Origin of the sequence: Eilatimonas milleporae (genome assembly GCF_003688555.1) — a bacterium.
Classification (GTDB): Bacteria; Pseudomonadota; Alphaproteobacteria; order Sphingomonadales; family Kordiimonadaceae; genus Eilatimonas; species Eilatimonas milleporae.
Genome location: NZ_REFR01000012.1, coordinates 1 through 57671 on the forward strand (window position 1 = coordinate 1; position 57671 = coordinate 57671).

Here is a 57671-nt window from a genome sequence, read left to right on the forward strand (position 1 = left end):
GCAGCCCGGTAGCTCGTCAGGCTCATAACCTGAAGGCCGCAGGTTCAAATCCTGCCCCCGCAACCATTCAAAACCCCCGCCAAAACAGCGGGGGTTTTTTAGTTTGACGGACAGAGCATCCAACATCATACGGACAGACAAAATAAACTGACCAGTCAGTCAACGCACCCCCTATAGACCCCATACACCAAACCATACCAATCATCATGGTGCCATGACAGCCAGCTTCGGCTGCATGATCAACGCTATATCCTAGGCTAAGGACCCATTGATTTGCGATAAGAGTCGAACGGTGGCTCAAGATGGCGAAGGAGATTACCATGTCGGACCTGTTTTTGCTTTCGCCAGCTCAGATGTCCAAGATTGAGCCGTTTTTTCCCCGCTCGCACGGCGCGCCGTGTGTTGATGACCGGCGCGTGAGCGTGATTTCGGGCATCGTGTACGTGCTCAAACACGGCCTTCAGTGGAAGGGCGCCCCGCGCGGATACGGGCCGCACGTGCCCTCGCAGCCACTTTTACAGAACCAAGAGAATCAATGGCTTGGCCGCCCGCTGCATCCGCAGCGGGCTTCTCTGTCGTGGCCAGGGCCAAGATGCTTGCCGGATTGCCGGTGATGTCCATGGCCAGACCGTCGCCCATCGATGTCAGGTGAATGGCGCTGATAAGGTTGCGTAGCACCTCCACCGCTTCGGCCCGCACATCATTCGCGTCCAAAGCCGCATAAAGCTAGTGCAGGTCAATTTAAGCACGCAAAGGGCTATCATACTGTTAGAAGACAATGAACCTTCGGCGGCAATTACGTTTGGCTATAACGAACAGGGCAAGATACATGATTTTTTACAACCAAAATCCAGACAAATTAACGCGTCTGAATGTTCAGTTTTCAAAGGATTAATACACAATGCTGCCTATCAAACTGAGTATAGCCTTAATGCTCCTTAGTTCGGCTCTTTCTGCCGAGCAGAGTGTTTGCACCCAGATTGAGGTCAAGAAATTAACGGCTGCACAATCCAAGCCCAATGACTTCTTCGGATTCAGTATGGCCTTGTCTGATGACAGATTACTGGTTGGTGCCCAGGGAAACTCTGACGAAACTCTGTCTGATACTGTCACGATATTCCGTCAATCTGGAGATGAATGGGGTAGAGAAACAACTATCGAAGTTGATGACGGCGTCGTTGGAGATGATTTTGGAGGGAGTGTTGCCCTTGGGCCAGGGTTGGCAGTCGTTGGTGCTCGCAGACATGACGCGCGAGGCGCCGATGCAGGGGCGGTTTACCTGTTTGAAAATGACCGTTTGACTTGGCGGCGGCTTAATAAACTGACAGCCTCTGATGCAGCCCCCGGCGATGAGTTTGGCTACAGCGTCGCTATCGATGGCAAGACAATTGCGGTAGGCGCGCCCCGGAAGGACAGCATGGGTGACGATGCAGGTGCGGTTTACATCTTTGAAGATAAGGGCGGAGAATGGCAGCAGACAGCTGTTCTCTTGGCTCCCGATCGCGCTCCAGGGGATGTCTTTGGTATCAGCCTTTCCTTGTCGAAAGACCATATACTTGTGGGCGCGGATCTAACGGACGAGGGTGGTGAAAATGCTGGATCCGCATACATATTCGAACAGATTGATGGTACTTGGCAGTTTGAGACCAAACTGACGGCATCAGATTCTGATGCAGGGGATTTATTTGGAATCCGAGTTAAGCTTAATGGTGATAGAGCACTCATTGGGGCCGCAAGAGACGACGAGGCGGCTGAGAATGCAGGAGCCGCATATATATTTGAGCGTACGAACAATGGTTGGCAACAAGACACCAAAATTGTCGCACCTGACGCGACAAAAGACGATAGATTTGGCACACGTGTAGCAATATCGGGAAAAACAGTCATTGTTGGATCGATCTTGAGCAATATTGAAGGTACAGATGTTGGTGCGGCTTATGTATTTCGACAATCTGATCAGAGCTGGCAATTTACCCGTAAGCTCATCCCGTCGGACGGAAAAACGGAAGATGTTTTTGGATGGGCCGTTGCGGTGAACGGCGATACGGTTGCTGTTGGCGCGCCAACATTCATTGTCACAAAACCTGGGAACGCAGGTGGAGCTTATTTATACGATCTGAGTGCAGGTGGATGCGCAAAATAAGAACGCTAACTAGGCTCAGGACTCATTGCATACACCAAGTGACGATCGCCATCTTGAATCACCGTTCGACTCTTATCGCCAATCAATGGGTCCTGAGCCTGATAGAATGGCCCACAAGTGTTATGCTACAGCCAGATACCATAGTTTAGGGGCGTCAAGGAATTGGTGGAGTTCAGCGGCCTTCCCGGCACTCCCCCTTTTTTTGTCTGTAAGTTACGTTGGTTGCGTGCCCCCGCAACCAATTAAAACGCCCGTCACAACATCGTCACAGAGGCGTTTAACTTTGGGGACGCCCGCGCTGCACCAATAACATCCCGTCCCATCCAAAAGCCTCGACTGACCAGTCAGTCATCGTTTCCTAAAGTTCCCTGGAAGTTTGCCTTTCGTTTTTCTCTGAAAGCAACAACACCTTCAACAAATTCATCGGTTTGCCCGGCTATGCGTTGCAGGTGGCGTTCGCGTTTGAGTTGTTCATCCAGCGCCGAGTCAAGCGCAGCCCAGGCGGACTTTTTGATGAGGGCATAAACAGATGTAGGACCGGCAGCCAGTCGCTGTGCAATTGAAAAAGCTTCACTGTCAACATGGTCGTCTTCAACGACGCTCGTTACGAGCCCGTCTGCATAGGCCCGTTTGGCGGAATATTTTTCGCCCAAAAGCATAAGCTCCATAGCGCGCACACGCCCTATCGCCCGCGCCAGCAGGTAAGGCGAACCTCCATCCGGCACGAGCCCAATGTTGCAGAATGCCTGAAGAAAATATGCTTTATCGCTCGCAATTATTATATCACCCATAAGGGCGATGGAACAGCCAACACCCACCGCCGCACCGCGTACAGCGGTGACAAACGGAAGCTTCAAGTCGCGCAATTTAAGGATTAACGGATTATAGATCGTTTCAAGCCGAGCGCCAATATCGCGGTCCGGGTCTTCAAGATCGATACCACCTTTGGAAAGGTTTGCGCCTGAACAAAACGCCCGTCCCTTTGCGCCAAGAAGGATGACCCGGGCTTCTTTTTCGGCTCTTTCAATAGCTGCAAGTAGCTCAGAGCCCATTTGCGGAGATATGGCGTTTAAGGTCTCCGGATCATTAAGATGAATCTCTGCAATACCGTTTTCGTTGCTGTACTGTAAAAATTCGTAAGATTTCATGATCGTTCCTGCATCTCATTGCTGTGCGACCATCCATCAAGGATTTTCACAGCTGGTTGCATAACTATCTTCCAACACGAGACTGCGCACGCTCGAAGCGTATCACCCTTTATGGTGTGACGAGAAAATTCACGGTGTTGAATGTGTTTTTATTATATTGAATATTGGTTTTTGGTACAATACGAAATGATGTGCGGTTTTGTGCCACGGTAAAGTAAGGGTCATCATGGCGGATGATCGATATGGGTGTGAGCGTTGTCGGCCAGAAACTGATTTTGTCGCCAGCGACCGGCAGCGCATAGAAATAAGTATCAACGCTATTCTCTCGGTTGTTGGGGGCACTATGAATGGGTTTAAAGCTATATGAGCGGTCCTCTCAAAGGCATACGTATTATTGAATTCGCTGGCATAGGGCCCGGACCATTTTGCGGTATGATGCTTGCCGATCACGGGGCAGAGGTTATTCGCATCGACCGAAACACCGGGCCGAACCGGACCATCGGTGCGTTGTCGCGTTCGCGCAAATCCATTGTCCTCAATCTCAAATCGCCTGACGGCGTCGCGCTCGCGCGTCGGCTCGTGAAATCCGCTGACGGACTAATCGAAGGGTTTCGACCAGGCGTTATGGAGCGTTTGCAACTCGGCCCCAATGTGTTGCTGCAAGATAACCCCGGGCTGGTTTACGGACGCATGACAGGCTGGGGGCAAGATGGCCCCTACGCACAGGCTGCCGGACATGACATCAACTATATCGCACTATCGGGCGTATTGCACACTTGCGGTCGGGCCGGTGAGAAACCGACCCCGCCAGTGAATTATCTCGGTGATTTTGGCGGCGGTGGCATGATGCTCGCGTTTGGTATGGTGAGCGCCTTGTTGGCGGTGAAAAACGGTGCGGCAGGCCAGGTGGTTGACGCCAGCATGAGCGATGGTTCCGCGCTTTTGAGCGCCATGACATGGGGCTTTCTGGAAGCAGGGGCATGGGAAGACGAGCGTGGCGTCAACCGGCTCGATACCGGTGCTCCCTATTATGATGTCTACGAAACGAAAGACGGGAAATATGTTTCTGTCGGTGCAATAGAGCCGCAATTTTATCAATTACTGGGCGAGTTGACCGGTCTTAAGGATGATGAGGATTTTATCCGGCAAAATGATCGAGGTCGTTGGCCGGCAATCCGGAAAAAACTGACATCTGTGTTCAAGGAAAAAATCCGCGATGAATGGTGCACGGTTTTTGAAGGAAGCGACGCCTGTTTCGCCCCGGTGCTTTCTCTAAGGGAAGCGGCAATGCATCCCCATAATATTGCGCGCAAGACCTTTGCAACAGTGGACGGCAAAACTCAACCGGCGCCTGCGCCGCGTTTCTCGGGAAATGAGCATGACGCATCGCGTCCTGCCCCCTCAAATGGCGCTGATACGCGAAGTGTTCTGATCGGTTTAGGGTACAGCGAGGAGGAAATTGAAAATTGGCGTGAGAGCGGCGCCATCCAGGAATGCCCCTGAAGAACGAAGGGCGGAGACCTTGATCCAGCCGTCTGCAAATCAGATTACAGCGGCAGCGTGGCTTGCCTGTTTGATGGCTGCTTTCGCATCAATCTCAGCCGCCTCAAAAGCACCGCCGATAATATCGACCGACATGCCGTCGATTTGAGATAATGCATCGAACAGGTCGCGGTCTGATTCCTGCCCGGCGCAAATTATCACTGTATCGACGGGTAAAATTTCCACCTGGTTATCGCGTTTGACGTGAAGGCCATCATCATCAATTTTCACATATTCGACACCGTTGAGCATTTTGACGCCTCGGCGTTTGAGGGTAAGCCTGTGTGTCCATCCCGTTGTGCGCCCCAGCCCCCTGCCAACTGACGTCGATTTGCGTTGAAGCAACCAGATGTCACGCTCAGATTTGGTGTTGAGAGGCTCAACGCCCGTGACCCCGCCGCGTGGATGATTGTCAAAATCAATGCCCCACTCTTTTGCAAACAAGTCCCGATCAAGAGCAGAAGAAGGGCCGGAATGGCTGATCAGTTCACAGACATCGAACCCGATCCCGCCAGCGCCAATCACGGCTACCTTTTGACCGACGGGACGCGCGCCGGTAATCGCATCAATATAGCTGACAACCTTCTTGTGCTCTATGCCCGCGATATCGGGTTTGCGCGGCTTGATACCGGTCGCTGTGACAATATGATCAAATCCACCGGTTGAGAGGTCGGAAACTGATACTTTCTGACCAAGCCGAAGGCCTACGCCATGGATGGTTAGCATTTTGCCGTAGTACCGAAGCGTTTCGTGAAACTCCTCTTTGCCGGGAATTTTCTTCGCCAGGTTAAACTGACCGCCAACCTCTGACGCAGCGTCAAATAAAGTAACCCGATGGCCACGTTCCGCCGCGACACAGGCGTAGGCCAATCCCGCCGGACCGGCGCCCACAACGGCAATTTTCTTTGCCTTTTCAACCGGCTTGTATGAGAGCTCCGTTTCATGACAGGCGCGTGGATTAACAAGACAGGAGGCCGTGACGGCGCTGAATGTATGATCCAGACAAGCCTGATTGCAGGCAATGCAGGTATTGATTTCATCTTCCCGTGCTTCAAGGGCTTTGATCATAAATTGGCTATCGGCAAGCATTGGCCGTGCCATTGATACGAGATCGGCATCGCCGCGCGCGAGAACAGCCTCAGCCACATCGGGCATATTCACCCGGTTGGATGTTATGACGGGAATTGAAAGTTCCTTACGTAACCGCCCGGTGATGGGTGTGAAAGCCGCCCGCGGAACCATGGTCGCGATGGTTGGGACCGCACTTTCATGCCATGTAAAATGCGTTGAGATAACGGATGCACCTGCTTTTTCGAGCCGCTTCGCCAAGGTTACAATTTCGTTCCAACTCATCCCGTCCTGCAGCATATCCATGGCTGCTATACGGAATATCACTATGAAATTGTCGCCAACCGCCTGACGAACGCCCTCTACAATCTCAAGCGCGAACCGCATCCGGTTTTCATAGTTGCCGCCATACTCATCGGTCCGCAGGTTGGTTTTCTGAACAAGAAATGTCGATATGAGATAGCCGGCTGAGCCGATGATTTCGACACCGTCATAACCCGCTTGCTTTGCCAGTTTCGCACAGCGTATGTGATCCGCGATTTGTTTTTTAACACCGGCCTGATCAAGCGCGATGGGCGCTATGCGAGAAATGGGTGACTGAACGCCGGAGGGTGAAACCGCATTGGAATTCCGTGCCAGTGGACCGGAATGAAGAATCTGCAGGCATATCTTCACATCCGGGTCAGCCTGGTGCACGGCGGACGTCACCAGCTTGTGCAGGTCAACCTGCTCCTCCGTCCAAAGACCCTCTCGCCCAACAGCAGTGGCCTCCGGGTTTGGGGCAATGCCGCCTGTGATGATCATCCCAACGCCGCCGGCAGCACGCTCCGCATAATACACAGCCATACGCTCAAAGCCGTTTTCCGCTTCTTCAAGGCCCGTGTGCATCGAGCCCATAATGGCCCGGTTTTTTATGCGAGTGTGCCCGAGCTCCAAGGGGGCAAACAGGCGAGGGTATTTTGCGACCCCTGGAGCAGGTTTATGATCTTGGGACATTATGACCATATTCTCGAAGCAACTGCTGTGCGATGACAAGTTGCATGATCTCCGATGTGCCTTCATAGATCCTGAATATTCGGGAATCGCGGAAGAAGCGCTCCGCCTCATATTCACGAAGATATCCAGCGCCGCCATAAATCTGGACGACACGGTCGACAACGCGCCCGCACATCTCCGAGATAAAGAGCTTCACGCAGGCGGCCTTCAAACGGACATCCTCGCCGTGATCCAGGCGTTCGCACGCATCTTTCAACATACATTCGGCGGCATAGATATCGGCTTGCGAGTCCGCGAATTTGGCCTGCATTAATTGAAAATTGGCGATGGGTTGACCAAAGGCCTTCCGGTCAAGCGCGTAGCGTATGCCGCTATCAAGAGCGCGTCTCGCCATGCCCAGCGCCGCTGATGCAACGGAAAGACGCCCGCCGTTCAAGGACTGCATCGCCGCCAAAAAGCCTTGTCCTTCCACTTCGCCGAGGAGGGCGGAGCCGGGCACTTCAACATTTTCCAGATAAACATCGGCGATTTGTCCGCCTTCCTGGCCCATTTTCTTGTCAGGCGACCCGATGGTTACACCCTTGGTATCGGTTGCCACGAGAAAGGCGCTGATATGCCCGTTCTTGGGCAGGTTTTCGGCATTTGTACGGGCCATCACCAACACCACGTCGGCAAAAGGGGCGTTGGTGATGTAACGTTTTGAACCGTTCAGCACATAGCCATTGCCCTTCCTTTCCGCTTTGGTTCTGAGCGCCGCGCTATCTGACCCTGAATCCGGTTCTGTAATTGCGAAAGAAGCGACAGCGCCGCTGGCGATTTTGGGAAGCCATTCCTGCTTTTGTGCTTCAGTTCCATTGTTGGCAATGGCGGATGTGACGATACCATTGCCGATCGAAATGATCGTCCTATAGGCTGGTGCCGCCCAAGATAACTCGGCCATGACCTGAATATACTGCATCGTATTCATGCCAGCGCCGCCATATTCTTCAGGTACCGCCAAACCAAAAAGACCCAGTTCTTTCATTTCGCGCAGAATAGCATCCGGGATAGCGTTGTTCTGGATTACCTCTTCTTCTGCGGGAACCAGCCTGTCGGTCACGTAACGCTTCAGTTGTTCAAAAAAGAGGGTGTAGGTTTCGGAATCCATCCCGCCCTTTGTATCTGGCTTTGCAGGGCTCACGGGGTTACTCCCTCCCGCCGCCGCAGACAATGGTCTGGCCGGTGACATAATTTCCTTCAGGAATACAGAAAAGATAGACTGCGCCTGCCGCCTCTTCGGGGGTGCCGGGGCGGCCCATCGGGATAATCGCTTTTGCCGCTTCCAGGTTTTTCAGTGGGATGCCAACCTTTACAGAACGGTTGCCGACAGAAACTTCCGGTTTTTCACCCTCGACACCTTGCGTAAGGCGGGTTGCTATCATCCCGTACGCAACGCAATTGACATTGACTTTGTACCGCCCCCATTCCTTTGCGAGTGTTTCGGTGATACCGATCACCGCTTTTTTGGCGGCGGAATAGTTTATCTGGCCTGCATTGCCCCTGGTGCCTGTGACCGAAGAGATATTCACCACCTTGCGAAAGACTTCGCGTCCTTCTTCGGCCTCTTTTTTGCCCATGGCCCGGAAATATTCCGACGCGGCGCGAAGAATTCGAAAGGGGGCAACCGTGTGAACATCCAGCATCGCCTGAAACTGGTCATCGGACATTTTTTGAATGACGCTGTCCCAAGTGTAGCCTGCATTGTTGACGACTATGTCAAGCGCTCCGAACTCGTCGAGAGCCGTCCGGACAAACCGGTCGCCAAAATCCGCCGCTGTCACATCGCCGACGCAGGAAGCAGCTTTACCGCCGCTCGCGAGGATTTCGCTGACCACTTCTTCTGCCGGTGCATTGTCGATATCGTTGACAACAACAGCAGCACCTTCTGACGCCAGTTTAAGGGCGATGGCCCGACCGATGCCCCGGCCTGAACCGGATACGATCGCAACCTGGTTCTCAAGTTTTCCCAACTTTATCCTCCCGAAACGTTATTGAATTCGAATGACGGCAGTGCCTTTAAGCGTTTGAGCGCCCGACTGTGAATGCATCGCCAGATCCAGAGACAAATGCTCCGCGCCATCATCAACTTGCTTGTCGATAACTTTTGCTGAGGCGGTCACCACGTCATTGACGTGTGTAATCGCGGAAAAACGGACGCCGAAGGAAACAATGTTTTCCTGTGCCGTCCACCCCGTCAAAAGACGTCCCAAAAGAGCCATGGACAACATACCATGAACGAATACATCATCGAATCCGGCTTCCTTGGCAAAGTCCGTATCCACATGGATAGGATTGTGATCGCCGGAACCACCGCAATAAAGCGCCAGGGTGTGGCGAGAAATAGGGCCAGTTTCAAGGGGCGGAAGCGCGTCGCCGATATTGACTGACTTGAGGTCGACTTCCGCCATTTATACGCTCCGTCGCATCACAGTGGTGGTTGTTACCTTCTGCACGAGAGCCTGCGCGTCATTATAGACGTTTGTCTCTCGCAGCAAGAACTCAAGAGCGCCGCCTTTCTTGTCGTACATGTCGGTAATTTCCGTAAGGAGCGTCAGTTCTTGCCCAACATGGATGGGCAGAAAGTAATCAATTTTTTCTTCGGCGTGCAGAAGACCTTTATAATCCAGGCCCAATTGCTCGTATGTAGGCGTTTCCGCCGGCGCCAGAAACTTCAGGCAGGCCCCAAATGTTGGCGGCGCCAATATGTTCGGGTGGCCGGCGGCCTTCGCCGCCTCTTCATCCAGATAAATCGGATTGGTCTCCCCGATCGCCTTGGCGAACAATAAGACCTGCCCGCGCTCGACGGTAATCGTGCGCGGTTCCGATTTATGTCCCAGATATTCGGTGTTCAACACGAGATTTTATCCCAATTCACGCAGCCGCATAAAGCGTTACAACACAGGCACCGCCCAAACCCAGATTATGTGCCAGAGCGTGCCGCGCGCCGGGAACTTGTCTTTTGTCCGCCGTACCGCGAATTTGATTGGTCAGCTCAAAACACTGCGCCAGGCCGGTTGCGCCAAGCGGATGGCCTTTCGACAACAAACCACCGGACGGATTGGTCACCACGCGTCCGCCATATGTATTATCACCATCTGAAATGAATTTTTCCGCATCGCCTTCCGGCGTCAGACGCAGGGCCTCATAGCTGATGACTTCGTTTGCAGTGAAACAATCGTGAAGCTCGACGACATCAATGTCTTCCGGGCCAATGCCAGCTTGCTCGTAAACCATGTCGGCGGCTTCTCTCGCCATGTCATAACCGACAAGCTTCATCATGCTGTGGTCTTCAAAGGTCGACGATTTATCCGTTGTCATCGCCTGTGCCCTAATCTCAACCGGCGCATTTACCCCGTTCCGACGGGCAAAGTCTTCGGAGCAGACAATTGCGGCTGCTGCACCGCACGTTGGCGGGCAGCATTGGAATTTGGTGAGTGGGCCAAATATGTGGGTCGACTCCAGGATTTCCCCGACCGAGAGCGGCTTGGTAAAGAGCGCAAATGGGTTATTGGCCGCATGCTGACGCGCTTTGACCTGAACGCGTGCAAAGCTTTCAGCCGTCATGCCATACTTATCGGCATATTCCTGTCCCGCGCCGCCAAAGAACTGGGGCGCACGCGGCTTTTCCTTGTCATAGCCGACAAACTTGTCCATCGCTTCGACAAACCGGGTCAGAGCCAAAGGCCGGTCCGTGAAATAGGTCGCGAGAGCTCCTGGCCGCATTTCTTCAAACCCGAGCGCAAGGGCACATTCCACGACCCCGCTTTCAACGGCTTGCCGGGCGAGATAGAGGGCGGACGAGCCAGTCGTGCAATTATTGTTGACGTTGAAGATCGGAATACCGCTTAGCCCAACTCCATAGAGTGCTGCCTGGCCGCATGTTGAATCGCCGTAGACATAACCGACATAGCCGTGTTCAACCTTGTCATAGCCGATGCCTGCATCCCGCAACGCCAGAACAGATGCCTTCTCTCCCATGACATTATAGACCTCGCTTTGCCCGGGCTTGGCGAAAGGGATCATGCCGACCCCGGCGACTAAGGCTTTTCTTGACATAATCGGGCTTCCTTTACGCTAATTCATTGAGCCGGGCTATTGCTGTTGCGAGTGTTTGTCAGCGCCGTGCGACGATATCAGTCAACGTGCATAAATTCAACATATGAAAAATATATTCATTATATTGAATAAATCTCAAATTATGCCTTCGATTCCCGCCGAAACCGCACTGAGTATTCATCAGTGATATGGAGAAGTATTTTTCCTGAAATGGGCCCGCATGCAACAGAGCGAAGATCGACATTATTTTGACCGTGTTGCTGTCCGTAAAAATCGCTGGAGATCACATTCATGAGCGCCAGCGATTTGCTTTCCCCGCTTAAGTTAAGGGGTCATGTCAGCCCTGCGGCGACTATCCTAGAAGCCTACGCCCAGTCGCAAATACAAAACCCGTCCACGCGGGTCATGAACCCTTGGCTCAAACGCAAATGCGTTTGCCGTGTTCGCAAATGGCGGTTCTTTATTGAAGAGGTTTGTCGCCCCCACTGTTAGGGTGGGTGTCATTGTATCGGCGTCAAAAATTCCAAGAGCGGACAGGTCAACCGCATATTGCGCGTCGAAAATGGTCCATGAGTTGATCTCAGCGCCAGGGTCGCTTCCGTCATCGTTGATGAATGATCCGATATGCCGGCCGGTGAATGACGCGCGGTGCGCTCCGATGCTGCCGACAACCGTAAAGTTCGCGCGCCATTGCGGTGTTGGATTCCCGATATTGGTCCTGTTCCGGAACCCGGCAACTTCCAGTGTTTGTTGTCCCGCGCCTGCCAAAATATCGTAATTCAGAACATAGGTGGCATTCGCGTTGATGCCGAAATTAAAGTCGGTATCCGGAATTGTCGTGTCATAGGTTACCGCGAAATCGAAACCATCCGTCTCAAGACTTGGTGCATTGATCAGCGTAAGATTGATACGCTCAATAACGCCGCCTGTCCGTGTGACTGCCGGGTCATTGGGGTTGGCGCTGACAATTGCCTGCGCACTCTCGGCAGTGATCAGGTTATCATATTCGAAACGCCAATAATCAAAGTCAAAGGACAACCCATCGAAAGGGCTTAAGGAAAGCCCGGCATTATAGGTCGTCGCTTCTTCCGGCCGCAAATTGCGTGTACCAACGGTTTCAATCGGCACAAAAACCACGCCCGGGCCTGTTGGGTTCAGCGGGTCAAATACAGGGTTGACAGCAACATTGGTCTCACCAAGCTGTTGCACTTGTGGTGCCCGGAATGCCGTTGAGAATGACGCCCGCAGCGAGATAACGTCATTTGGCCGGATCAGCACGGCAATCTTCGGATCGATGCTGTCGCCAATCGAGTCTATATTATAATTTTCATATCGAAGGGCCGCCTGAATTTCCATCCACTCTGCAACGGGAATGGCCGTTTCCGCGAAGAATGAGAATGCTGTCAGGTCTCCTGAAAAATCCGGCGTCCCGATCGTGAAGAAAAACGCACGTGCGTTAGACAGGTCGTTGGCATCCAGATTCCGGTCCGAGTAACGATATTGACCGCCAAAGGCCAGCCCGACCGATCCCGCCGGCAGCTCGAAAATATCGCCGGAGACAACTCCGTCAACCGTCACAAGATTCGATTTGACGACGAATTCATTGTTGGCCCGGAAAGAATCGATAACGGCGGGATCATTGGGGGCCACACCATTAAGTGCGGTGCCAAATGGGTTGAAGGCCCCGGTATTGATCGCTTCTTGCAGCTCAGCGGCCAAAACGTCATTTCGCCCGGAGCTAAAGTGCCTGTTGTGGCCGTAAGTGACGGCGGCCTCATAGTCCCAGCCACCGGAAAGGTCACCGCGAACGCCACCGGTAAAGCGATAGTAATCGTCTTCAAGAATACTTTCGACCGCATCAAAGCCGGTGCCCAATGGGCGCCCAAAGAAACGCAACTGCGCGAGAGGTGGCGACGGCACGGTGAATGTCGGCGCATCGCCGGCAATCACCCGAGGGTGGTCCAGTGGAACAGTAATCGGGCGAAGCCCGGGGAAACTTGGCGCCCCGGTCCGTTTTGACTCGCGCCAGCTGTAGTTGAAGTCGGCAAACAGTTCCATACCCGAGGCCAATTCATGACGTAGGGTAAGCATGCCCAAGACGCGCTGGTCATCGGGGACAAGATCGGTGAAGGGGGCCAGATCGAATGAACACACCCCGGGCCCACCAGGAAAACTTGGTGTTGAACCGCCGACAACCCCACAAAGCGGGTCAGTGACCGGTCCGCCGAGATTTGCGCCGCTGGCGGTTTGCGGGAAGAAAGCGCCCGGGCTTCCGATACCGGATGACACGGTGGCGAATTCCCTTTCGCTGGCCAATAATTTTGTTTGGTCAACGAAACTGAAACCGACGACGATATTGGTCGCGCCGGACTCCCAGCCATATATGGCGTCAACCTGATAATTGCGTTGATCCGCCAGGCCATTGCGATAGTCGATCGCAATCTCGCCGCCCACGAACTTGTCTCGCGTGATGTGGTTGACAACACCTGCGACAGCGTCGGAGCCATACAAAGTCGAAGCGCCGTCCTTCAGAATTTCAATTCGGTCAAGCATGATCTGGGGCAGCAATGTATTGATGTCGACAAAGCTGAGAGAGCTGCTGTTGTCCGCGCCTGAAAGAACGGAACGGCGACCGTTCAAAAGAACAAGCGTGGAGCCAAGGCCAAGGCCGCGTAGATTATACTGAGCGGTACCCGCTACCCCGCCCGAGGTGAAAATATCGGCATTCAGCTCACTACCGGTATTGGCGGTCAGAAATCTGGCAAAATCGATTGGATTGGCGATGCCTTGGTCAGTCAGTGAATCCCGGCCAATGATGGATAGCGGGCTTGCCGAACTGGCAGGGTCTCTTTTGATAAAAGACCCGGTTATAACGATTTCATCTATAGTCAGTTCATCCGTTTTATCGTCAGCGTTCTGAGCATTCGCGGCGGCCTCCCCAAACCCCGTAGCCATAACGCCAATTGATGCGGATAAAAAAAGTTTTGAGAGGCTCATGCCCCTCTTCCCTTGCCAATTCATGTTCCCAACCTCCCCTAAACATAAATTTTTGGCTCTTGATTTCTTGAAATTTATATCAGAAAAACCAGAATATTCAATAAGTGGAATATATATTCAGTATATTGAATATATTCGCGACACGATATCGGAAGCTTTTTAGCTGTCAGAGTGTCAAAAGGGTCGATGGGGAAAGGGGTTCAGAGATGGCATTGCATAGTATTTTCAACGGGTTGCGCATGCCGGTTATTGGCAGTCCGCTTTTTATTGTTTCGGGGCCTGAGCTTGTCATTGCACAATGTCAAGCTGGAATAATGGGCTCTTTTCCCGCACTAAATGCCCGTCCGGCGCATGTGCTGGATGAATGGTTGGACCGCATTACAACCGAGCTGGCGGAATATACGGGTCAGAACCCGGATCGCCCGGCAGCCCCCTTCGCCGTCAACCAGATTGTCCACAAGTCCAATGATCGTCTCATGGATGATGTGGAAATGTGCGTGAAGTATAGGGTGCCTGTTGTCATAACATCACTGGGGGCCCGCAAAGAAGTGAACGACGCGATCCATTCCTATGGCGGTGTTGTACTGCATGATGTTGTCGATGTGCGGTTTGCAAAGAAAGCCCTTGAGAAGGGTGCGGACGGCCTGATCCCGGTATGCGCCGGGGCGGGAGGCCATGCCGGAAGGTTGTCACCGTTTGCATTGGTGCAGGAACTGCGGGAGTTTTTTGACGGACCAATCGTACTCTCCGGGGCAATCGCCAATGGAAGGGCCGTTGCCGCTGCTCAGGCCATGGGTGCGGATCTGGCATATATTGGCTCAGGGTTTATTCCCTGCCATGAAGCCAACAGCATTGACCCGCAACGCGACATGATGGTTGAATCGCACGCGGACGACATTGTGTACACAAACCTGTTCACGGGCGTGCATGGAAATTACCTCGCCCCTTCCATTCGCAAGGCGGGGCTGGACCCGGATAACCTTCCGCAAAGTGATCCAAGCAAAATGAACTTCGGTTCCGGAGGGAACATGAAGAAAAAAGCCTGGAAGGATATTTGGGGCTGCGGCCAGGGCATTGGCGCTATCGACAAAAGAATGTCGGTTGCCGAGTATGTTGACCGCCTTGAAAAAGAATATATTGAAGCCTGTGAAACCGTTTCGGTGGCGGTAACAAAGTCAAGTTGGCGGCGCTAAATTCTATGTTTGCGGAAGAGTGTGGCTTGTAGCCTTGACAAGGCCCTGCGTCGCTTCTTTTAGTTTCTTGCCAATGGAAGCTAGAGACTTGCGGTCATGCAGCGCCGACAAAAAGACGATGGTTAAACAATATCGACGACCTGTTGTCTGGTCTGCGAAAGCAGTCGATATTGTTGTAATGCCCCGAAAGAACTTGTCGCGGTCGATGGAAAAACCGTTTTTGGCTGCTTTTTTCACATCGGCGACATATTCTTCGAACGTAAACTCACCGCCCCAATCTACGGCATCGAAAGCTTCTTTTAATCTTGCATGGTTATGCATGTGCTCTGCCATCACAATTCGCCCGGCTGAGCCTGCACCAATCGGAAACGTGGTTCCGATATCAACATTCAGCCTGGCAATGGCTGACGTTTGGCCAATGGCAACCAAAACACGCGAATTATCAAACAATTCCCAAAGACTGGCCTGGCACGAATGCTGTTCCGCCAACTTGGCCAAGACAGGTTGCGCCAGCGCCAGCAGCGCACGGTTGGTCATGCCGTTACGCGCAAGTTCAAATATGCCAATGCCGAGTTCATAACCCTTTGTATCTTTCTGAAAGGCGACCAGATTCAGTTCAACCAGCGTCTTCAGTATATTGTAACTGGAACTCGCGCTTATGTTCGTTTCACGCGCTATCTCGGTGACACCTTTCGGGATCGATTGATCGGCCAAATATCTTAAAATCGAATAGGCGTTTGAAACGGCATTAACGCGTGGTGGCATGGGCAATCCCGGTAAATAGGTTGAAACGGCATTTAATATCAGTTTGCGGCGATATTCAATATATTGAATGGTCGATTTGTTCAATATCGGCGTAGGCAAGCCCGCCAAACCTCCTTCTTTATTTTTGTGCGCCCCTGAACTTTTCAAAAGTTCAGGGGCGCACAAAAGTTCAGGGTCGGTGGCCGATCCACAGATAATTCATTATATTGAATATATATTTCACATGTTGAATATAATTCCGTTTTGGTGAATAGTGATGATATCGGAAAAGGCGGCTTGCAGGTTTTTCCACTGTAATTGCGGAGGTTTGCAGGCCCGATGATTTTCGCTTGCGTCCGGATTCGACGGCGTTGGTCCGGCACGGGCAAACCGGGGTAAATGGAATACGAACATGCCAGCCACTTCGCTTCTAACGGGTATAAAAGTCGTGGACATGACGACAGTGCTGTTCGGCCCGTATTGCACGCAGACTTTTGCTGATCTGGGCGCTGACGTTGTCAAAATTGAACCGAAAACAGGTGACGTTATTCGTTTGGTTTCCAGGCCATCAAAAACACCTCGAATGAGCCCAACGCACTTGACGCTGAACCGAGGCAAACGATGCGTCGACTGGGATCCCAAAACTGACTTCGGAAAAGAGGCAACGCTGCGTTTAATCGAACAGAGCGATGTGTTCATTCATAACATCAGGCAATCCGCCATCGAGCGGCTGGGGCTTACTTTCGAGGAAGTCAGGTCGGTCAAGAAGGACATCGTTTACGTCCATTGTCTTGGTTTCTCGCCGGATGGGCCCTATGCAGGGCAACCTGCCTATGACGATATTATTCAAAGCCTTTCCGGTATGACGGACCTTTTGCCACGGGTTGACGGTCGTGAGAAGAAACGCTTCCTCCCTATGGCGATGGCGGACAAAATCTCCGGCCTTCATGCGGTTTATGCAACCCTGGCGGCCCTGCTGAAGAAAAATCAAACCGGGGAAGCTATACACACGGAAGTTCCGATGTTGGAGTGCGTTACCCACTTCCTGCTGGCGGAGCATTTTGACGAGGCGACGATGACCCCGCCCACCGGCGACTTTGGTTACGAGCGCCAATTGGACCCAACGCGACAACCTTTTCAAACCAGGGATGGCTGGGTCGTTATAGCGCCATATTCGGATGACCGCTGGGTGCGCGCGTTTGAGGTGCTCGGCGCTACGGATGTATTCGCCGACGAACGATTGAAAGACTTCGCATCCAGACGGGCAAACAGAAGTTTAATGCAGGAAAAACTGTCCCTGTACATATCCAATTATTCCACTGGCGAGATTTTGGCGCTGTTCCATAAAGCGGACATCCCTGCGGCAAAGTCTAACAGTCTGGAAGACTTACAAAACGACCCCCACCTCGCCGCAACGAACTTTTTCCAACTGCGTGAACACCCGACGGAAGGCGGTTATTGGGAAATACAGCCCCCGGTTCGTTTCAATGGAATTCCACGGAAAGAAATCCGGCCTGCCGCGCATATCGGACAAGATACCGACGCGGTTCTTGCGGAACTGGGGCTTGAAGCCGGTGTGGAGAATACGGCTTCGGGAAATGTGCGAAAACCGCCAAATCCTGGTTCAGTTTAAATGGCCCCGCACCGTTACTCAATCCTCAAACTTCATAGTGAAAATTCGAAACGTACCTCATGCCCGCAACAACAATTCTATCCGACATCACAATCACCGACATGACATCATTTGTCTTTGGTCCCTATTGCACGCAAACGTTAGCGGACATGGGCGCCAACGTCATAAAGGTCGAGACGGAGAAAGGGGACATTATGCGTATCGCCGGAAAGCCGGCGAACACGCGCAAAATGGGCCCGCATCATATGACATTCAGTCGCGGCAAGCGGTCCGTTGTTTTCGACCTCAAGGAGGATTGGGGAAAGGAGGCAATTCGACGCCTGATCAAAAATAGCGATATTTTTATCCATAATGCGCTGCCTGCCGGGATGAAACGCAAAGGGCTGGGTTTTGAGGATGTAAGGTCGATAAAAAAAGATATCGTTTATGTGGAATGTGTCGGTTTCGGCACCGATGGCCCTTACGCCGGTCGTCCCGCGTTTGACGATATTATTCAGGGCTATTCTGGCATGGCGAGTCTTCTGCCACGATTGGATGGTAATGAACGCCCGCGTTTTCTTCCGATGTTGCTGGCGGATAAAGTCTCAGGTCTTCACGCCGTCCATGCAACGCTGGCGGCCTTGCGGCAAAGAGATAAAACCGGTGAGGCCCAGCACGTCGAAGTGCCAATGCTTGAATGTTCCACAAGCTTTCTTTTGCAGGATCATTTTGATGAGGCGGTTTTCGATCCACCAACCGGGTCGTTCGGCTTCACAAGGAGTTTTGATACCACTTTGCAGCCGATGAAAACCAAAGACGGCTGGATGATGATAGCGCCCTACACGGATGACCGCTGGATTAAAACCTTCCAGGTTCTGGGCGCCCCGCATGAGCTTGAAGACGAACAGCTCAACGATCGAAAGAAACGCTATTATAATAAAGAATATATGCATGAACGTGTCCAGATATACCTGGAAAAGGAAACAACGGACCACTGGCTAAAGGCTTTTGACGCTGCCAAAATTCCAGTTGGCCGCATCAATGATTTAGAGGCGTTGAGGCGGGACCCCCATCTCGTTGCGACCAAATTTTTTCAGCGGCGCGAACATCCGACCGAAGGCGCGTTCTGGGAAATGCAGCCCCCGGTTCGCTTTCACAATAGCGAAGAAAAAGAGATAAACCCTGCGCCACTTTTGGGTCAGCATACCGCGGAAGTGTTGGACGAACTTGGGCTTGACCCGCCACCGCAAAAAGACTGAGCGCCGTAAAACGGAAGATTGAACCCGCTACAGAGGAGAGGGGGAGGTTTTCTGGGAGCGAGGCAGGAAACCTGATGGTGTTGGGAAGGAAACGGTTTTGATGTCTATTCTTGCGACAAGCGTAACAGCACCGTCAAGTTCCGGTTTCGGAAGCCGCGGATACCGCACATATGTTTTGAGTACACTCACATTTATTTACACGCTGAATTTTGTTGATCGGGTACTCATCAGTGTCGTTGGACGCCCCATTATTGATGAATTTGGCCTGAGCAACCTCCAGTTTGGGGCTTTGACGGGTATTGGGTTTGCCCTTTTCTATACGTTTCTCGGCATTCCTATCGCCAGACTGTCGGAACGCGTTAGCCGTGTTCGAATAATTGGGGCGTGTGTTGTCTTATGGTCGGTCGCCACCGTGCTGTGCGGCTACACCATAGGGTTTTTAACACTGCTACTTGCGCGTCTCGCCGTTGGTGTAGGGGAGGCGGGGTGCACGCCGCCGGCCAACTCACTCATCAGTGACTATTATAGACCGGAGCAACGGCCTGTTGCTCTTGGTGTTTATGCAATGGGCGTCATGCTGGGCGGCTTTGTAGCGCAGCTGGCGGGCGGTTTCATATTGAAAATCATGACCTGGCGCGACGCTTTCATCTATATCGGTGCGCCAGGCATTCTGATCGGGATCATTTTCCTTTTGACGGTGAAAGAACCGCCAAGGGGCTACACGGAGCCACCGGGCGTCAAACGCGTTGCCAGAGCGACTTTGAAGGAAACATTATCTGAAATTGCCGGTAAACCGACTTTCTGGCTGATCGCGCTGGGAACTTCAATGGCAACATTTGCCGGTTATGGCTTGGCCAGTTTCAAGTCCCTGTATGCACAATATAGTTTTGGGCTGACCCCTGGTGATGCAGCAATTTACTATATAGCACCGATATATCTTGCGAGCGCATTGGGCATGCCTTTCTCAGGCATCCTGATTCAGCGGTTTTCTAAAAAATATCCATTGGCGCCGATTTGGGTTCCGGCACTCTCATTTATTGTCAGTACACCTTTGTTGATTATGGGATATTTGGCCGGCACCGTGCAAATGATGTTGCTGGCATTGATCGCCGCGGGTCTTTTCCAATATTTTTACATTGGCGCCTCCTACAATGTCGTCCAGTCGATTGTGAACCCGCGTACCCGGGCGACGGCTATCGCCATCCTGCTCTTTATCATCAATTTGGTCGGATATGGCGCTGGACCAACGATTGTAGGCGCGTTTGCCGACGTTTTTACCAGCGCAAAAATCAATGCTTTGGGCGTTGCCGATATTTTGTCGGTAAAGTGCAGCCTGGGAGACTCGCATCTCAGCGCAGAATTGCTAAAAAACTGTGTCGAAGCAAAAGCTTATGGAACAAAATGGGCATCTGTTCTGGGAGCGCTGGTTTTTTTGCTGTCCGGCGCGCTGTACTTCCTGGCCGGCAGGTTTTACGAAAAAGATATCCGACATAAAGTCAGGTAAACGTTGGAAACCCTTGGCGTCAGTGTGAAGCGATATCCACTTTTGGGGTCGAGTTTGATATACGACGACCAAGCCGCAACCAAACTTGGTCATCAAAGTGGATTTTGGATGCTGTGACCGGGGGATTTTGCTTCATCGGCTTTGGTGGCTTTTACAGTGCCTTTAGTTCTGAATCTCTGAAACCGTCGCTATCTCCATTAAAATGTGTTGTCACAAAAGAAGCTGTCTATCCGATGGCTTTGGCGCCTGAGCGCGCAACGCGATCAACCGGAGAAGGCACCGGGTAAGGCCAACCCGGACAACTTCGTGTCAGGGTCGGTGATGAATGGCGTGCCCCGATCTGGGAACCAGAGTTAACCGATACAAAAGTTACCAAAGCAATTGACGACGCTGGTCGGTTGTTTGGTGAATTCAATATCCGCTTTGGTTGGAATTGGACAATTTCAAAATGGCAGAGAAGCGAGATGCCGGCGCGCTGCAATCTGCCGCAGGATTCATATCCTGCACTTTCAGTCTTGATGTCCCAATCGCGTAGTCTACAAAACGTCAGGCCCATCCTCGCAATCAACAATAAACCCTCTCAAACCATAAGCTTGAAGGGGTGGACGCCGGAAATCAAAAAACAGGACGCCTCACGCCCCCGGTCAGACAGAAAGACCAACTGACCGGTCAGTCATCGCGGCATGTATTGGACCGAATTGTGTGTTGGCCCGCCAAAATACGGTAAACTCGTTTCAATACCCAAATCTGCGAAAAGGAACATGCGGCATGATTGCCTATGTCACCGTCGGTGCTGATGACATGGCCCGCGCGAAACGGTTTTACTCTGCGTTTCTGCCGGCCCTTGGTTACGCGCTGGAGGAGGGGCTTGCGGGCCTCAGCTACGCGCTGCCCGAACAACCGGGTCAGTCTGTCTCCTTGCCGGAATTCTACGTCAAACCAACCTTCGACGGGCGTCCGGCCACGGCCGGGAACGGTGCCATGATCGCGTTCGAGGCGCGTAGCCAAAAGCAGGTTCGGGACCTTCACGCCACCGCGCTGGCCGCAGGCGGTTTGGACGAGGGCCAGCCGGGCTTCCGTGCTTCCTATGGGCCGCATTTTTATGTCGGCTACCTTCGCGACCCTCAAGGCAACAAGATCGCACTGTTCTCCAGCGATCCGACCGAACCTGGACGCGATGGATAACGTGAGGGACACGGACGGTGACCCGGGAACGAACCTCTGGCTCACACGAAAACCCCGACTGACCAGTCAGTCACCGCACCCCCTTATAACACTCCGCACACAGCATCAATGAACAGGACATTCCATCCGAAAACACACCAATCCATGAAAAGGCACGATCAGGCGCCGCGTCCTCGGCCCGCCAATCCAATGTGAAGGGGCTCGGGTTCCTCCGGCCAGGACAGCCTACAGTGGCTTGGTGTTTGAAAAGGGGGGCCGACCGCTATTTGCGGCGCGGGCACTCTGATGATCGTCCAGATACTGGTTATAATGGGTGCGGAGTTCTGTGTCGGGCTGTCCACCCGGCGTGTACAAACCCTGGTTTTCCGTATCCTGGGGCGTCATTTTCTGCAGCACGCACTCAATGGCGCATTCGCCAATGGGGGTCATGGTCTGATCGAAACGTGGTAGGTCAAACCGGTAGGTGGCATTGAGAAGTTCAATCTTCTCCACCCGTAACGGCACATCGGTTTTGACAATCATGTCGAGGAGATTGATGGACCGCGGCGACCACGACGTCGATTTATAGATTGTGAACGTCCATTTGTGGTCTGCATTGCGCGCGGACGGGAAGACACCCTGTTCATAAAGGTCTTCATCCGGGACCAGAAGGATCAGGAAACCGCCGGGCTTCAACACTCTCAACCAGTTTTTCAGGCCCACCCAGGGGTCGGCTAGATGTTCAAGGCAATGGCTGCTGTGAACAAAGTCAAAGCTTTCGCTGTTAACGCCCTCCAAAAGCTGGGCGTCACCATCCTCCCTGTCCCATGTGCGGACAGCGTCCATCATGGGGAAGGTCTCGGTATACAGTGTCAGCGGATCGGGCTTTCCGCCGATATCAAGGCCGGATCCCACGAAATACCGGCGCAGGAAATTGGGCTGTGACAGGCGGCGCGGGATCGACTTGCTCATCTCTTTCATAGGGTGTCCAACTCATCGATCAGGGCTTTTGCGACATATGCGGGGGTGCTTTGACGGTGTATCTCTTGATATTTGTCCGACTGATGAAAGCTTTTCCGTTCGTCGGCGCACCGTTCCAATAATTTCGCCAAAGCCTGCGGTGTTTCGGTTTCCAGAACGTAGCCCAGATCATGTGCGACGACTTCATCACCGACAAAACTGTTCCGTGTCGCGACGATTGTTTTCCGGGCGCCGGTATACTGGTTTATCAATCCGCTTTTGCAGTAGCGCTGATCATGCTGATACAGCAGGAGACCCAGATCCGTAATATTGATGAGGTCACCGTAAAATTTGCTATTCAGGTAGCGAAAGTTATTTGTCTTGGTATCACCGACAAATATCAGGGCATTGCATGCCGTATCCGACAGGGCGTCTTCAATCTCTTGCTTGGAGACCACGACACCCTTCCCGGCAAATATAAAGGTCATTCTTTTCTGACAATCGCGCGTGATCAAGGGAATGGCTTCCAAAAGAAGCTCGACTCCTTTTCCCGTTCGCATCTCGCCCATCATTGAAAAAACACTGTGGTCATCCGGTATGTTCAACCGGTCACGGGTAAAGACCGTGCGGTTGTATGCGTATGTGATGGAGTGTGCGGGGATATAGACAATATTCGGGATATCATATTTGTCTTCCAGAGAATCTTTGAGGTCATGCGAATACACAAAAACCTTTTCAAGTCTGAGCAGGGTCTTACGGGTAAGGTGATCGAAACGCGGGCCCGTATGCGTGGGCATACGGTGCTGAAACCCGCAAACCGCGACGGTTTGCTGCGTTACAAAAGAGAAAAACCCCTCAATCTGCCAGGGCTGCAGAAATGGGTCCAGCGTGAGAAATGTGAGGGTCTTATGACCAGCGTGCAGGCTGTCTGAAAGAGTGCGCAAAGACTTGTAAACCGGACGCTGCCAGGCCTTTTCCTCGAAAGGGATATAGCTTGTCTTACCGCTCAGGGCGTAGGCATCGTACATATAGGGGTGGCTTTCGCGGAATTCCGTGAATATGTGCGGCAGTGCGGGCAGGCTAAGAATATCGGGGCGGCGTCTATAGGTCTTATCGTCGGCTTGCTTGCGTGTCTTGTCTTCCTGCACCGCCAACTGGTTGAGTGAACCTGCGAATGTCTCACGGTTTTCAGCAGGCAACTGGTTTGAAAAAAGCAGGATACCCACAAGGTGCCTGATCAAACTCAACTGTTCATCAAGGGCAGCTCCGTTTGCATCTTCGAAAACCTGTTGCAGCAGTTCTGCTCCACCCAGTGATTTCGCGGCTGAGAGAAGACTGTTGAGCGCCCAGCCATAGGCATATGGGTGTTCATCATGGGACAGGACTTCGGAAACCGCTTGCCACGCCATGCGTGAGCGAAACCAGGAGCGACTTAAACGGTTTTCATCCACATGGTGACGGACACTGGCGTGCGCGCAATAGCCGCGCGTCCACCCTGCGGCCTCCAACTGTTTTTGGACGATGATTTCTTCATTGCTCAACAGGCTCACGCTGCCGATCCGGCCGACCCGTTCGTCAAAGCTGTCGGCCGGGTTGAGCGCGGCTATGCGAAATGCGATATTGGCGCCGCACACATATTCGTGCGGTTCAAGAATCCTAGTGTCCGCTCCCAGATCCAGGATCGTCAATGCTCCTTTCGTTTCCGGTGGAAGCCAATCGGGTTCATACGTCGGCCATATGGGATGAACCGGGCCGCCGACCACGCCGGCGCCTTGCTCCGCTTCAAAAAAGTCAAAAAGAGTTTTTAGCCAGTCGGGCGACGCAATCGCGTCATCGTCCAGGAAACAGACATAAGGGGCGGAAGCCTCGCGCACGACAAGATTTCTCGCCCGGGACAGGCCCGGCGGATGGCTGTAAAGAACGCGAAGCTGTTTGGGGCGCGTCAGCCGGTCCCAAAAATTACCCGTAATCGTTTCATCATTCGTATTATCAACAACAAGAATTTCATAAGTATCGGGGTCAAAATTCTGATTTGCCAGACTGGCGATAGCCTTTTCCAGGTAAGGATATCGATTATAGGTACAAATCGCGGCTGTGATTTTATAAGTCATACGCATTCTTCTCATGCCGGTCGACCGATACAATCGATCACGCGCCCATCACTTTACGGACGGTTGTTCAAGACTCGCGCCAATGACACGGACTGTATCCAGATCTATCACCTGCTTCAGGGTTTGAATGATGTTTGCGGCATAGCCGGGAGAGGCGATGAATATCGCCTTGGCGTTGAGAAGAGGCGCCGCCGTCAGGTTTCTCCGATGATAGGTTTCCAAAGATGAAAAGTGCTCACTGAGTTCATCTTCCAGATAATCGAAATAGCCTGATATCTCGATACCGTGTCGTGGCAGAGTATTCAAAAGGTAAGGGGCAAGGCTGTTGATGCCGCCGGCACAGGCCAGAAAAACCTCATCGATACCGTTCTGTTCAATTTGATGAATCCAAGATTGGCACATTTCCTTGTGCTCGGCATTGGTACAGTATGTTGACCAGAGAATGAGATCACGCTCTATATCCTGGGCACGCATAAAGTCCGCCCCGAAAACATCCTTTTCATACTGACGGCATGCGTCGCGGTAGTTTTCGGGGTGAACGATATCAACCGGATGTTCCGTCTCAGGGATGCCGGGGTCTTGCACGGCGGATGACCGCACAAACAGGAGCATGTTTTGACGCCACTGCCAGTCAATGCGGTTGTTGCCCCACAGTCTTGGTCGGATAACATCGTGAAGCGAGAAACCGTGACGTGAGAACAGGGAAACCCAAGCGCTGGGCCACATATGGTCATTTTCCTCAGTGGACTGGATGTGTGGGGCCGGCTCGCAAAAAATAATGGTATTAGCGAGGGACGAGATGCCCTCCACAAGACGGGGCGCTGTGATGGTTTCATCCTTGCCCCTCAAGGCACGTAGAGCATTGATGCAGATGGCAAGATCGGACGGCTGCCGGTCGCCAAAGTCGGATAAGTCGCTTGGCAGTTCCGAATAACACTCCGGTGAGACCACAATATCAAAAGGTTCGGGCGGTTTTTCGCAAAGCACCTCGACAAGGGTTGCCCCTCTCTCGAAAAAAGCGGAACACCACTGACCCGGAGTGGTGCTGATTTCAATGACAGATCGTGGCATGGGAAAAGTTTTCATCAGGGCATCTGCAACATACTGCCCTGAAAGGAGAATGTCCTCGCTCACCGTTGCTATGATCACCTCCTAAGGATATGATAATATTGTGGTATTCACTCTGGTCTGTATACATCACGGTTTCGCGGCAACGCAATTGCGTATCTTCCGCGCCAGAACCGTTTCGGGCTGACAACTTCGCCTGCGTTCGTACAGCCGGTCTCACCGTGATGAAAAAACCTCTTGAAAGTATTTTGCCGTGGCCATGTCGGACCCAATGGGTTTAAGTCGTCCGCCTTCTGCAAAACGTTGGTCGTAAGGGGGAAGGATAGAAGCCTGCTGGTTCAGCCGAGGCAACAAGGTGAAAGCAATATATCATACTCTCGCAAGCAACTAAAAAGAAGACCTCATCATACGATGAGATTTCACATTTTAGGGCATGGTCCGAAGGATAATATATCGAACCAAAATGGACCAGACAGGAACAGAGCCCGACTAACCGGACAAATCGACACTAATCGATAAGATGGAGGCAAAAAGGTGGCGTATCATCCCAATCGTGTTGCTAGCGAGTTGGTGAAGATCTCCATGAAACGGCAGACTATCACTTACACCGAGCTGGGTGTCGCACTGTGCAGAGCGGGGCCGTCTCCGGGCCGGGGACTTGGCCCATATCTGGATGCTTGCCAGGATTGGCTTAAGAAATGCAATCTGCCGCCCCTCACAAGTCTTGTTGTTCGAAAAGAAACTGGAAGGCCGTCTTCCGAAGCTATCTTTTTTGGAAAGAAGTTTGGGGATATGACCGACGAGGAAATTCACTCGCTTCAGACCGAATGTTTTGATTTTCAATGGACCGAAAAACAGCTTAGGGCCTTAGGAGTTCATAGCCATGGAGCCTAACTTTCCTTTTTGGCAAGTATAATTCTTCCAGTCCTATAGCCTAAGGGCATGGGTTCAAACCCTGCCTTCATAAACACTCAATCCTGCGCAAGCCGATAGTTTGTAGGGACGGGGTAATAGAGGTTAGAATTGACATTCTGTATATCTCGACTGACCAGTCAGTCACCGCACCCTCCTATAGTCTCCACAGTAAGGCACTTATGAGCATGGCACTCCGCATTCAGGGCGTGTAGGGTAAACCCATGCGGTTTTTTAGCGATGTTCAAATTCATTCCAAATGGTCGCGGGCGTGCAGCAAAAATGCCGATATCGACCATATGGCGCTGTGGGCCCGGAAAAAGGGGATCACGGTTCTCGGTACCGGTGATTTCACCCATCCCGCCTGGCTCGCCGAAATCAAGGAGAAGCTGGAACCGGCGGAACCGGGCCTTTATAAGCTGCGCCCCGACATTCAGGCCTGGGTGGACGATCGCAGTCCCGCCGCCTGCCGGCACGCGCCCATACGCTTCATGCTGGAGGTGGAGATTTCCACCATCTACAAAAAATGGGACAAGGTGCGCAAAGTGCACCATCTGCTGCTGGTGCCGGACTTGGAGGCCGCCGACACACTGGTGGCCAGCCTGTCGAAAATCGGCAATCTTAAATCCGACGGGCGCCCGATCCTGGGGCTGGATTCCCGCGATCTGCTGGAAATCACGCTGGAAAGCAGTCCGTCCTCCTACCTGATCCCCGCCCACGTCTGGACGCCCTGGTTCGCGGCCCTGGGCTCGAAATCCGGCTTTGACCGGATCGAGGACTGTTACGGCGATCTCGCCGACCATATTTTCGCCATCGAGACGGGCCTGTCCTCGGACCCGGCCATGAACTGGCGACTGTCCCGGCTGGACAAATACCGGCTGGTCTCCAATTCCGATGCGCATTCGCCGCCGAAAATCGGGCGCGAAGCCACGGCTTATGACTGCGACCTTGATTATTTCGCGATGCTGCACGCCCTGAAAACCGGTGAAGGGTTCGGCGGCACGGTCGAATTTTTCCCGGAGGAAGGCAAGTACCACGAAGACGGTCACCGCAAATGCAACATCCGCTTCACGCCTGAGGAAACCAGGGCCCATAAGGGAATATGCCCGGTCTGCGGCAAAAAACTGACCGTCGGCGTCTTGCACAGGATCGATGCCCTCGCCGATCGCACCGAGGCGGAGGCCCTGGCATCCCCGCCGCCCAAGGCCGCCGAGGTGTTGAGCTTGGTCCCCCTGCCGGAAATCCTGGCGGAAATCGAAAGGGTGGGCGTCGGCAGCAAGCGGGTGCAGGCGGCCTATGAGCATCTGCTGTCAAAACTGGGGCAGGAACTGCATATTCTGGAGCGCGCGCCCCTGGACGACATTCGCGGGGAAAACCCCCTTCTCGCCGAAGCCATATCGCGCCTGCGCAAGGGCGATGTCATCCGCGAGCCGGGGTATGACGGCGAATACGGCGTCATCCGCATGTTCGGGGCGCAGGAGCTGAAAACCCTGACCCGGGGCGGGCTGCTGTTTGATTTCCCGGACGGGGACGCGGAGGGTCAAAAGGCCGTCGCCCCGCCACCGGCAGAGGCGCCGCCGGCCGAGGACGGTGTGTCCGCCGGCGCGGACGCGGAAACGGCCCCGGCCCCGCCCGCCACGACGTTGGACAAAGACGCAGCGGACACCATGTCGCCCATTCTCGCCGCCCTCGATCCGCATCAGCGGGCGGCGGCGGAGATCGTCGACGGCCCCCTGCTGATCACCGCCGGGCCGGGTTCTGGCAAGACGCGGACCCTGACCCACCGCATTGCCCATATGATCCGGGACCGGGGCATTCCGGCGCGGCAGTGCCTGGCTGTGACATTTACCCGCCGGGCCGCTTTTGAAATGAGGGAACGCTTGGAATCCCTTCTGCCGGATGACTGGCGTGACGTGCATGTCCACACCTTCCACTCCCTTGCCCTGGCGATTGTCAGGGGCCGGGGTATCGAGGTGCATATTGCCGACACGGCCGAGCGCCGCGTCCTGCTGATGGACAGGCTGAATATCCCCGAGCGCAAGGCCGGAAAGCTGCTGTCGGACATCTCGAAGGCCAGGCGCACGCAAACCGACAGTGCCGCGCTGCGGGATTACAGGGACGCCATGGACGCAAAAGGCTGGATCGATTTTGACGATCTGATCGCCATGGCCATTCAGGCGCTGGAGGACGATCCGGGCGCTGCGGGCGTCTATACCCATATCTCGGTGGATGAATATCAGGATCTTGACGCGCAGCAATACAGGCTGGTCCGCCTGCTGGCGCCAAAACCGGACAGTCATCTGTGTGTCATCGGTGACCCGGATCAGGCCATTTACGGGTTCCGTGGCGGCGATGCCCGCTTTTTCACGACATTTCATGACGATTATCCGGGCGCGCCCGCCCTGCATCTCACCCGTAATTACCGCTCCGGCGGCAAAATCGTCACGGCGTCGGCGCAGGTGATATCCGCCGCCGGGCCTGTGCGCAAACTGTTCGAGGTCGTTCGCGAAAACCCGGAAAAGATCACCATTCATACCGCCGTGACGGAAAAGGCCGAGGCTGAGTTCATGGTCAAAACCATCGAACGTCTGATCGGCGGTCACAGTTTTTTCTCCCTCGATACCGGACGCAGTGACGGGCGGGATACGGACTACGGGTTTTCGGACTTCGCCGTTTTGTACCGGACGGAGGCCCAGGGCGAGGCCCTGGTCGAGGCGTTCGAGCGGTCCGGCATGCCGTTCCTGAAATATTCCGCCGGCAGGCTGATCGACAAGCCGGCGGTCCGGGATTTCATCGCAGCACTTCAGGACCGGGAACAGGCCATCACCGCCGCGTCGCTGCGTGGACTGGACACCCGCGACCGGCACTCTCTGGAGCGTCTGCTGACGGCGTGCGGCGGCGACAACGACAGGGTCATGCATGAGCTTCAATTCGTCAGCGAGGCCGATACCTGGGACCCGCGCGCCGACCGGGTCGCGCTGATGACCATCCATGCTGCCAAGGGGCTGGAGTTCCCGGTGGTGTTCCTGCCCGGGGTGGAGGAGGGGATTTTACCGCTGCGTTTCGGGCCGGGGGACGATACGGACCTGGCCGAAGAACGCCGCCTGTTTTATGTCGGTATGACCCGGGCGCGGGACCGCCTGTTTCTCAGCCATGCGGAAAGGCGCCTGTGGCGGGGCAAACCCCGCGCCATGCCGCCGTCGGCCTTTCTCGCCGATATTGAACGCGCGCTTCTGGCGCACAGCAAAACCGATTTAAAGACAAAGCCGACGGATGAGGACATGCAAATAGACCTGTTCGGGTAAATTTTTACCGGGCCGGATACACAGTCCATATGTCCGGAAGGCGCATGTTCTATCGACCAGAATGTTCTGTCGACCAGACAGGCAACACGGAAGGGCCGATATGTCTGCCCGACTGACTGGTCAGTCAGCCCTCCATAAATGGGCGGGGGGTTGGCACCTGTTCGTGACGGTCTGTCCCCGCGAAGTCGCCCTGTATCGATTGGCGGGTAACCCGCTGGCCAGGGTCAATCGCTTTTATGGCCCTCTGCGCCGTTGCACATGCCGCTTGTTTTGCTACCTTGCGGTGCCGGTTGAACGGGAGACTCCGCATGCGCATGAAAAAATACGGTTTTCTGACCCTTGTGTCCTGTCTTGTCGTGGGAACGCCGTGTTTCACGCCGCTTGCCGCCCAGGATGTCGATACCGTGCCGGCTATTGTTGAAATCTATAAGGCGGGCCGCGACAAAACCGGCGCCGCCATCTGGGAAAATACCAAACCCCGTTTCCGCAAGGCCGGCGACCCCAGTATGATCGGCGGGTGGAGCGATGCGAACGCACCCGATGCCCGGCGCTATCTGGACATGGACGTGGACGGCGACGGGCTGGCGGATATTGTCGAAATCTACAAGGTCGCCGGTAACAGAACCGGGGCGACGGTCTGGCGCAATGGCGATGACGGCTTCCGGTTGATGGCGGACCCCGCGACCATCGGCGCGTGGAGCAATGTGGACGCGCCGGATGCCCGGCGGTACCGCGCCATGGATGTGAACGGCGACGGATTGGCCGATCTGGTTGAAATCTATAAGGCCGCTGCCGGCAGGACCAATGCGACCGTCTGGCTGAGCACCGGCACCGGCTTCCGCCAGTCGGGCAATCCGAGCCGTATCGGCGGCTGGACCAATGTGGGGGCCCCGGATGCCCGGCGCTATCTGGATATGGACGCCAATGGCGACGGACTGTCCGACCTGGTCGAGATTTACAGGACCGCCAGGGGCACAACCAATGCCACCATCTGGCAAAGCACGGGCAGGGCATTTCGCCAGTCCGGTAAGCCCAGTCATATCGGCGGGTGGAGCGATGTCGGCGCCCCGGATGCCCGGCGGTATCTGGCCATGGATGCGGACGGTGACCGCCGGATGGATATTGTCGAAATCCATAAGGCCGCCGGCAAAAAAACCAATGCGGTTCTTTGGTGGAATACGGGCGAAGGCTTTATTTTTGCCGGCGCGTCGCAGATCGGCGGGTGGAGCAATGTGAACGCCTCCAACGCCCGGCGCTATCTGGTGATGGACGCGGACGGCGACCGGCTGCCGGATATTGTCGAAATCTATGAGGCCGCCGGCCGGAAAACCAATGCGACGATCTGGCGGAACACGGGCAGGGGCTTCGTCTTCGCCGGATATTCCGTCATCGGGGACTGGAGCGATGTGGACGCGCCCAACGCCCGGCGCTATCTGGTCATGCATCTGGACGGCAACAGATTGCCCGCCCTGATCGAGATTTACCGGGCCGGCGACCGCAAGACCAACGCCACCGTCTGGCAAAGCACGGGCGAAGGCTTCACCTTTCTCACCTATTCCAACATCGGCAACTGGAGCGATACGGACGCCCGCAATGCCCGGCGGTACCTCATCATGGATGTGCCCCGGGACCGGGATTGAGCGGTCACTGCGACGGTCCTTTCCATGCCGGGGTACTGAATTGTGGGCAGCCCTTTAAACCTGCATGTTGCCCGCTCCTTCAGTCCTGTCCGGTCATATCGAAAATCAGGCCGGGGTTCAGAATGCCGCGCGGGTCGATTGTGCGTTTCAGACGGCGCATCAGGGCCACTTCCGTCTCGTCGCGGGTGATGCCCAGCCAGTCTTTTTTGTCGTGTCCGATGCCGTGTTCGGCGGAGACCGCTCCGCCATACGGCGTCAGGGTCTCATAGACGATCCGGTCCGCCACGGGCTTGGCGTCCGGCCCGTCCGTAAATGGACAGATGAACAGATGCAGATTGCCGTCGGCCACATGGCCGAGCACATGGCATTGCCCCTCTTGCTCTCGGTTCGCCGGCCATTTCTGTCGCACCTGCCGTTGCACGGCGGTGACATAGGTGTCCATATGCTGCATCGGCAGGCTGACATCGTACAGAAAGCATGGGGTTTGCGCGGTGATGGCCTCGAAATTTTCCCGGACGATCCACAGATTTTCCGTTTCGCGGGCGGATTTGGCGATCACCGCGTCGGTGATCAGTCCGTCGTCCAGCGCGGCGGCCAGCGCGTCCGTGAGGATGCCGCCGTTCATAGTTTCCGTATTGTCGGCATTGCCGGTGCTGTCCAGCAACACATAATACGGCGCCCCGCGCGCCATGGGGGCGGCATGGCCGTGGCCGGGCAGGGTGACGGCGTCATAATAATCGCCCCACATGGCCTCGAACGCGGTCAGCCCGCCACCCAGATGCCGCTGCATGTGACGCAGGAACAGGGGGACGGCGTCAAAACGGTCCAGCGCCACCAGTGCGGTATCGCGGTGCGGCTGCGCTTCCTCCAGCCGCAGCACGACACGGGTGACGATGCCGAGGGTGCCCTCACTGCCGATGAACAGCTGTTTCAGGTCATAGCCGCTGTTGTTCTTCAGCATGCGGTTCAGGGACGACAGCACCGTGCCGTCAGGCAGAACCGCCTCCAGCCCCAGCACATGAGCCCGTACCATGCCGTAACGCAGCACATTGATGCCGCCGGCATTGGTGGCCACATTGCCGCCGATGGTGCAGGAGCCGCGCGCGCCCAGGTCCAGCGGCAGCAGAAAGCCCTTTTCGGCAACGGCATCCTGCAGTGTTTGCAGGATGCAGCCGGCCTGGACCGTGACGGTGCGCCCCGTCTCGTCAATCTCCTCGATCTCCGTCATGGCCTCCAGCGACATGATGATCTGCCCGTCACCGGCCACCGCGCCGCCGGCGCAGCCGGTGCGCCCCCCTTGGATCACCACCGGCAGCCTTTCCTCATGGCAATGGCGCATGAACCGGCTGACCTCGTCGGTCGAGGTTGGTTTGAACAGGCAGGCACCGCGTGCCGGCGACGGGTCCCAGAAGCTTGTGGCGCGCGCGGCGATGACATCCGGCGGCTTCAGGTCAAAATCCGGAAACCGTTCGGCAAGCGTTCCGTAGGCTGTGGCTGGCGTGGCGGCCATATCCCGTCATCCCTGAAAATTCGTTGCACACACTTCCCGCGCGGGTGTGCCGCTTGGCAACAGTATGGCCGCCCTGTCCGCCCAGGCAAGTGTGCTGTGCGCGTTGCCGGCTGGCGCGGCGGAACAGTCCGGTTTTATAAAAGCATATTGGTATTCTGGCTTGTTTTTTGCTTCGACAACATGGCCATGCCGACGTATCGTTTTGCCGGGCGGTCGTCCTGGGGGTGGTGGCGATCCTTCATGCTTTTTTCGGAGTTTTTATGGGGCCGCAAAAAACAATTGATGCCGAAGAAATTGTCGTTATCGGGCTCGGACATGTCGGCCTGCCGCTGGCGGCCGCACTGGCCGGTGCCGGCCACCGGGTCCTCGGTATCGATGTGGACCGGGATCACCTTGCCGACATTCATGCCGGTTCCATCCGGATTCATGAACCCGGCCTGACTGACCTGATCGCCGAAGGGCTGGCCAGCGGCCGGCTGCGGACGGCCGCCGCTATTCCGGCCTCTTTGTGCGTGCGGATCTATATTGTCACGGTTGGCACCCCCGTGCATGAGGACAAAAGCTGCAGTCTGGATGCCTTACGCGATGCGGTCCGTGAAATCGCGCGCCGGATGCGGCCGGACGATCTGGTCATTCTGCGCTCGACGGTCAAGCCCGGCGTTGCCCGCTCCCTGGTGGTGCCCATGCTGGAGAGAACGGGCAAGACGTTCGGTTTTGCCGTCTGTCCCGAAAGGATCGTCGAGGGGCAGGCGCTGCGGGAATTGCACACAATCCCGCAGATTATCGGCGCCGCCGACCCTGCATCCGCCCTGCGGGCCGAGACCCTTTTTGCCAGCCTGGGGGTGGATATTGTCCACGTTCCCGACGTGGAATCAGCTGAAATGGTCAAACTGATCAACAATATGGCGCGCGATCTCAATTTTGCGCTCACCAATGAAATCGCGGCCATCTGCGATACGCTGGCACTTGATGCCAGTGCCGTCATCCATGCGGCGGTTCACGGTTATAAACGCACGGACCTGCCCAGTGTCGGCCTGGTCGGCGGGCCGTGCCTCTCGAAAGATACTTATATTTTTCAGTCCGCATTCGCGGGGACCGGTTTTGAACCGCAACTGACCTGGGTGGCGCGTCAGATTAACGAGGCCATGCCCAAACGCGGCGCGGCTGCCATCGCCGGCCTGCTGACGCCACGGTTCCATTCGGCTGGTATGGTCAGGGTGGCGCTTCTGGGGCTGGCCTTCAAGGGTCGCCCGGCGACAGCCGATGTGCGAGGAACCATGGCCGTACCCTTCATGTCGGCGCTGCAATCCCGACTGCCGGGGGCTGTCTTTATCGGTTTTGATGCCGAAGTCAGGGATGGGGATATCCGTGCTCTCGGTGTCGAGCCGGCATCGTCCATCGAACAGGCCGTGGACGGTGCGGCATTGACGGTGATCTTGAACAATCATGAAAGGTTTGACCGTCTTGACCTGGACGCTCTGGCGGGCCGCATGGTGGCCGGCGGCGTGATTTATGACTTCTGGCCGTGCACGGACCGGGCTGGGCCTCTCGCCGGGGCGGTGGATTATGTCGCTTATGGTGAAGGCTCGCAGTTGCAGAATACCGTGTTTGCGCGTACGGATGACGGCGGCCAAAGTCAGATCGGCAACTGAAGATATCCCATGAATGACATGCATCTTGTGACCGGTGGGGCCGGGTTTGTTGGATCCGCCCTTGTCCATATGCTGCTGCGAAGGGGCCACGGCGTGCGTGTGCTCGACGATTTCAGCAGGGGGCGGCGCGGCCGTCTGGATATGACCCATGATCGCCTGCATCTGGTCGATGGTGACGTCAGATGCGGCGACACCGTTTTGACGGCTGCCGATGGCTGTACGGCAATCTGGCATTTCGCCGCTGTCAACGGCACCCGGTTTTTCTATGAACGGCCGGCTGAGGTTCTGACGGTCGCGGTGGACGGCATGATGAATGTTGCCCGCGCCTGTGCAATGCCATCCGTACGGCACCTGTTTCTGGCGTCCAGTTCCGAGGTGTATCAGACACCGTCGCAGGTCCCGACCCCTGAAACCGAAATTCTGAAAATTCCGGACCCGCTCAATCCGCGCTACAGCTATGCGGGTGGCAAGCTGATTTCGGAGCTGGTGGCCCTGCACTGTGCTGCCGATGCGTTGGAGCGGGTCGTAATCATCCGGCCCCACAATATTTACGGTCCCGATATGGGGCATGAACATGTCATCCCGGACCTATGCCGCAAGGTGATGGCCCTGAAAACGGCGGAAACCCGTGAAGGGTCCCTCTCCATCAAGGGGGACGGGGGGCAGAAGCGCGCCTTCATGCACATCGATGATTTCTGCCGTGCTGTCGCGCTTTTACATGAAACGCCCGGTGCCCACGGCATCTATCATGTCGGCTCAAACGAGGTGGTGACGATCGCGGATCTGGCGCATATGATCATGGATATCCTGGGACACCGCGTGCCTTTGCAGGCGGAAGACGCCCCTGCGGGGGAGACCAGGATCAGGCTGGCGGATATCTCGAAAATCGGTGCCCTGGGGTTTCGTCCGCGCATCAGTCTGCGGGACGGTCTGCCTGATGTGGTTGAATGGTACAGGGCTTTTCACGGCTGAGCCGATTGTCCTGACCCGTGTCCTGTCAAGGACGTGGTGGTGTCATCCGTAACGATTTGGGAAAGAGCGGGAATGCCCGGAAGCCGTCAGATCGATATATGCCAGAATTGTGGCTCCGGCGCGCTTGAGCCGCTTTTGTTTCTCGGGCACCTGCCGCCGGTCAATGCCCTGCCGGACAGTGAGGGGCTTGGCGGTGCGTTGCAGTCCTTTCCCCTCAACCTTGTGCGTTGCGGTAAGTGCGGCCTTGTCCAGATCGGCTATATCGTTGCCCCAGACGTCCTGTTTCCGGAAAGCTACCCGTATCGAAGCGGCGTCACCGCGTCGCTGCGGCGCAATTTCGAAGACCTTGCCAGGGATGTGGCGGCGGTCATGCCCCTGTCCCGCGAGACTGTCATTGTCGATATCGGCTCAAACGACGGGACCCTGTTGAACAGTTTCAAGGACAGCGGCGCGTGTCTTGTCGGGATTGAACCGTCCGACGCCGCCAGGGATGCCATTGCCGCCGGCATCCCGACGGTTCAGGATTATTTCCGCGCGGAGGCCGCTGCCAAAGCCGTTGCCATCCATGGCCCTCCGTCCCTGGTCACGGCGACCAACATGTTTGCCCATGCCGATGACGTGCATGGCATCGTGGCCGATATAAAGGCGATGCTGGCGCCGGGCGCTCTGGTCGTCATCGAAAACCATTATCTTGTCGATCTTGTCGAAACGCTGCAGTACGACACGATCTATCATGAACACATGCGGTATTATTCCGTGAAATCCATGATGGATGTCATGGCACGCCATGGCTTTACCTGTTTCGATGCCAAGCCGATACCGACCCACGGCGGGTCCATACGCTGTTTTTTCACCCTGTCGGAAGAGGCCGCACCGTCGGACCGTTTGCGCGGCATGCTGGCCCGTGAAAAAGCACTGGGTTTCGATGACGGCAGCGCGCTGGTTGCGTTCGCCGGCCGTGTGGTCCGGCACCGCCGGGCCCTGCAAACCCTTTTGAACGGGATCGCCGATGCCGGACACAGCGTCTTCGGAATCGGCGCCCCATCGCGGGCCTCAACCCTTGTCAGCTATGCCTGTCCCCATGCGGACCTGATCGCGGCCGTCTGTGAACTGCCTGGATCGCCAAAGATCGGTCATTATCTGCCGGGCACGCAAATCCCCATCATTGATGAAACCCGCCTTTATGAAGAACAGCCCGATTATGCGCTTGTGCTGTCATGGCATATTGCCGATGAGATCATCGCCAATATCCGAAAAAGGGGGTTTCGCGGCAAAGTCATCATTCCCCTGCCGGACCCCGTTGTCGTGGACACGGACTGACGGGCCCTGACGGATGGCGAAAGGCACAAGACTGCTACGCATCGCGATTGCCGGCAGTGGTTACGGCCTGAGGGCCTATCTGCCTCATCTTCAGCGGCGGCAGCCGCATGTCCGCTTTGCCGGTCACTGGCGGCCGTACGGCGATATGCCGACACGGGATGCGCCCGCGTTGCAAGGCCCCCTCATTACAGCAGGGCAGGGCCTGCACGCCCTTGGAGTGGACGGTGTGATCATCGCCGTACCACCGGCGGTGGCCGAGGGGATGGCCCTGACCTGCGTGGACGAGGGCATGCCCTGTTTTCTGGAAAAGCCGGTTGTCCTGTCTGATACCGCCGCCTCGGCCCTTGGCACCGCCGCCCGCGCGCTGCCCGTGGCAACCGGGTATCAGTTTCCCGGCACCGCCAGTTTCAGGGCCCTGAAAACGCTTATTGAAGAGGCCGCTGTCGGTTCTATTGAACGGGTGTCGGTCACATGGTCCGTCCAGTCCTGGGCCCAGCGCAATCGTGTTCACGGATGGAAGGTTCTGGCGGATATGGGAGGCGGTGTCTTTACCACCCTTGGGTGCCATGTGCTGCATGCACTCGACTGGCTTTTCGGTGATGTCCGGTTTCAATCGGGCTGGGTCTCCAATGCGATCACCAGATCCTGGTTACCGGGGCCGGATAGGGCGGCCAACGATACCGCCGTGCTGAACCTGTCTGCGGGTGGTGCTCCTGACATATCGGTCGCACTGTCAAATGCCATGGACGGTCCGCCGCTACACCGCTGGGACGTGACAGGGGACAGGGGACGGATGATCATCGAAAACACCGGGTGGGACTATGTCTCGGGCCTGCGGCTGAACGCATCTTTCAAGGACGCGCGGCGGGACATCGCCGTTTCAGACGTGAAAACGGACACGTACGCCCCGTCGTGGCAGCGGCTGGACGGTTTTTGCGCTGCCATCGTGCAACACCACTGCGATGGTGACGACATGCTGCGTGCCGGGCGGGTTGTCGCTCTCATCAATATGATTGACCGTTTGGCGGAAAAACCTCAGTCAAATCCGCCTTTCATGGCCTGAACCAGATCGGCCTGCTCGGCGATGAACACCGGGTCATCGTGGTTGCGGCTGGAATGATGGGCGGCATAGATGTTGCGCCAATACTCCAGATAGGCGGCATAGGCTTTTTGCTGCTGCGGTGTGCCGGCCACCGTATAGGTGGCCATTTGCTCGATTTTACGCATTGGTGAAGACAGGGCGCACTGATCGAGAAGTCCGGCCTCTTCCGAGTAACCGGCAATCTGTTCCATATTATGCTTGTTGGCGTGGAAAACGGCCTTGCGCATTTCGACGAAGGTTTCCGCCGTCTTGTCCGCGGCGGCATCCGCCCGGTAATCGTTTACGATTTCATCATAGCGGCGCTGAAAGACGATGTTCAGCCGCCGTTCGGGCGGCGCCAGAAAGGCCAGCATGACGCTTTGCGCGATACCGGGCCACAGATCGACCAGCTGCCAGCGCGCATAGCGCTCCAGTACGGTCCGGTTGGCGATCAGCCCGCCCGAAACCGCGACAATGTCCGGCAGCCATTTGTTCGGGTCCATGCGGAACATCGGCGGCAGGATTGACGGGTCCGGCAGCATGGCCTGACCGCGTACCATGGCCGGCTCACCGCTGCCGTCTTCAATCCTCAGTCCCTTTTCATGATCCTCGAGAGACTCGCAGATCCTGTGAGGGAACGAGATCAGGCTGCCGTCTTCCGGCAGCAGCCGTTCCACCTCAACGAAGAAGTCCGGATCGAACAGGTGGTCGACATTGGTGTAAAAAACGGTGTCGTCCGGACGTTTCACCAGGCTCGCCGCGTTGGTCCACAGTTCGGTGCAGCAGATTTTGTGCGGGGTTCCGGTCTCGAAAAATGTGGCGTCCAGACCGTATTCCCGGATCACGTCCGGGACATGTTTTTCACCGAAAAGGGTGACGGCCAGATGGATGCCTGCATGCGTTTGCGCGGCAAGGCTTTCCAGAAAGGCGCGCTGGATCCGGTCATTCCGTGTTCCGGTGAAATCCCGGAAGGTGCAGGCGACGATAAAGCGACGTTCGGTCATAGGGATATTTTGCATCATTGGTATGGTGGCCGATACCTCATTTGGCATTTTCCCGATACCATATCAAAGGGAATGTTCGGATTTGGCATGATAACCGCAAGCGCTCAAGGGATGCTGATGCCGTGGCGCGGACCCTGTACCGAAACGGTTTTTTCGTGATACAGGCAAAATGTCCAAGGCTTTACGAGGGGTTGGGATGGCTGATCAGGGTGAGAAGGTAACCTTTGAAAACATGCACCGTTTCGGTCGCTTGCAGGACGCCGGTCAGGAAATCGACATGAACGAGGCCTTTTATGTGGCCTGCCGTTCCGTGAGGGATTTCAGATCCCGCGAGGCCGCCGCCCTGGCCCTGGCGGATACTGTGCGCGCGAAACTGGATCAACTGTCCCTGACCAGTCCGGACCCGGACCGGGTGGATCGGGCGAATGCGGACAAGCTGGTTAAGGGTGAATCTGTTTCGATCGGTCCGATCCTTGATAACGGTCAGGTCAGGGATGTCCTGTCCTATCTGATGGCAAAAGATGTTTACCCGATGTATGGGGAAGACAGGCGGCCTTTCAGGGCTGACCGGCCGCGCGATGGCGTTGTCATCGGTCGTTACAGTCTTCAGGATATCGCACGGGCACCGCATCTTCTTCACATGCTTCTGCATCCACGCCTGCTTGGGGCCGCCACCGCGTTCCTCGGTGCCCTGCCCACTGTGTCCATCTGTACATTCGTCTGGTCATTCGCAACCGGACAGGAGGCACAGAATATGCAGCTTTTTCACAGGGATAATGACGATTTTCGCCAGTGCAAGGCCTTCGTCCTACTGACTGACACACTGGACGCGCAGGATGGACCGCATGTGTATGTCAGGCACAGTGTCGATCAGGACATGGTCAGGCGCCGTCTGGAAGGCCGGGGCATCGCGCCGGATCACAGGGAAGATCTGCTGCACAGGCTGTTTGATGGCGTACCGAACCACCGGTATGCGGATTCACTGGTGGAAGAGGCGTTCGGCCCGGAAAGCGTCGATGTTTTAACCGGCCGCGCCGGCGACTGCTTCATGGAGAACACCTGGGGAATTCATAAGGGGCTGCCGCCCAGACGCGCGCCGCGGCTGGTTCTGCAGATACAATATGCCCTGCAACCGTCCCTTTTCTTCACTTACGAGCCCGTCGCCATACCAGGCATGGACCGGTTAAGCGCCGAGGACCGATATGTTTGCCGCGCGTATCTCAAGGCACGGTAAACACGCATGCTGAACATTCTCTTTTGGGGGCCGCAATGTACCGCCCTGTGGGCCGAGGAGATCATCATCCCCGCCTTTGAGGCTCTGCCCAAGGATGCTTGGTCCGTACGCTATTGTCTGCCGAAAAAATCCGAAAATCTGACCGGCGTTACCGGGGAAGACCTGCGGCGGATCAAAATCGGCTTTCCGCGAGCGGACGTATCCCTGATCGAAGGACTGCCCTTTTCGGTTTTTCATCAGGGCGCCGGTCATGACGTGGTGGACGGTCTGACGCGGTTTTTCGGCGACTATCGTCCTGATATTGTTGTGGTACGCACTGAGGGACATGTCTATCTTCGGAAAATATTCCCGGCGGCCTGTATTCTGACGGCCGGCGAGGCCGTCAATATGCCGTGGCTCGGATATTGGAGTTTTCAGTTGACCCGGCAGGAAAACTTCTGGGGCAGCGCCTTCATCGAGCGGTACTGGCGCGATATTCTCGTGAAAAGCCGGCCCTCGCCGGAAGCGCTTGATAATTTTCGCGGCTTTCGGACGTCCGGTGGCCTAGACCCCGAGGCGGCTGAAAAACTGCACCGGTCTTTCGAACGGCTCAGACAGGCGTTTTCAAGAATTTATCTGTTTCCTGCCGACTTCACCCGCGAAGACGGCCGGTATCTCAACTATACGATTGCCGGTCAGCGCTTTTCCAACAATGCGGATGCCCTCCATTATCTGCTGGACGCATCCGGGGCGGACACCGCTTTTCTCGTTGTCACCCATCCCGGCGATGGTGGTGGCGCGCAACCTTCTCCCATTTACACTCTTTTCCAGGGCAATCCCCGTGTCCTCACCCGGGAAAAAGCGGCCCTGCCGGAAGCGGCGTTTCAGACCGGTGTGCTGGCGGGGCTGGTCGATGGCTTGATCGTGCGCAACAGCAAGGCCTACTGGCATGCTCTGTTTCACGAAAAAGCCATACTGTGCCTTGGCCCCCAGGCCATATCATTCGCGACGGACACGACCCTGTTTGAGCCATTTGCGGATGCGGCAGGCCCAAAGGTATCGGCGACGGACGCAGGAAAACTGCTATACTGGCACGCGACCCGTCAGCGCCTGAACAAAAGATGCCCGGAAAAACTGGACCATATCCTGCAGCGTTTCCTGCGGTTTGACCGGTCCGATACTCCCGGTGACATGCCGGCCGATTTCTATGAATGGTCGAATGACGATGGATATGCACGGGATTTCGCACGCCGCAACCCCCGTTTGGTATAGTGCCAAGTGTATTTGATTTTATTTTCCGCCGGTCAGAAGCCTGTCCAGAGATGCGCGCAGAATGTTGGCTCAGTATGTTGAGTCTGCATCATCCACACTGTTTTGAAGATCGGTATGGCTGTTCCATGAACAGATTTTCTGTCTTGAAACACAAAAACCTTTCTCAGTTTTTTAACGCAGTTTATATGGTTAATTTAGCTTTTATGTTTTGGTGAGGGCTTAATGGACGTTATCGAATGCCTCGAGCAAACAGCTCCAAGGTTTCATGGCTCGGATGAAAATCCGCGCAATTGGCGTTTGGGTGCATTTGGTGTCAACTGGATGAAATCCAATCTCAAAGCGGACTGGCATTGTCTGGAAACCGGCGCTGGCTATACGACCTGTGTTATGGCTCAATACTGTAAATCTGTTATCACTATTTCTCCACTCGATAAAGAGCATATGCGGATTAAGTCATGGCTGGTTGAGAACGGCTTTTCTCATGAAAACATAAAATTTATTCATGATTTGCCCCAAAAATATCTTCCTTTTTTAAAGAATATTCACGTGGATTTGCTATTGATAGATGGTGGGCATGCATTTCCCTATCCTATTATTGACTGGTATTATGGATCCATGTTTTTGAAAAAAGATGGTTACCTTCTGGTCGATAATATCGAGATCAACAGTGTAAGGATTTTATACGATTTCCTCCTTACAGAGAGTGACGTTTGGGCACTGCAGGATAGGGACGAAGAATTTTCAGTTTTTCAGAAAAAGAAGGATTTTTCATATGAACGGGTAAAATGGATAGATCAGGTATTTAATAAATAAATTTTTTATGTATAAATAATATTATAAATTATTTTCAGTTGCTTAGATTCTGTATTTTTATTTTTTAAATATGCCGCAATTATAATACGCTTCCATAATCTCTGATGGCGATGGGATTTAGATGCCCTGACAACAGTGTGGGACCGGTACGTCTTTTCGTGTTCTTCTTCCGCCAACAGGTTTCAGTTTTATGATTCTCTGGTGGAGCTCGTGCTTGCCCGCCATGTCCCGGACAACGGGATTGTCTTTTGTCTCAGTATTTTGGCGGCCATGCTGAAACTGTCCAGTGTCAGCCCACGGTGCTTGGCGTGTTGATACAGCAGCCTTTCGCCGATGGGGCGTTCCGTGACGGGGACGGTTTCCGTTTCGCTGCGTCGCAGAAATCCTTCGAAATGCCTGTCCACATGTAGGAAACTGTCGCAGTAGATATCCATGACGCTGGACGGTGCACACACCATTTTGACGCTGGCCTGAAAGGCTGGGTCTATTTCGTGGTCAAATACCCACAAGGTTTCAGGCCCGGTGAACAGTTTTTCCGGCAAAGGAGACAGGAACAGCATATCCGGACAGGTTCGGATGACGATGTCATATTTGAAACCGGCCTGCGCCTCATGCCGGCGTTTCAGGTCATTGGCCACATATTGCGTGTATAATGACGGCAGCATGCCGGCGACCCATCTCGGCTCGAGCTCCCTCAGAATTTGCGGAATTCTGTCTATACCGACATTTCGGCTGTCCTCGTCATTGGCGAGACCGACAATGTATCGAGCGGGTTGATACAGCGCCTCGATAAGCGCCGGGGATATCTGAATGTGTTCCAGCGGCACATGATGACCGTCGGTCGCGAAAATCTGCCGCTTGCCGTTGTTTTCTATTCGATGCAGCAGCAGGCGATCATTCTTTTCCCATTCAGGGGCGCCGCTTTCAGGCCATGTGTGGAGGAAAACATCCGCGTTCAGGGGGGCGATGATATATCGGTGCAGAGCCTCGTAACACAGGTGAAAATTACGCATCTGTCCAGCGAGACAGACGGCGACGCGCTGAGGTCTTTCAGGGTACATCAGCGGTTCCTTTAATACCCTTTGTTGCATATTCTTCAGGCGGGTGTTCTGATCCTATGTCGGTCCGCTCCAGCCCTGTCGCCGAAATCACATACAGGGTCGCATGATCCTGTTCGGATTTAAGGGCCTGTTCGATACCGGTCAGGTTCATGGCCACCAGCAGGGCTCTGTTCACCGATTGGTGCGCCATTACAAGGGTCACGCTGTCAGTTTCGTGACGGTGTGCCTGCAGTCTGGCGGCAAGCGGGGCAAAGCGGTCATGCGCCTGTGCGTAGGAACCGCCACCGGGCCAGAGGGTTGTCCATTTTTCCGTCTGACGTTTCATCCAGAAATCCGGCCACATCTTTTGAACCGTATCCAGTCTACGCCCTTCTGCCTGGCCGAAATCAATCTCAGCCAGTTCGTCAAGGGTGTGGATGGTACCCAAGTCAACCTTTTCGGTAACAAGGGCCAGAGACTGTCGTACGCGCTCAAGCGGGCTGGCGAACACGGACCTGGCCGGCAAGGGAAAATCCCTTAAAAATGCGCCTAGCGCCAGCGCCTGCGTACGGCCTTTATCTGTCAGGGCTGCCGAATTGCTGCGGCCCTGCAGGCGGCCGTCCAGATTCCAGTCGGTCTGTCCGTGTCTTGCCAGTAGGATCATGATCCTGTCATGCTTTCCATGCCACGGCTGATGATGTCCGCGAGCGCGAAATCTTCCTCGGTATTGATGTCGACCGCCTCCAGGCGTGACAGCATCAGAAAGCGCGCATTGTCGGGGTTGAGACGCCGGCCGGACTTCAGGACGGCGGCTGTTCTGTTGATATACAGGCCCGTGGTTTCATAGATGGACGGCGGCAGATCAATGCTGTTTGGGATGGTGCCGTCCGATCTGTAATAGGCCGGACCTTCCTGATCCCAGAAATAGAACACATCGCTGGTGACGCCGACCACGCTGTCGGCATCGCTGTCTTCGATCAAGGTGATACCGCGGTCTATGGTTTGCGGCGTGACAAAGGGCGATGTCGGTATCACCTGAAGGCAGATGTCCGATTGTGCCGCGACACTCGCCTGATAGGCCGCCAAGTCATCGCCGGTGGCCGCGTTGGTGGCGAGGGTCGCGGGCCTTTTGACGGGCACTGCACCAAGAGCGGCACCGTAATCGAGAATATCCGGGCTGTCGCTGTCGATGATCACATGATCGACCTTGTTCGCCGCAAGGGCATTGGTCAGGGCGTGGTGAATAAGCGGTTTGCCGTTCAGACGGCGCATATTTTTGCCGGGTACCCGGTCGCTTGTGCCCTTGGCATGGACAAAGGCGACGGTCTTCCCCGAAAAATCCGGCATGTCATTGTTGCCGGCAGATTCGTCAGTTCTGGAATGCACTGCCATCTCTCAGGTAATCCGTGCCATATGTGTGGTCTTTGAGAAAGGATTTCTCCATGTCGGTCATGCCGAAGGAGGATTCAAAAGCCGACCTGGGCAACCGTTCGGCATAAGGGGCCAGGCTTTCCTCCCGCCGTGCGATCCGGACCATTTCGGCGAATTCCGGCGGCTCCAGGCTGCATTCGATGTGATGCACGAAAGAATGGCGGGACAGGGCGAAATGGCGCTCCACCATGCCGGCCCCCAGATGGATGGCGGCCAGGGACGGCAGGATACCCTCTTCATGGCCGGAATAGCCGATGCGGATCCGGTCATCCTCGAATGTCCGTTTCAGGATGGGGATATTGCCGAGACGCAGGTTTTCCACTTTGCACGGATACTCCGCGACACAGTGCAGAAGGTGGATGCGATGATCCGGGAAAAGGGAAAGCGTTGCTTCTATTTCCGGCAGGCTGCGCCCGGCCACCGATATTACAAGGGTTTTGCTCTCGGGGATGGCGTCGCGGATGCCTTTCAGCAGATCCGTGTTCGTCGCGTTGACCGAGGCCACCTTGTACATTGGCAGGTCGAATTTCAGCATGCCCGTCAGGGACGTCAGGTCCTGAGCGGTGACGAACCAGCGTATGCCCAATGTTCTGCATTTGTCATCGAAGCGTCTGTGATCTTCGTCCGAAAATTCAAAAATCGAGCGGTAATCCCGATATGTCCGGCCATATGGGCTTTGATATGTGCTGTTGAGTTTTTCCTGCGAATAGAAGCTTTCCACATCCTTTTTCTGCATTTTTATATAATCGCAGCCGGCTTCCTTCGCCTTGTCCGCCATGCGCAGAAGAATGTTCAGGTTGCCCATATGATTTGTCGTGAATTCTGCGGTGAAGAGCGTGTCTCTCACCATCGGCCGATCCTCTCGTAAAGGGCCATGATGTCGTCCGTATTTTTCAATTCACGCCGCACATCCTCTTCCCGTGCGAGACGCGCTTCGGCTTTTTCCAGAATGTCGGCTATCAGGTCCCGGGGCAGAATCATCACGGAATCCCTGTCTGCAAACACCCCGTCACCGGGAAAGACATCCACATCGCCTTCCGCCCCGTCCAGCGTGACGGGACATTCAAACTCGACAATCTGCCAGCGCCCAAAGGCGTCGACCGGTTTGACCCCCCTAGCGTAAACCGGAAAAGCGTCCTCTTCCAGGATGGAGATATCGCGGGTGAAGCCGTCCGTTACCACCCCGACCGCGCCGAATTTGGCGGCCAGCTTGCCCGAGATATCACCAAAATGGGCAACCCGCCTGTCACCGCCGGTGGCGATGACTTGGAAACAGCCCTCATAAAAAGATTTGAACATGTCGATGCGGACCGTGTCGTCAATGTGTTTTGCATCGGAAACCGTTTCCCCCCGGCAGGTCAGGGCATAGCCGAAACGCACCGGCTCCCGACCGGAAATCCACTGCGGCTTGACGTCATGATGGATCAGAAAAGGGCGTTTGACACACAGGTCAAAATGTATCGCGTCATAAATGACACCGCTGTACAGTTTTTCAAAGCGATCTATCATCGTTGCCTTCCGTCTTTTGGGGAGCAAATCTCATCACAATGCCCTAATGGATAAAAGCAAGACCGGTGCCAGGCTTGTCTTCGTGCCGTCTGATATCTGTATTGAAGGCGGTGTTAATGTTGGCCCCGAGATAATTTTTTCCACACTAAGGCCGAGAGATGGTTGCGAGCAAGATGTTATACTTCGTTTGCCGGAACAGTTTGGCTGTAGCGATTAATATAAACCGAACCTTAAAATTTGCAGTGCCGTTAAAAGGTTGGTCATGTATGCCGAAGATATTGGCACCATGCATCTTGCATCCATATCGGTATCCGATACGCTTATCTTAAGGTTTGCTGACAATGCCTGACTGTTTTCCTGATCCAGCATATTCATTGGATGAGAGTTTGATCATCCATCCTCTCCTCCATGCACCGCCGTTACCCGTTGTGTATGCCAATAATCCCAAAGTGGGTTGTACATCCATCAAGACGGCGTTGTGGAAAGCCAGCGCCAGGCTATTGGGTCGCGGTAATACGGATGTGGAAGACATCCATGACTTGAAAGCCGGCATATTTGTCCCCGACCTCCTGTCGGCCGCCGAAGAAATCCGTGTACGGGCCGTTGAGCAATCCTTTTGGTTCAGTGTTGTACGAAATCCGTTCCACCGTATTCTTTCAGCCTATCTCGATAAGGTCGATGGCGATACTGACCCGATCATTAAGGGGTATTTGTGCAGGCGCTTTGATCTTGATCCTGGCACGGTCAGCCTTGAAACTCTTTCTTTCGAAAAATTTCTTGAATTAATTTCTACGGAAGAGCCTGTCTTGATCGATCCACATTTCAGGCCCCAATATATGAATCTGCTTCTTCCTTATGCGCGCTATGATTTTATTGGCCGAATGGAAAACATGCAAGCAGTCCGTAATACGCTGGATGGGCAAAGTATTTTTGTCGAAAAAATTGACGGTCACCGAACAGCGGCTGCCGAAAAAGCAGAACGCTATTATACACCACACACCGTTGAATTGGTAAGACATTTGTTCGCGCGCGACTTTCAGGTTTTCGGCTATTGCGACACGGATCCGTTAAGCATGGGGTTCAGCGATATGTCACTGAAATTTGGTGACAGTGTACGGGATGTTCTGAAAAAAGGTGTGCTGGAGGATAGATATTTATCCGATGAAAAAAGATTGGAACGCCTTCTGTATGGCGATGTCCCGAGAGAGAAAATACTAAAATCTATTTTGATGGCTGATCATGAGCATGATAATTGGATGGTTTACAGGGGTATTCTAACATTTCTGGTGCAAAATAATTATTATCTCTATTTTGATGAATTTTCTGAGCGCTACAGAAATTCTGTAAAAAAGCATCTCAAGGTAACGGGTATCGATGAATTGCGTTTCGAACATTCAAATTTTTATTGGTAAAATAGACTTGGGGCAATCGGCTTTCCGTGTTCAAGGCTAAAACGGAATAATCGGAAAAATTCAGCGTCTTGGTCTGTATATATAACTGGTATGATTTACGGTTGTCCTGTCGTACGGTGACAATAGCGGTGAAGCTGGCGCTTTCGTATCTTGGATTGGTTTCGTCGTCCGGATTTGTCTTGGAGGGCGTCAGTTCAAGCCAAGTTTGTCAGCGACATATAAACGATATGCGATTGTCGGATTGGCTGGGCACAGTTTATCGGCCAGTTTCAGAAGATGAACGTCGATATCGTCCGGTGAGATTTTGTATTCGTTTATGGCGGCATTGCATACAGCCTTGGCTTCCATTGCAGGGATTTTCATATGAAAGGCGAATTCCTCACAAAGTGTTTTTATATCATCCTCATACTGACCGGAGATATAAGATATCTCCTGGCTCTCTGAAGGGCATGCAATCAGATACCAGGGAACACCGGATTTGTCCCAGTCCGCATATTCAAACGGACGCCCGAAAAGATCGAACAAATTATAATCATGATCAGCGAAAAAATTGAAAAACTCCTGTCTTTCGAAACCATATAATTGCGCTGCGTTCTGACCGCCGTGTTCAAATACGATGGTGGGTCTGTCTTGGGCAAGTATGGATCGACCGCCCCGTAAAGCATCCAGTTCGCCGCCCTCAAGGTCGGCTTTTATAAATTTTATGAGATGTGCTCTGTCTTTGAGAAGGTCGTCCAGAAGTGTGATAGCTACAGTAAAATATGTAACATTTTCAGACCAGCCATCGGGGAGTTTGCGCTTGCGCAGACCACTGTAACCGGAATCCTCGGTAACTTTGCAAAAGGTTCCTTCCCCTTTCGTGCGGCCCACTGCGACATGATGAATTTCAAGATTACTTGTATTGGCCTGCTCAGCCAGAGTGCTCATGAGCGTGGTGAGGTCAGGCAGCGCATCAACGGCAAAAACTTTGCCTGTGTTTCCAACAGCTTGCAGTAGCGGCCATGTATGTCTGCCGTAACTTGACCCCAAATCGATGCAATAATCGTCATTTTTCACGATAGATGTGTATATTTTATTGATTAATACTTCAAAAAAAATGCCTAAATTATCTGAAGGTATATTTATTTTTATATAGTCTGTTATATGGTTCTTGTTGTTTTTATTCATTTTTTGGTCGCTTTCGTGTTGATGATATTGTTTGAAAAAATATTCACGCCAATATTCTGTAGATAGTCCAAAATCTGGGCGCCGTACCCTGGTGATGCAATCAAATATGTATTTTCAGCTCCATGTGCTTTCAGTGCGGTTAAGGGGGAAAATTTAACACCGTTTACCACTATACTATCGTCGATGGGCAGAAAGTCATAATAAGCGTGAATTTTTACTTTTCTTTTTTGACATGCGGCAATCAGATATGGTCCCATCCCTTCAAGACCACCGGCGCCTATGATGGTCAAATTATCCACTCGGTAACGTTCAATCGTGTCCAGCCAGTCATTGCACAGGGATTGATGCGCATCGCTCATGAGAAAGCCGTGGATAGCGTTTTCCGGTCTTTTCACTTTGGCCACTGTCTTTTGAAGCGGCGTGAAACAGGCCGGATGAATGATGTCCAGAATGGGCGGCGTGCTTTTTTGAAACTTTTCCATCGTTTTTAGGCGGCCGGTCAGATCCTTGTGCACATAGATCAGCATATTTTGCCGGTACCACCAGGCGACCCTGTCATCGTTCCAGAAAAAGGGGCGGATGACATCGAAAGCCCGGTACCCTCTTTGTTGGAACTTATCATGCCAGTAACTGGCCCAGCGTTCATTGACATGGTGGTGGCCGCCCTGGCCGGGAATGGCCGCGCCAAACAGAATGGTGCGGCTGGCGGCACACATATTGCCGATAAAGACATTGGCTTTGTCTTCATCAATGTGCTCCGCCACCTCAAGGCTGATGGCAAGATCGAAGTTTTCGTCAAGTGCGATGGGCTGTGAAAGATCGACGGAATGCCGGTCTGAAGGGGCAATCAGATACTGATCGGGATCCAGGGCGCCGCCATCAAGCCCCTTGATGCGTTTTACGCCGTTTGTTGAGAAAAGTTTCAGCCATGCGCCTGTACCGCAGCCAAAATCCACAACGGACTTCAGGTCCGGCAGGTGTTGCAGGACGAACGGAACAATGCACTGTGCGGATTGTAAAGACCCTTCAATCTGATCGGAATAAAAGCCGGGGGTATAGAGGTCCTGTAAGGTCATGTTTCTCCGTCCGGTATTGTCGTCCTTTCCCTGCCGGGAATGGTGATCATGTAATCGCCGTCCGTAAGTACATGGCCGCGAATCTGAATATCTTGAATGAGCTTACTGTTTGTTTCCCGATGGAAATGAGCGCCGTTAAGCAAGGCATTATCCATGACATGAAAACCTTAAGTCCTCTGATCCGGAAGGTCCACTTCAACGTCCCGCTATGCTGAATGTTTTGGCGTGCCGGCAACACAAATCATATAGCAGGGGAAAAGGTTTTTTGATTGGCCCGCTATATATAAAAATTTCGCCTATATCTTTGGACGCAGGCTGTGTTTTCATCTTGGTCTGAAAGATCATGCAGTGGAACGGAAATGGTGGTGCGGCATGACGGTTGATTCAATCTCGGTGGTGATTTGCACGCATGATCGCCCGGTATTGCTGGCGCGGGCCGCCCGATCCCTTGCCGGGCAGAGGATCGAACCGGACAGGATGGAAGTCATCATTGTCGAAAACGGCCCCGCCGCCCATCCGGATTTGGCTGAAATACGGGGCCGTTATCCTGAATGGGTCTGGCTGCATGAGCCTGCCTTGGGATTGTCCCGGGCGAGAAATCTCGGTCTGCGCCATAGCCGGGGCGATGTCATCGCATTTCTCGACGACGATGCCCAGGCTGCGCCGGACTGGGCGGCTGTTCTGTTGCGGGTGTTTTCAGAGACGGATTTCAGGCCTTCTGTCGTTGGTGGTGCTGTTTTGCCAATCTGGCAAGATCCGCCGCCCCCGTGGTTGTTGCCGCCCGATGTGGACACTGATGACATAAACACGCACGATTTTCCGTTGATCGGTAACTTCTCCATTGTCAATTGGGGGGGAATGCAGCGGGTCGCGGCACCGGATGAATGGTTTGCGGGTGCGAATATCGCCTTTGACAGAAAGGCGTTACAGCAGGTGGGCGGTTTCAGTGCGGCTCTCGGCCGCCGGGGCCACGCCACCCTGCTCGGTAACGAGGAAAGCGAAGCGGCCCGCGCGGTTTGCGATACAACAGGCGGACAGCGGATTTACGCACCGGATGTGCGTGTGCGTCATCTGATCCCGGCTGACCGTGTCAAGCCCGCCTGGATTGTCAGGCGTGTTGTCTGGCAGGTGATATCCGATGCCCTCAGCCGCGCTGACGTGCCGCAGGTTGATCCCGGGATCGTTGCGGAGTGCCGTGCCCGCCTGCCTTCCGAAATGCATGCGGGCTTTGGAACCGACCTGACGGAGGACATTCTGAATGAGATGGATCATGTCCGGTTTCGGGCATTTGTCCGCCTGCAGGTGGAAGCGGTCAAAGCGCAATTGTGCGGGCAATCCGCGTTACCCTGACAAACACCTCTATCGCGGTCCGGTCTCTTGTGGGTCTTCCAGCGTATCTCTCAGGTCCGCGAAGAATTCCGGCCATGTCTGGCCGGCTTTGCGGTAGCTGATTTCGGTCAGCGGGCCATACCAGCAGATTTCAGGATACAGTTCTTCTTCACCCAAGAGGTCGGGGACGATTTCCTCTTCCGGATTATAGGGCAGGGCCTGTCCATGAAAGCGGAGGGTCCGGACCCCGAGCGCGGCGGATAAATCCGCCACGAGCGAGGAGGTCGAGATCACCGCATCCATATCCAGGATGGTCAGGGACAGGGCCAGCAGGTCATCGTAAAAATCAAGATCGCCATATATCTTCACAGGCTTGGCAAAGACCGCATTTGCATCTGCCAGTTCGCGGTCGTCATCGCGGTATTGAAGACTGTGGGCCTGATACAACGGACTTTCAAAAATCGGTGACAGGGATGCCAGATCCGTATAGTTGAAATCCCGGTCCGCCGCGCGTTTCAGTGAGCGCGAGCAAATTCCGATATCCAATGGTTTCCGCCCGGCATTACCGCGCAATGTCGCAGGCCGCACAGGACTCAGATACCCGGCGGTTTGTGGATTGTCTTTCGCATCCCAAAGCAGCCCGTCCAGTGACCCTGACGGGCAATGCCAGTCATGGGCACGGATCGTATCGATGGTCTCAGGTACGGCGATATCGTCAAAACACGCCTTAAGAAGCGGTCGTATCTTAGGCGGCGCATATAAAATTATCCGGGCACCTTGCGCTCGCAATACCTCAACATGGCGAAGATGACGGATGAAATCGCCAAGTCCGTCCTCGGCCCAGATCAGAAGCGTCCGGTTTTTGAGATCTTCCCCTTGCCATTTCGGTGTATCGAACTGCAAGTCAGGGCGCCGCATGCCACAGGCAAAACCGCAGTCATAATCTTCGACCCAGGTTTTCCGATGCCGCAATTCATGTCGTGCGACGATCGAATTCACATACCGCACCGCGTCCGTGTGGCCCCCTTTTTTTTCAAGCGCGGCAACCTCTAAAGCAAAGGCCTTATAATAGCCCCCGAAATATAACTGCTTCAGTTTCTCGACAAGGGGTTTCGGGTCACTGAATTCCATCATCTTAACGGCTTTGTCACCTGTTTTGACGCATTGGGATTATATGGCTTGTTTTCTATATCTTTTGCCGTGGCCAAGTCCACACGGCATAAATGGGATTTTGCAATCCGCAGCCCGCGCTATTGTATGAGGACAAACCGCTTCCAGTCGGCTATGCGATGTCCGGGCGGGTATGTTGCGGGATATCGTTGCTGCAGTGAAAGACTGCTGTTTTTGTACCGTTTTAACCGGGTTTTGATCGTGCCCGAAAATACCACTTACACTAACGCTCAAGCTTGCCCTGTATAACAGGGAATGTTTTCCGGCTGTAAAGAACAGATAGCGATATGAATGACGTTGATTGGACTGCCGCCTCTATGAGCACTGTTCTGCGCGAGGTGTTCGGATTTTCGGACTTTCGCGACGGTCAGGAGCAGGTCGCGCAGGCTTTGACGGATGGCCGCAATGTCCTCGCGGTGATGCCCACCGGTGCGGGCAAGAGCCTGTGTTATCAGATTGCCGCCCTTAAGCGGCCCGGCGTGACCATCGTCGTTTCGCCGCTTCTGGCTTTGATGAATGACCAGGTGGCCTCCCTGAAGGCCAATGGCGTTCCGGCCGCGACCATAAACAGCACCCAAAGCCGGGACGAAAAAATCGCTATCTGGAAACGCCTGACCGGCGGCACCTTGAAACTGCTGTATCTGTCTCCCGAGCAATTGCTCAGCGACAGGTTGTTGAACGCACTGACCAGGCAGAATGTCTCTCTCTTCGTTGTGGATGAAGCCCATTGTGTATCCCAATGGGGCCATGATTTCAGACCGGAATACCGGCGTCTTGATGCGCTGCGGTCAAAATTTCCCGGCGTACCGGTCGGTGCGTTCACCGCGACTGCCGATGGAAGGACACGTCAGGAGATTGTCGAGCATCTGCATGCGGGCGATGCGGATATTCTGGTGCAGGGGTTCGATCGCCCCAATATCCGGATCGAGGTCCGGCAAAGAAAGAATGCAAAAAAACAGCTGCTTTCCTTTGTGGGCAAGTTCGAAAAGCAGCAGGGAATCGTCTATTGCCTGTCCCGGTCCAAGGTCGAGGGTATCGCGCAATTTCTGAATGAGAACGGCTATAAGGCCCTGCCATATCATGCCGGCATGCCGCATGAGGCCCGGCTGGACCATCAAGAGCGGTTTTTGGCCGAACCGGGCCTGATCATGGTGGCCACCATCGCTTTCGGCATGGGGATAGACAAACCGGATGTCCGCTTTGTCCTGCATATGGATATGCCCGGCAGTATGGAAGCCTATTACCAGGAAATGGGTCGTGCCGGGCGCGACGGTCAGCCGGCGAGCGCCATGATGTTTTATGGCTTTGACAATATCCGCGTACGGCGGGACATGATCGCCGGGTCGCAGGCTGGTGAAGAAAAGAAAGCGTCCGAATATCAGCGCCTGAATGCCCTGATTGCTTTCTGTGAAACGGCGACGTGCCGGCGCAGCTTTTTACTGCGCTATTTTGGGGAAGACGCGGGCGAGCCTTGCGGCAATTGCGATATCTGTCTGTCGCCACCCGATGTTTATGACGGCACTGCACAGGCACGCCTGGCCCTGACGGCGATTGACGGGACGGGGCAGATATATGGACGGACCCATATCATTGATGTGCTGGTCGGCAGCCAAAACCGGAAAATCGTCGAGGTTGGTCACGCAGGTTTGCCCTTTTACGGGCAGGGCAAGACTGTATCCCCCGGGGAATGGCAGGCTGTGTTGCGCCAGATGCTCGCAGCGGACCTGATTGATGTGGACCTGCAATACGGGTCCCTGAAAATACGGCCTGCGGGCCAACGCATCCTTGCCGGGGATGGGACCGTTCGTTTTCTGAAGCAAACCGCCGCGGATCCGTCAGCACCCAGGGCGAAAAAGACCGCGCCTCGGGTGCAGACCGAGGATGAAGCACTTTTTGAACACCTCAAGTCGGTACGGCGTGACATTGCCCGTGAACGCAAGGTTCCGGCCTATGTCATCTTTCACGATGCCGTCCTTGCGTCCATGGCGTCCCTGAAACCGCAAAGTCAGGACCAGATGCTGGATATCAGCGGGGTTGGCCCCAGCAAGTGTGAAAAATACGGTCAGATTTTTATCGATGCACTGTCGGCCTTTGAAAACGGATCTGTTTTCAAGGAAGTATAGCGGTTCCCGGGAACGCACACGCGTGTATCTTGTGATGACGGCGCACGCAAAGTGGGGCGGATAACCTGTCGGTTCCGGTCACCCTTGGCTTATAAAGCCGGTGCGTCCACAGGCTGCCAGGACAGATTGCCGGTGTATCGGTGGCAGCTCTGACCGCCCTCGCCACCTTCTGACAGAGCGAACAGATGAATCCAGCCATTGTCCGCAAGATGTCGCACGGATTCATGTTTGGCGATGATCCTGTTGATTTCCTCAATCGGCGCTTCGATGAAAACACTCAGGCGCAGAGGTTCATGGACCAGCCGCTTGCCGTCATGGACGGACTGCCATGACAGTCCGGTCCGCAGGTCGCCGCCATTGCCTTCCAGCACGCCGATGGTGCCGGTCACATTGTGCAGCACCTTGTTGCCGCTGCCAAAAGCCGGATTATCAACGGTGGAACCATAATATTGCAGGTTGATCCAGCTTGCCACGACCATCGGGGCCGTCATGATCAGTTCCAGCACGCTCCAGTCCGTGTCGGCCTTCCAGTCATATGTGTGCAGGAAGGCCCGGCCGCCTAGGTCAATGCCTTGCGTGCGTGCCCTGGGCGCGGCAATGAAGGCGGTATTCCCCGCCAGCCCCCATTCGGGACGGACCTGTGACCAGTCCCGGCTGCGGGCCGTTACTTTTTTGTCCTTGTTTGCGCTGTCGCCGATGCCCAGCAGGGCGGCGCGTTCGCTGCGCGCCATCTTGGACGCGTCTGTCAGCCAGCCGTCCAGGCGATCCAGGTCATCCTGATGACTTTGCGGCACCTGTTCACGGTTGAAGATGGTGATCCCGTCAGTCGTGGTGTCGTGCAGGCAGCCCAGAAACCAGGTGTCTTCCGGTATGATGATACCACGTTTGTGCAAACGCGTGCGAACGGCCGGGTCATTCAGAATTGCCGCGGCGACACGCGCATTGGCTTCGCCGGTGTGGCCGCCGCAGGCTCCGCAGTCCAGCCCCGAGGCATGCGGGTTGTTCACCGTGGTACTGCCATGGCCTGTCAGCATAACAAGCCGGGCGAAATCACCCGTCATCGACATGGCCTTGAGAACGGCTTCCGCCATGTCCACACGTTCCACCGGGCCAAAGCCTGTCCGTCTGCCGTTGGATATCCCGGCCTGCAGTTCCGGTCCGGCATGGTGCAGGACATTCTTATCCAGACCATCCGTGGACGGGTGACTGACGGTGCGGGTCAAATGTGCGCTGTCGCTGACAAGCTTCGCCGCGAAACTCAAGCCCGCCGTTTCCACATAGACGAATGAGGTCACGGCGGAACTTTTGAACGATTTCCAAAGTTTTGCGGCCCGCCTGCGTAAGCGGCGGAGCGTTAAAATGCCTGTGTTTTCCTCAGGCCCGGCCCCGGCGACGGTCTCGCGCACGACGAATTTCGGCTTGAGCAGCACCGGACACTGCGCCCCGCCGTCTGTCTGGCCGATCGGCACATATTCGATCGGAAAGCCGAAAAATCCGGCAAAGCCAATCGTTTCCACATCTGGCGAGATACTCTCGAAAGCCCGCCTGTAGACCTCGGAACGCACATCAATACAGAAAGCGGCCTGCACGGCCTTACGCGTGAGATTTTCGGTTTTTGGCGCGGCGGTTCTGGTGGTGATGGTGTGGATGGTCTCCCGTTGACAGGCAAGGTCAAAAGCGTTTTGCAGAACGGTCTCGACGGCAAGGGCGCTGGCCGTACGGTTTTCCCCCTTTGTCACATCGGCCATGGTCTCAACAGCGGACGTCCAGTTTTGTCGGAAAGAGGGGGCGCCGTGGGTGATGAAAAGCCCGTAGTCCCAGGCCAGCCGCATGGCAAGCAGGTGAATGGGTGTATCGTCCGTCTCGCCGGCAAGTTCAGCGTGCCAGCCGCGATAGCGTGTGTAAGCCGTCCAACCGCCGATGCTGGCAAGCGCACGGTGGAAATAATCATCCAAAGCCTTCGCGGTCAAACCCAGCGTGTCGACAATGATTGTAGTGGCGTCATGCGGATCGTCCGGCAGGGTTGCGAAGGCTTTGCGAATCCCCCGAAAGCCCAGTGTCCGGGGCGTACGGTCATGAATGGCGGCCGCCCGCCATGCGGCGTAAGGGGAGTGGTTTTTCCATGGCATCCGCCATGTGGATTGACCTTCGTCCCAATAGGCGGCGCACCATTTGGACAGGCTTTCCAAAACCAGCGATGTGGCCGAGGTTCCGGAGGTGCGGTCAAGTATTTCCGCCACTGTCACAACACTTGGGGACAGGTCTTCGGTATCCTCGGCAAGGGCTTTCTTCAGGGCGCGGACGGTCTTCGGCAGCGCCGATGGTTGGGGATGGACGGTTTCAAGGGCCTGGGCCAGATCCCCGTCAGTGATACGGCCGCTTGCGATCAGACCCCGATAATAGTTTCGCGGCATCAGCATACTTGCACCGGTTGCCCGCTTCAGTTTGGCGGCAGCTTGCGCGAAGGGCAGGTTGACGAGGCCGAGAAACGGATTCACGGCGACAAAATGCTTGAGCGGCCACAAGGGGGCGATGATGGCGGCGGCTTTTGCAATCGCGGCATCAACGTCCGTGCGTGCAACCAGCGGCCCGTCCGCTCGAAGGGCGGTATTCTGTCCAATACCTGCTTCAGGGTGTAAAACGACATGCGGATCGGCAGTCAGGGCGGCGGTCAGGGCGATTTGTTCGGTCATGCTTGCGGTTTCCCTGTATTTGCGTTCGCCGCTGCGGGCCAAAGGCGCTGAACCAGACGATTTGTGGCGGCATTGATGTAAAGGCCGTTAAACAGGTGCACATAAAGCGCCTGCCAGCGTGGTGAGCGGGTATGGTAGGGCATGGTTTTCTGCAACACGGCGACGGCGCCGAAAGACAGCACCACCGCAATGACGATACTCAGATCCAGAAGGCCGCGCAGGGGCTGGATAGCGGGCAGGGCATCGGCCAGAACATGGGCAGACCCTGCTTGCAGGGCGAAATAAACCACGCCGACAAGCCCGGCCAGGCTCAGACCGCGTACGATCACGAACTGGCTGGGCTGGCCGTCCGTGGCCCCCGTGACGATGTGGGTGACGCCCATGACCAGCACAGCGCCAAGCGCGAAGACACCGGGCGCTTCC

The 57671-nt window shown here is 54.8% G+C and carries 44 protein-coding genes (1 of these 44 running past the window's edge); 20 read left to right on the plus strand and 24 right to left on the minus strand.

Going from position 1 to position 57671, the window contains the following annotated elements; genetic code table 11:
* The first annotated feature begins 320 nt into the window (after positions 1-320).
* Together BXY39_RS20115 and BXY39_RS11390 are read left to right on the plus strand one after the other, a co-directional pair.
* Positions 321-614, plus strand: a complete 294-nt coding sequence (locus tag BXY39_RS20115) for a transposase (protein WP_170163792.1) — start codon at positions 321-323, stop codon at positions 612-614.
* Positions 615-901: 287 nt separating this feature from the next.
* Complete coding sequence (locus BXY39_RS11390) at positions 902-2143, plus strand: FG-GAP repeat protein (protein WP_121939019.1); 1242 nt, start codon at positions 902-904, stop codon at positions 2141-2143.
* Positions 2144-2487: 344 nt separating this feature from the next.
* Here BXY39_RS11390 and BXY39_RS11395 read toward each other — a convergent pair whose 3' ends face one another.
* The gene (locus BXY39_RS11395; protein WP_121939020.1) at positions 2488-3291 is read right to left on the minus strand and encodes an enoyl-CoA hydratase-related protein; all 804 of its coding nucleotides are present in this window, start codon (positions 3289-3291) and stop codon (positions 2488-2490) included.
* 363 nt (positions 3292-3654) lie between these two features.
* Between BXY39_RS11395 and BXY39_RS11400 the strand changes: the two genes are divergently transcribed.
* Positions 3655-4794 carry a CaiB/BaiF CoA transferase family protein gene (locus tag BXY39_RS11400; protein WP_121939021.1) on the plus strand — a complete coding sequence of 380 codons (1140 nt, stop codon included), beginning with the start codon at positions 3655-3657 and terminating at the stop codon, positions 4792-4794.
* A gap of 39 nt (positions 4795-4833) precedes the next feature.
* Here BXY39_RS11400 and BXY39_RS11405 read toward each other — a convergent pair whose 3' ends face one another.
* The 7 genes from BXY39_RS11405 to BXY39_RS11435 all read right to left on the minus strand — a co-directional run bounded on the left by BXY39_RS11405 (position 4834) and on the right by BXY39_RS11435 (position 13989).
* Entirely contained in the window at positions 4834-6897 is a 2064-nt protein-coding gene (locus tag BXY39_RS11405) for an NADPH-dependent 2,4-dienoyl-CoA reductase (protein WP_121939022.1), read from the minus strand.
* Entirely contained in the window at positions 6881-8044 is a 1164-nt protein-coding gene (locus BXY39_RS11410; protein ID WP_121939023.1) for an acyl-CoA dehydrogenase family protein, read from the minus strand. The genes BXY39_RS11405 and BXY39_RS11410 overlap by 17 nt, the downstream gene beginning before the upstream one ends.
* 37 nt (positions 8045-8081) lie before the next feature.
* Positions 8082-8906 (minus strand): SDR family NAD(P)-dependent oxidoreductase, encoded by an 825-nt coding sequence (locus BXY39_RS11415; protein ID WP_121939024.1) that lies wholly within the window; start codon positions 8904-8906, stop codon positions 8082-8084.
* Positions 8907-8924: 18 nt separating this feature from the next.
* Positions 8925-9344 carry a MaoC family dehydratase gene (locus BXY39_RS11420; RefSeq protein ID WP_121939025.1) on the minus strand — a complete coding sequence of 140 codons (420 nt, stop codon included), beginning with the start codon at positions 9342-9344 and terminating at the stop codon, positions 8925-8927.
* Positions 9345-9791 (minus strand): MaoC family dehydratase N-terminal domain-containing protein, encoded by a 447-nt coding sequence (locus BXY39_RS11425; RefSeq protein WP_121939026.1) that lies wholly within the window; start codon positions 9789-9791, stop codon positions 9345-9347. It abuts the gene before it with no gap.
* Between the two features lie 16 nt (positions 9792-9807).
* Positions 9808-10992 (minus strand): lipid-transfer protein, encoded by a 1185-nt coding sequence (locus BXY39_RS11430; protein ID WP_121939027.1) that lies wholly within the window; start codon positions 10990-10992, stop codon positions 9808-9810.
* A 357-nt stretch (positions 10993-11349) separates the two neighbouring features.
* Positions 11350-13989: a TonB-dependent receptor plug domain-containing protein gene (locus BXY39_RS11435; RefSeq protein WP_170163793.1), complete on the minus strand. Its 2640-nt coding sequence runs from the start codon at positions 13987-13989 to the stop codon at positions 11350-11352.
* 206 nt (positions 13990-14195) lie between these two features.
* Between BXY39_RS11435 and BXY39_RS11440 the strand changes: the two genes are divergently transcribed.
* Entirely contained in the window at positions 14196-15182 is a 987-nt protein-coding gene (locus tag BXY39_RS11440) for an NAD(P)H-dependent flavin oxidoreductase (protein ID WP_121939029.1), read from the plus strand.
* Between the two features lie 3 nt (positions 15183-15185).
* Here the strand turns inward: BXY39_RS11440 and BXY39_RS11445 are convergent, their stop codons facing one another.
* A complete protein-coding gene (locus tag BXY39_RS11445; protein ID WP_121939030.1) occupies positions 15186-16055 on the minus strand; it encodes an IclR family transcriptional regulator in 870 nt (289 codons plus the stop codon).
* Positions 16056-16338: 283 nt separating this feature from the next.
* Here BXY39_RS11445 and BXY39_RS11450 point away from each other — a divergent pair, with 283 nt between their 5' ends.
* From BXY39_RS11450 to BXY39_RS11465, 4 genes are all read left to right on the plus strand, one after another.
* The gene (locus BXY39_RS11450) at positions 16339-17559 is read left to right on the plus strand and encodes a CaiB/BaiF CoA transferase family protein (RefSeq protein WP_121939031.1); all 1221 of its coding nucleotides are present in this window, start codon (positions 16339-16341) and stop codon (positions 17557-17559) included.
* A gap of 59 nt (positions 17560-17618) precedes the next feature.
* Positions 17619-18797 (plus strand): CaiB/BaiF CoA transferase family protein, encoded by a 1179-nt coding sequence (locus BXY39_RS11455; protein ID WP_121939032.1) that lies wholly within the window; start codon positions 17619-17621, stop codon positions 18795-18797.
* Positions 18798-18897: 100 nt separating this feature from the next.
* Positions 18898-20301, plus strand: a complete 1404-nt coding sequence (locus BXY39_RS11460; RefSeq protein WP_121939033.1) for a spinster family MFS transporter — start codon at positions 18898-18900, stop codon at positions 20299-20301.
* 768 nt (positions 20302-21069) lie between these two features.
* Positions 21070-21486, plus strand: coding sequence for a VOC family protein (locus tag BXY39_RS11465; protein ID WP_121939034.1), 417 nt, complete (start codon positions 21070-21072; stop codon positions 21484-21486).
* A 225-nt stretch (positions 21487-21711) separates the two neighbouring features.
* Here the strand turns inward: BXY39_RS11465 and BXY39_RS11470 are convergent, their stop codons facing one another.
* The 3 genes from BXY39_RS11470 to BXY39_RS11480 are packed head-to-tail and all read right to left on the minus strand — an operon-like array spanning position 21712 to position 25670.
* The gene (locus BXY39_RS11470) at positions 21712-22446 is read right to left on the minus strand and encodes a methyltransferase domain-containing protein (RefSeq protein WP_121939035.1); all 735 of its coding nucleotides are present in this window, start codon (positions 22444-22446) and stop codon (positions 21712-21714) included.
* Positions 22443-24536, minus strand: a complete 2094-nt coding sequence (locus BXY39_RS11475) for a glycosyltransferase (protein ID WP_170163794.1) — start codon at positions 24534-24536, stop codon at positions 22443-22445. The genes BXY39_RS11470 and BXY39_RS11475 overlap by 4 nt, the downstream gene beginning before the upstream one ends.
* Positions 24537-24584: 48 nt before the next feature.
* Entirely contained in the window at positions 24585-25670 is a 1086-nt protein-coding gene (locus BXY39_RS11480; RefSeq protein ID WP_147453553.1) for a hypothetical protein, read from the minus strand.
* A 1070-nt stretch (positions 25671-26740) separates the two neighbouring features.
* Here BXY39_RS11480 and BXY39_RS11485 point away from each other — a divergent pair.
* Complete coding sequence (locus BXY39_RS11485; RefSeq protein WP_121939038.1) at positions 26741-29821, plus strand: UvrD-helicase domain-containing protein; 3081 nt, start codon at positions 26741-26743, stop codon at positions 29819-29821.
* A 308-nt stretch (positions 29822-30129) separates the two neighbouring features.
* Positions 30130-31461 carry an FG-GAP repeat domain-containing protein gene (locus BXY39_RS11490; RefSeq protein WP_121939039.1) on the plus strand — a complete coding sequence of 444 codons (1332 nt, stop codon included), beginning with the start codon at positions 30130-30132 and terminating at the stop codon, positions 31459-31461.
* A gap of 79 nt (positions 31462-31540) precedes the next feature.
* Here the strand turns inward: BXY39_RS11490 and BXY39_RS11495 are convergent, their stop codons facing one another.
* Positions 31541-32971 (minus strand): FAD-binding oxidoreductase, encoded by a 1431-nt coding sequence (locus BXY39_RS11495; RefSeq protein ID WP_121939040.1) that lies wholly within the window; start codon positions 32969-32971, stop codon positions 31541-31543.
* A gap of 260 nt (positions 32972-33231) precedes the next feature.
* Here BXY39_RS11495 and BXY39_RS11500 point away from each other — a divergent pair, with 260 nt between their 5' ends.
* The 4 genes from BXY39_RS11500 to BXY39_RS11515 all read left to right on the plus strand — a co-directional run bounded on the left by BXY39_RS11500 (position 33232) and on the right by BXY39_RS11515 (position 37978).
* On the plus strand, positions 33232-34623 hold the full coding sequence (locus tag BXY39_RS11500; protein WP_147453554.1) for a nucleotide sugar dehydrogenase: 1392 nt from the start codon (positions 33232-33234) through the stop codon (positions 34621-34623).
* A 9-nt stretch (positions 34624-34632) separates the two neighbouring features.
* A complete protein-coding gene (locus BXY39_RS11505) occupies positions 34633-35595 on the plus strand; it encodes an NAD-dependent epimerase/dehydratase family protein (RefSeq protein WP_121939042.1) in 963 nt (320 codons plus the stop codon).
* Between the two features lie 72 nt (positions 35596-35667).
* On the plus strand, positions 35668-36915 hold the full coding sequence (locus BXY39_RS11510; RefSeq protein WP_121939043.1) for a class I SAM-dependent methyltransferase: 1248 nt from the start codon (positions 35668-35670) through the stop codon (positions 36913-36915).
* 13 nt (positions 36916-36928) lie between these two features.
* A complete protein-coding gene (locus tag BXY39_RS11515) occupies positions 36929-37978 on the plus strand; it encodes a Gfo/Idh/MocA family protein (protein WP_121939044.1) in 1050 nt (349 codons plus the stop codon).
* Here BXY39_RS11515 and BXY39_RS11520 read toward each other — a convergent pair.
* Positions 37951-39000 carry a hypothetical protein gene (locus BXY39_RS11520; RefSeq protein ID WP_147453555.1) on the minus strand — a complete coding sequence of 350 codons (1050 nt, stop codon included), beginning with the start codon at positions 38998-39000 and terminating at the stop codon, positions 37951-37953. The two genes, BXY39_RS11515 and BXY39_RS11520, sit on opposite strands and share 28 nt — an antisense overlap.
* Before the next feature lie 196 nt (positions 39001-39196).
* Between BXY39_RS11520 and BXY39_RS11525 the strand changes: the two genes are divergently transcribed.
* The 3 genes from BXY39_RS11525 to BXY39_RS11535 all read left to right on the plus strand — a co-directional run bounded on the left by BXY39_RS11525 (position 39197) and on the right by BXY39_RS11535 (position 42298).
* On the plus strand, positions 39197-40234 hold the full coding sequence (locus BXY39_RS11525) for a hypothetical protein (RefSeq protein ID WP_121939046.1): 1038 nt from the start codon (positions 39197-39199) through the stop codon (positions 40232-40234).
* A gap of 6 nt (positions 40235-40240) precedes the next feature.
* Entirely contained in the window at positions 40241-41485 is a 1245-nt protein-coding gene (locus tag BXY39_RS11530; protein WP_121939047.1) for a hypothetical protein, read from the plus strand.
* Between the two features lie 222 nt (positions 41486-41707).
* Positions 41708-42298 carry a class I SAM-dependent methyltransferase gene (locus tag BXY39_RS11535; RefSeq protein WP_121939048.1) on the plus strand — a complete coding sequence of 197 codons (591 nt, stop codon included), beginning with the start codon at positions 41708-41710 and terminating at the stop codon, positions 42296-42298.
* Between the two features lie 188 nt (positions 42299-42486).
* On the opposite strand, the gene BXY39_RS11540 is transcribed toward BXY39_RS11535, so the two are convergent.
* The 5 genes from BXY39_RS11540 to BXY39_RS11560 are packed head-to-tail and all read right to left on the minus strand — an operon-like array spanning position 42487 to position 46278.
* Complete coding sequence (locus BXY39_RS11540; RefSeq protein WP_121939049.1) at positions 42487-43311, minus strand: hypothetical protein; 825 nt, start codon at positions 43309-43311, stop codon at positions 42487-42489.
* Between the two features lie 37 nt (positions 43312-43348).
* Positions 43349-44002 carry a histidine phosphatase family protein gene (locus BXY39_RS11545; RefSeq protein ID WP_121939050.1) on the minus strand — a complete coding sequence of 218 codons (654 nt, stop codon included), beginning with the start codon at positions 44000-44002 and terminating at the stop codon, positions 43349-43351.
* Positions 43999-44685, minus strand: a complete 687-nt coding sequence (locus tag BXY39_RS11550) for an acylneuraminate cytidylyltransferase family protein (RefSeq protein WP_170163795.1) — start codon at positions 44683-44685, stop codon at positions 43999-44001. Before BXY39_RS11550 ends, BXY39_RS11545 begins: the two co-directional genes overlap by 4 nt.
* A gap of 22 nt (positions 44686-44707) precedes the next feature.
* Positions 44708-45619 carry an N-acetylneuraminate synthase family protein gene (locus tag BXY39_RS11555; RefSeq protein ID WP_121939052.1) on the minus strand — a complete coding sequence of 304 codons (912 nt, stop codon included), beginning with the start codon at positions 45617-45619 and terminating at the stop codon, positions 44708-44710.
* Positions 45613-46278: an RraA family protein gene (locus BXY39_RS11560; protein ID WP_121939053.1), complete on the minus strand. Its 666-nt coding sequence runs from the start codon at positions 46276-46278 to the stop codon at positions 45613-45615. The genes BXY39_RS11555 and BXY39_RS11560 overlap by 7 nt, the downstream gene beginning before the upstream one ends.
* 341 nt (positions 46279-46619) lie before the next feature.
* On the opposite strand from BXY39_RS11560, the gene BXY39_RS11565 reads away from it, so the two are divergent.
* Positions 46620-47690: a sulfotransferase family 2 domain-containing protein gene (locus BXY39_RS11565; RefSeq protein ID WP_121939054.1), complete on the plus strand. Its 1071-nt coding sequence runs from the start codon at positions 46620-46622 to the stop codon at positions 47688-47690.
* Between the two features lie 189 nt (positions 47691-47879).
* Here BXY39_RS11565 and BXY39_RS11570 read toward each other — a convergent pair whose 3' ends face one another.
* Positions 47880-48857: an FkbM family methyltransferase gene (locus BXY39_RS11570; RefSeq protein ID WP_121939055.1), complete on the minus strand. Its 978-nt coding sequence runs from the start codon at positions 48855-48857 to the stop codon at positions 47880-47882.
* Entirely contained in the window at positions 48854-49933 is a 1080-nt protein-coding gene (locus BXY39_RS11575) for a class I SAM-dependent methyltransferase (RefSeq protein ID WP_121939056.1), read from the minus strand. Before BXY39_RS11575 ends, BXY39_RS11570 begins: the two co-directional genes overlap by 4 nt.
* 372 nt (positions 49934-50305) lie before the next feature.
* Between BXY39_RS11575 and BXY39_RS11580 the strand changes: the two genes are divergently transcribed.
* Positions 50306-51283 (plus strand): glycosyltransferase family 2 protein, encoded by a 978-nt coding sequence (locus BXY39_RS11580; protein ID WP_121939057.1) that lies wholly within the window; start codon positions 50306-50308, stop codon positions 51281-51283.
* A gap of 9 nt (positions 51284-51292) precedes the next feature.
* Here the strand turns inward: BXY39_RS11580 and BXY39_RS11585 are convergent, their stop codons facing one another.
* Positions 51293-52396, minus strand: a complete 1104-nt coding sequence (locus BXY39_RS11585; RefSeq protein ID WP_121939058.1) for a hypothetical protein — start codon at positions 52394-52396, stop codon at positions 51293-51295.
* A gap of 323 nt (positions 52397-52719) precedes the next feature.
* On the opposite strand from BXY39_RS11585, the gene recQ reads away from it, so the two are divergent.
* Entirely contained in the window at positions 52720-54555 is a 1836-nt protein-coding gene (gene recQ / locus BXY39_RS11590) for a DNA helicase RecQ (protein WP_211332216.1), read from the plus strand.
* 89 nt (positions 54556-54644) lie between these two features.
* On the opposite strand, the gene BXY39_RS11595 is transcribed toward recQ, so the two are convergent.
* Entirely contained in the window at positions 54645-57248 is a 2604-nt protein-coding gene (locus BXY39_RS11595) for a YbcC family protein (RefSeq protein ID WP_121939060.1), read from the minus strand.
* Positions 57245-57671: the end of an NADH-quinone oxidoreductase subunit L gene (locus BXY39_RS11600; protein ID WP_121939061.1), read on the minus strand. Its footprint extends 1187 nt past the window's final position; 427 of the gene's 1614 nt are visible here — the last part of the coding sequence; its start codon lies beyond the right edge, outside the window; its stop codon occupies positions 57245-57247. Before BXY39_RS11600 ends, BXY39_RS11595 begins: the two co-directional genes overlap by 4 nt.

Excerpts from the sequence above, each read along its gene's own strand:
- BXY39_RS20115 (WP_170163792.1), top strand. The coding sequence starts at position 321 with ATGTCGGACCTGTTTTTGCTTTCGCCAGCTCAGATGTCCAAGATTGAG.
- BXY39_RS11390 (WP_121939019.1), top strand. The coding sequence starts at position 902 with ATGCTGCCTATCAAACTGAGTATAGCCTTAATGCTCCTTAGTTCGGCT.
- BXY39_RS11395 (WP_121939020.1), bottom strand. The coding sequence starts at position 3,291 with ATGAAATCTTACGAATTTTTACAGTACAGCAACGAAAACGGTATTGCA.
- BXY39_RS11400 (WP_121939021.1), top strand. The coding sequence starts at position 3,655 with ATGAGCGGTCCTCTCAAAGGCATACGTATTATTGAATTCGCTGGCATA.
- BXY39_RS11405 (WP_121939022.1), bottom strand. The coding sequence starts at position 6,897 with ATGTCCCAAGATCATAAACCTGCTCCAGGGGTCGCAAAATACCCTCGC.
- BXY39_RS11410 (WP_121939023.1), bottom strand. The coding sequence starts at position 8,044 with ATGGATTCCGAAACCTACACCCTCTTTTTTGAACAACTGAAGCGTTAC.
- BXY39_RS11420 (WP_121939025.1), bottom strand. The coding sequence starts at position 9,344 with ATGGCGGAAGTCGACCTCAAGTCAGTCAATATCGGCGACGCGCTTCCG.
- BXY39_RS11430 (WP_121939027.1), bottom strand. The coding sequence starts at position 10,992 with ATGTCAAGAAAAGCCTTAGTCGCCGGGGTCGGCATGATCCCTTTCGCC.
- BXY39_RS11435 (WP_170163793.1), bottom strand. The coding sequence starts at position 13,989 with ATGAGCCTCTCAAAACTTTTTTTATCCGCATCAATTGGCGTTATGGCT.
- BXY39_RS11440 (WP_121939029.1), top strand. The coding sequence starts at position 14,196 with ATGGCATTGCATAGTATTTTCAACGGGTTGCGCATGCCGGTTATTGGC.
- BXY39_RS11450 (WP_121939031.1), top strand. The coding sequence starts at position 16,339 with ATGCCAGCCACTTCGCTTCTAACGGGTATAAAAGTCGTGGACATGACG.
- BXY39_RS11455 (WP_121939032.1), top strand. The coding sequence starts at position 17,619 with ATGCCCGCAACAACAATTCTATCCGACATCACAATCACCGACATGACA.
- BXY39_RS11460 (WP_121939033.1), top strand. The coding sequence starts at position 18,898 with ATGTCTATTCTTGCGACAAGCGTAACAGCACCGTCAAGTTCCGGTTTC.
- BXY39_RS11465 (WP_121939034.1), top strand. The coding sequence starts at position 21,070 with ATGATTGCCTATGTCACCGTCGGTGCTGATGACATGGCCCGCGCGAAA.
- BXY39_RS11470 (WP_121939035.1), bottom strand. The coding sequence starts at position 22,446 with ATGAAAGAGATGAGCAAGTCGATCCCGCGCCGCCTGTCACAGCCCAAT.
- BXY39_RS11475 (WP_170163794.1), bottom strand. The coding sequence starts at position 24,536 with ATGACTTATAAAATCACAGCCGCGATTTGTACCTATAATCGATATCCT.
- BXY39_RS11485 (WP_121939038.1), top strand. The coding sequence starts at position 26,741 with ATGCGGTTTTTTAGCGATGTTCAAATTCATTCCAAATGGTCGCGGGCG.
- BXY39_RS11490 (WP_121939039.1), top strand. The coding sequence starts at position 30,130 with ATGCGCATGAAAAAATACGGTTTTCTGACCCTTGTGTCCTGTCTTGTC.
- BXY39_RS11495 (WP_121939040.1), bottom strand. The coding sequence starts at position 32,971 with ATGGCCGCCACGCCAGCCACAGCCTACGGAACGCTTGCCGAACGGTTT.
- BXY39_RS11500 (WP_147453554.1), top strand. The coding sequence starts at position 33,232 with ATGGGGCCGCAAAAAACAATTGATGCCGAAGAAATTGTCGTTATCGGG.
- BXY39_RS11505 (WP_121939042.1), top strand. The coding sequence starts at position 34,633 with ATGAATGACATGCATCTTGTGACCGGTGGGGCCGGGTTTGTTGGATCC.
- BXY39_RS11510 (WP_121939043.1), top strand. The coding sequence starts at position 35,668 with ATGCCCGGAAGCCGTCAGATCGATATATGCCAGAATTGTGGCTCCGGC.
- BXY39_RS11515 (WP_121939044.1), top strand. The coding sequence starts at position 36,929 with ATGGCGAAAGGCACAAGACTGCTACGCATCGCGATTGCCGGCAGTGGT.
- BXY39_RS11520 (WP_147453555.1), bottom strand. The coding sequence starts at position 39,000 with ATGACCGAACGTCGCTTTATCGTCGCCTGCACCTTCCGGGATTTCACC.
- BXY39_RS11525 (WP_121939046.1), top strand. The coding sequence starts at position 39,197 with ATGGCTGATCAGGGTGAGAAGGTAACCTTTGAAAACATGCACCGTTTC.
- BXY39_RS11530 (WP_121939047.1), top strand. The coding sequence starts at position 40,241 with ATGCTGAACATTCTCTTTTGGGGGCCGCAATGTACCGCCCTGTGGGCC.
- BXY39_RS11535 (WP_121939048.1), top strand. The coding sequence starts at position 41,708 with ATGGACGTTATCGAATGCCTCGAGCAAACAGCTCCAAGGTTTCATGGC.
- BXY39_RS11540 (WP_121939049.1), bottom strand. The coding sequence starts at position 43,311 with ATGCGTAATTTTCACCTGTGTTACGAGGCTCTGCACCGATATATCATC.
- BXY39_RS11545 (WP_121939050.1), bottom strand. The coding sequence starts at position 44,002 with ATGATCCTACTGGCAAGACACGGACAGACCGACTGGAATCTGGACGGC.
- BXY39_RS11550 (WP_170163795.1), bottom strand. The coding sequence starts at position 44,685 with ATGCCGGATTTTTCGGGGAAGACCGTCGCCTTTGTCCATGCCAAGGGC.
- BXY39_RS11555 (WP_121939052.1), bottom strand. The coding sequence starts at position 45,619 with ATGGTGAGAGACACGCTCTTCACCGCAGAATTCACGACAAATCATATG.
- BXY39_RS11560 (WP_121939053.1), bottom strand. The coding sequence starts at position 46,278 with ATGATAGATCGCTTTGAAAAACTGTACAGCGGTGTCATTTATGACGCG.
- BXY39_RS11565 (WP_121939054.1), top strand. The coding sequence starts at position 46,620 with ATGCCTGACTGTTTTCCTGATCCAGCATATTCATTGGATGAGAGTTTG.
- BXY39_RS11570 (WP_121939055.1), bottom strand. The coding sequence starts at position 48,857 with ATGAATAAAAACAACAAGAACCATATAACAGACTATATAAAAATAAAT.
- BXY39_RS11575 (WP_121939056.1), bottom strand. The coding sequence starts at position 49,933 with ATGACCTTACAGGACCTCTATACCCCCGGCTTTTATTCCGATCAGATT.
- BXY39_RS11580 (WP_121939057.1), top strand. The coding sequence starts at position 50,306 with ATGACGGTTGATTCAATCTCGGTGGTGATTTGCACGCATGATCGCCCG.
- BXY39_RS11585 (WP_121939058.1), bottom strand. The coding sequence starts at position 52,396 with ATGATGGAATTCAGTGACCCGAAACCCCTTGTCGAGAAACTGAAGCAG.
- recQ (WP_211332216.1), top strand. The coding sequence starts at position 52,720 with ATGAATGACGTTGATTGGACTGCCGCCTCTATGAGCACTGTTCTGCGC.
- BXY39_RS11595 (WP_121939060.1), bottom strand. The coding sequence starts at position 57,248 with ATGACCGAACAAATCGCCCTGACCGCCGCCCTGACTGCCGATCCGCAT.